This is a genomic window from Isorropodon fossajaponicum endosymbiont JTNG4, from assembly GCF_016592615.1.
Lineage (GTDB): Bacteria > Pseudomonadota > Gammaproteobacteria > PS1 > Pseudothioglobaceae > Ruthia.
Map to the genome: position 1 here is coordinate 1320574 of NZ_AP013043.1, position 54830 is coordinate 1375403.

Consider the following 54830-nt stretch of genomic DNA (forward strand, 5'->3'; position numbering starts at 1 on the left):
ATACATCCGCATAAACATAATAAATAGCAATCAGGCTCATGATGATATTAAACCCAACCAAATACCCCCACCAATGTGCAATAAAATCAGGATTAAGCCCTAAATAAAACGTGCCAGAAATAGACAGTAAGAAAACAAACACCCAAACCCATGCAGGTGGTGTCTTTTTTAAATGCAAATATTGGTTAAGAATCATAGAAAATAGTGCGAACAATCATACTTTTTGAATAATTATCGCATACATCTACACAAATTATTCATTAAAAGATAGCCCAAATAACTTAGCTGATTGTCTTTGTGCTTAAGTTTTTTCAGGTCGCTGCTAGGATGTATTTATAATGAAAAATTACTTTATTCTAAATAAATAATATTAATTCTATTTTTATGTAAAAAACATGTATCGTACGCATATAAGTTACCTTTTTAGCAATAGCTAAAAAGGTAAAAAGAATTAATTTTTTCGAGTGTTGGCACTATCCATAGCAAAGTAGTATCGTTTTTTGACAAAATCATATTACTTTATATAAAACTTTGAGACAGCATAGTACCATTAGTTTTTCTAGTTAATTTTAACTCAATGAAAACTAATTTTCTAATAAATATGGAGATATATCATGAAAAAAGTAAGATTATAACATTAAGCTTATTGCTTATAGGCACATCACAAGCATTTGCAGAGGCTCTAAGAGAGCGTGTTGCTGTATTAGAATCAACCCCAAGCAGCAACAAAGATTGGTGGCGTGGCTCAAGTTAAATACACAACAAATGGAGGGTACTGAGTTGGGCGATGTCAAACTTCACGTTTCACACGTAATTAATGAGCAATTCGATGCTACTTTTACAATTCAAAGGGATGGTGGCGATAAGGATAGTATTAGGTGGTGCTGCAATTAATTATCACAATGCAAACTTTGATGCCTCAATCGGCAAAATTGGCACGCCTTTTGGTTCTTATGGCACAGGCATGATAAAGGCAATAGAAATGGGCTTGCACTATCCAAAACATTAGGCGGTATCAAAGTTTCAGTTTATACCAACGACAAAGTAAAAAGTAAATCAGCTAATCAGCTAATTACACCAACGGTGCATTTCAGTGCAGGCGCTTACTATTTTGCAATGCTCTAACCTACTTGGACACATTTCAAGCCGCTTTTTTCAATTCAGCCATCTTTTGAGCAGGTGTTAAATACCCAATCGCTGAATGAATCCTTTTGTAATTATACAAGTAGATATAACCCTCTACATTTTGCACGACTTCACTATGATTTGCAAAACTTTGATAATTTAATCTCTCAGTCTTCAGACTTCTAAAGAAACGCTCCATGACCGCATTATCCCAACAATTACCTCGCCTGCTCATGCTTTGAGTAATGTTGTTCTTGTTGCAATAATCAATAAAAACTTTAGAAGAGTATTGAGTCCCTTGATCAGAGTGGAACATGTGTTTATTTGTATTGGGCTGGTGTCTAGACACAGCATTACTAAGCGCATCCTTTGCCAACTGAGCATTAGGCTGTTTTGACAATGCCCAACCAACAACTTGTCTTGAGCCTAAATCCAACACACTGGCTAAATAACTCCCACCTTGATAGGTTTTGATATAGGTAATATCACCAACCCAATGCGTATTAATTGATTGCTGCTCAAACACACGATTTAATAGGTTTTTTGCCTTTTTAAACATCAATCTAGTATTAGGGTAATAATGACGCTTTCTTGGGCGTATGGCAACTACATTGGCTTTTTTCATTAGCGTTGCAGTTTGGTAAATACCAATGTTATAACCTTGGTTATTCAAAACTACTCGCATTCTGCGTTTGCCATAGGTGTATCCAACTTCAATAGCAGTTTGTTTGATTAATTTAATCATAGCGTTGGTGTTGTTGTTTACTCGCTTATCTTTGACTTGATAGTAATAACTACTGCGAGGAAGTTTGAGTAATGCTCATAATTCTTTAGTATTGTATTGTTGGCAAGCCTTGTTTATCTTGATAATCATATCACTTGGTGATTGTCCACAGCGAACAAGGCTGTTGCCTTTTTTAAGATTTCATTGTCCCTTTGTGCGCGCCAAAGTTGTTTCTCAAGCAGTTGTATTGTTTGTTGTTCAGAAGTCAGCGCTTTGCCTGACTCTGGTGTTTGTCCACCAAGCTCTGCTAGGTATTGTTTTCTCCATCTGCTAACTGCTGAGGAGCAAGCTCCTGATATTATCATGATTTTTTTATTGGTGTAATTCTCATGCACCATGAGTTTGGCATAATCTAGTGTTTCCCCCTCAAGGGGGTATTGAACAGAATGTTCAACGGTAAAAGTCACTCGTTGTTTTCTTGATTTATATTGTGTCATTACTGACCTCCTTATGGTTTGTATTATAAGGCTATCTTTGTGTCCAATAAAATTAGACTATTGCAGTATGGTATGTGCTATTTCAGTTGCAATGAGTGAATGTAGAAAATGAGGTTTGTTGTGTGTTCTTCCAAGACATTTTTAGTGGTTTTTAGGGTTGTTTTAGATAGGTGTTATTTTACCATATTGGTGGTTTTTGGTTGATTTATGCAAAGGTCTCTATATGTAAGCCTTTATTACATCAATAATTATCAATTTGATAAAAATTGTCATTTTTTTTTAATCAATCCTGTTTATACAAAGGCATTAACTCAAGGTTTTCTTCAAATCATCAATTGAAAAACTTTGCACAGTTTGTTCATCAGTATAAACAGGCTTCATCCTAGTATGTGCACCTGAGGATTTTTCAATAGCGATTTGCCTACTGGTTACGATATCTAAACAATCAGTGATCATTTTTTGCGTTGCTTGACTAAGTGGGTGCTTTAATCCTGGCTGGGTCATGGTGTCTTTGGCAACGGCAATAAGGGTTTTTCTGACTGCGCCTAGAAGTCTAGTTTCAAAATTTTGTGTGTTGTCATTGTTCATAATAAATCTCTAATAGTTGCTAAATGTTGCTGATGGTTAATTTTATCGGATTTAAACTTATAAAAACCTTGCATTGATTGTAATTTTTCGTTCATGTCCCAATCTTTATCAATGATTTGCGCAACCAATTCAGGATGATTGCATATAAGCACCATATCACAGCCAATATCTAATGATGCTTTCACTCTATTGGTTATGTCTTTAATGAAATGCGCACCTTGCATAGACAAATCATCACTAAAAATAACACCTTTAAATTTGAGTTGGTTTTGCAAAATATCTTTAATCCACTTAGAGGAGAACCCTGCTGGCTTATCATCTACTTGAGTATAAACAACATGGGTGGGCATAAGTGCATCAAGTCCATGGTTAATTAACCCCTTAAAGGGTTTCATATCTTGTGATAAATCACTCATTGGTCTGTCATCTATTGGCAAGTCAAGGTGTGAATCCGCCGTGACAAATCCATGCCCTGGAAAATGCTTACCAACACACTTCATGCCTGCTTTGTGCATGCCATTAATTAAACTACCTGCTAATTTTACAATCACATCAGGATTAGAATGAAAGGCCCTGTCACCAATTACTTGGGAGGTGTCATAATTAACATCCAATACAGGTGCAAAAGAAAAATCCACGCCAATATCCAACAACTCATATGCCAAGACAAAACCACAAGAAAAGGCTTTATCCATCGCCATATCTGGATTTTTATCATACGACGCACCTAATTTTGCCATGGCTGGTAGGTGGGTAAATCCAGTTTGAAAACGCTGCACTCGTCCACCTTCGTGGTCAACAGTAATCAGCAAGTTTTTATTAACTTGGCGAATGCCTTTAATTAATAAAGTCACTTGCTCAATAGATTCAAAATTACGCCCAAACAAAATAACGCCGCCAATAGAGGATTTAATCAATTGTTGTTTTTCTTGTGTGGTTAGTGTCAATCCTGACACATCCATCATAATAGGGCCTATCATATAAATAAATGTTTAAAATTTTTGCCAATCCAAAAAAGCATAACAAGGCTAGGGATCACCATGAGTGCCGTAATGGCAAAAAATACTGCCCATTCGCCACCAAAAGCAATAACCCAATCTCTATTTTCTAAGCTGTCTACCAACAAGCCACTGCTACTGGCAAATAAAATTTTGCCCAAATTACCCATAGAAGACATTAAGGCGTATTGTGTAGCGGTGTAAGTTTTATTAACCAAATAGGAAATAAACGCCACAAATGCCACAGTTGAAAAGGCAGATGTAAAATTGTCTAAAAATATGGTTAATGCTAAAAACTCCTTATCTGCACCAATTGTTGCTAGATAACTATACATCAAATTAGTAAGTGCCATTGATACGCCGCCAATAACCAAGCCCTTAAGAAGTCCAAAATGAATGCTAACAAAGCTTGCAATGATTGAAAAAATAATGGTCAAAGTTGAGCCTAGAAGTTTTGAATAGGTAGCTATATCAGTCTTAGAAAAACCGATATCATCATAAAAAACCAACGACATTTTTCCAAGAAATGCCTCGCCGATTTTAAAAAACATAATGAACAACAAAATTAAAATGGCCGTTGTACCAAAGCGGTTAAAGAAGTCTTTAAGCGGGCTAAAGAAAGTCTCGCCTAGCCATTGTTCTGGTGTGTCAGTAGTTGTTTGATTTGAATGCGTCTCCTTTGGCATGAGTAGCGTTGTAAGCATAAAGCCTAGCACAAAAAAACTCATGACAAAATACACCATTGACCAATTGTTAGAATAATCTGCCAAGTAAAGTGCAAACGCACCTAAAAATCCAAAACCAAACCACCAGCCACTTGTTGCAGCGGCAGCGGCAGCGGCAATTTTGCCATCCTTGCTTTCGCTAATTATTTCAATGCGATAAGCATCAATCACAATGTCTTGAGTGGCTGAGGTGATGGCAATTAATAGTGCGAGTAATGACACCCAAACAATGCTTATTTTAGGGTCTGTCCATGATATGGCGATGATTAAAATAAACAATAAAATTTGTAAAAATAGCAGCCAACTACGTCTAAAACCAAGTGTGTTTAAAAATGGAATTTTAACCTTGTCAAGTAACGGTGCCCATAACCAATTGATAGAATAAACGAAAAAAATGGAGCCTAAAAAACCGATTGCTGTGCGCGTCAGTCCAGCATCTTTAAGCCACAAGGTCATTGTTGAGCCGATAATCACCCACGGAAAACCACTAGCAACGCCATTCAAAAAGATAAACAACATGCGTTTATCTAAATAGATATTTAGTATTTTACTCACCTAACATTGCAACCAAGGCATACCATCATAACGCCAACCATTTAAATTACCTCGTTGGTCACTTACATCAAGATCCCCTTCAAAGCCACTAACAACATGTGCCACGTTGGTAAAACCATGTTCAATTAAGCATTTTCCTGCATCATTTGAACGGTAACCACTGCGACAAATTAAAATAATTTCACGTTCTAAGAAGTTATTTTCCTTGCCAGTAAGACGCTTAATGGCAGCAATAAACTCATCTTCATTGGGCTCCCAATCAGGATCGTCAAGCCAAGACACAAAAATACATTCAATAGGTCTACCAACAAATTTATTTTCTGCTTCGCAACGCACGTCAATCAAAATGGCATCTTGATTGACTTGTAAGCGTTCAAAGGCTTTTTTTGGCAGGTGTTGTATTAACTGATTCATTACTCAATTATAGCAACATCTCCCCCTATGTGAACCTTTTCAAATAATTCAACAATATCTTGATTTCGCATACGGATACAGCCTTTTGACTTAGGAGCGCCCATCATAAATTCATCAGGTGAGCCCCGTGAATATAAATATAACGCTCATGCGTGTTTTTATTATGCTTTTCAACCCCATCAAGCCATAAAATTCGAGTTAATATCCAATCTTTATCAGTTTGTTCGTTAAATAATTGTTTTGAATAAATCTCACCTGTTGGTATTCTAGCAATAAATACAGTGCCCAATTCTACATTATCGCCAATTTTTTCGCTGATTTTAAATCGTCCAGTTGGTGTGCAAAATGAACCCTCTACCTCGCCCACACCGTTGATTGAACTTGAAATTGAGTAAGATTTTTGCAAGACATTATCTTGATAATAATCTAAAGTTTGGGTGTTGATATTGATGTTTATCATCGAGTGAATAAAGCAATAGATTCCACATGGGCAGTTTGGGGGAACATGTCCATCACTCCCGCAGTTTCAAGCATAAACCCAAGCTCAATTAACTTGAGCGTATCACGAGCCAAGGTTGCAGGATTGCATGACACATACACCAATCTTGTGACACCTAATTTAAGCAGTAACTCTACAATTTCAATTGCACCAGATCTAGCTGGGTCAATAAGTGCCTTATTGTAAGTCTTGCCTCTGAACCACTCAAAACCTACCACTTCTTTAAATAAATCTGCCTTATAAAAATCAACATTGGTAATGCTGTTTTTTTGTGCATTATACTTTGCCCTTTCAATCAATCCTAAATCACCTTCAATACCCACCACATGTTTAGCATGTCTTGCAATTGGTAAGGTAAAGTTACCCAGACCGCAGAATAAATCAATCACCTCATCAGACTCATTAAGTTCAAGTAATTCTAATGCTAAATCAACCATTTGCTGATTCAGTTTAAAGTTCACTTGAACAAAATCAGTGGGTAAAAATTCCATGATAATACCATGATTAGGATGTGAATACGTTAGCACAACAGGCTTTTCTAATGGCTTAACACTGTCTAAACCACCGCTTTGGGTATAAAAGGTGATGTTTAATTGTTGGGCACAATCTACTAATATTTGCTCATCTTTTACACTCAAAGGCTCAAGGTGTCTTAGAATAAGCACCGTATTATTCTCAGCAATCGCCACTTCAAACTGTGGAATACTGGACTTAATACTAAGCCTTTCAATACAATCAGCAAGCACTTCAAGATGTTCACCTATGGATGGATGCAAAACCTCACAGCGACTCATATTGGTGATAAATGAAGATTTTTTTTCTCTAAATCCAACCAATACCTTGTCTTTTTTAGCCACATATCGAATACCCAATCTAGCTTTGCGCCGATAACCCCAGCTTTGAACTTGAAGTGGCTTTAACCAAGTCTTAGGCTCAATTTTTGCCTGATTAGCAAACGCATCTTTTAGCCAATTACCCTTAGCCTGTATTTGATCTTCACTGGATAAATGCTGAAACGAACAACCACCACAAATACCAAATACGTCACATTTAGGCGTGATTCGATTATCCGCTGGCTTTAATACTTGCTTAACACCAGCCTCTTCAAATTTAGCACGTGAAAACGTGCGGTCAGCAATCACAAGCTCACCTGGTAACGCGCCACTTACAAAAATAACCTTATCTTCAAAATGTGCAATTCCTCGCCCTTCATGAGAAAGTGACTCTATGTTTAACTCGTAAGTTTTGGCTTTTGGTTTTCTTCTTCTACTCATGAATCACTCCTTGTAATTACAGTTGATACTAGCAAAAATGTTGTTTTCATTTAACCAATCAAAAAAGTTTTTACTTCTAGACCGAAGCTTATTAGAATCAAAATTATTTTTGCTCAATGTTGAATGAATACTGTTATCACCACAAAACTTTGATTTAAGCTTACCTGAGTTTTGAACTTTATAGAAATTATCAAATAGTTTTCTACTATTGGCTTTATCGCAAGAAAAGCAAAGCTCATCTTCTAAATTCTCATATTGAATACTAAGACAAAAGTTGTAAAACTTTAAAAAAATTATATTTTTGATAAAACTCTAACATCATCAGGTTTTTGCAGAGGCATTTGCACCCATAAAAATACAAACTTTCTTATACTTAATATTGGGAAATTCTTCTAAATATTCATCCTCTATGGTTGAATATTTTTTGGATAAGCAAGATCAATTTAAGTATCCTTAAACATATAAAAATTATCTATTTTTAATTGCAAAAAAAAATCATAATTATATTCCATAATTTGGAATTAAAATTGACATCACAACCTAATTATCTAACAGTTCAACCCAGTGCTTGACAGGGATTTTTGCCTGTTTTTGCAGATGCATTAAACAACCAATATTTGCAGTTACTATCATTTGTGGATTGCTTGCTTGTAAATGTTTGAGTTTGTTGGCTCTTAATTGCTGTGATAATTTTGGTTGAAAAATGGAATACGTGCCTGCAGAACCACAACATAAATGCGCATCAACAACAGGCGTTTGCTGATAACCCAGTGAACTCAAAATAGAATCAACCAACCCACCTAGTTGTTGCCCGTGTTGTAATGTACAAGGCTCGTGATAAGACATATCAACTTTCTCTAAATTAAGCTGGCTTAAATCTTGATCAACTAAAAACTCAGCAATGTCTTTGGTTTTATTAACAATGAGTTGCGCTTTTTGATAATAAGGGTCTGATGCTTCAAACATAGATGCGTAGTCTTTAACCATTAATCCACAGCCACTGGCGCTAGAAATAATTACCTCAGCCTCAATTTTAAGCCAAGTGTCAATATTTCGCTTAATTTTAGCCAAGGTGTCGTGACCAGCGCTTAAATGCTGGTCAACCGCACCACAGCATTGTTTTTGTGGCGTTTCTACAGTTTCATAGCCTAATTTTGCTAGAATGTTTTTAATACTATGGTTAATATTAGGCGCAAGTATAGGTTGAATACAGCCCCCCTAATAACAAAACTTTGCCAATTTTTACAATGGGTTTAATAGGCTTTGCTTTGATTTTAGAATGTCTAAAAATAAGCCCAATTGGATTAAATAAAATAGGCGTGGTTAAAAATTGACGAACAAAGTATCGATATATCTTTTGCCAAAGTGGACGTTTTTGTTCTATAAATTCACGCCCAATATCTATCAATTGACCATATTCAACACCTGATGGACAGGTGGTTTCACATGACCTGCATGTTAAACAGCGATCCAAATGAATAATACTTTGCTTGGAAAAATGATGATTTTCTAAAGCCGATTTAATCAAATAAATACGTCCGCGGGGTGAATCTAATTCATCGCCTAATAATTGATAAGTTGGACAAGTGGCTAGGCAAAATCCACAATGGACACATTTTCTAATAATGTCATTGGCTTTGAGATTTTGAATATCAAGTGTTTGCATCTTGCTCGTCCAGTTGCCTTATATCCGCCTCAATTTCTTGCAAACTTTGTTCTGCTTCAAATACTTTTTGCTGGAATTTAAAATTTTCATACGCTTTGCCTGATTTTTTAATACCAGCATAATTTTTTTTACCAGAAGCCGACATACCCATTAACGGCAGCTTTGCATCTACTCGCCTATAAACCAATCCTGCCGCAGTTTGCCGACTGATTGCCCAAAGCAACTTATTTTGCACCCGTTTAAAAAAATCAATGGTTTTTTCATTGCTAGAATCGTAATCAATGCTAGTGGTATAAATATCCTTTATCTTCTGATAAAACAATTTCTCAGAAAGCCGTATCTCACGAATACGACTCTGTAACTCATCAAAATAATTCATAGAATTACCCGATTTAAAACGCTCATCATTTAGAACAAAGCCTTTAATCAGGTATTCTTTAATCAATGCAGTTGCCCATTTTCTAAACTGTACCCCCTTGACGAGATTTAACCCGATAACCTACAGAAATAATCATATCAAGTCTGAGTTGATATTTTTGGCTCAGCTCGTTAATTTTTTCCAACATACCTGCCAAATGCCGCCTTGGAATCGTGCCATCAAGCTCGCAAAGTAATAATGCCTTGGCATCTAGTGGATAACCAACTTTAACAAACCCTTCAGCCGCTTCAATGGCAAAACTGTCCATCATTTCTAGCCCAGCAGGAATAATGCCAGCCTTAATAATATCAGCCACTACGTTAGCACACTCTCGAACAGAATCAAACCCTGCCATCACCACTCTAGCAAGGGCAGGTGTTGGTGTAAGTTTAACTGTAATTTCAATAATAATGCCCAGCAAACCCTCCGAGCCATTCATAAGTGCTAACAACCCCAACCCATCATCCTGACGAGACAGTATTAACTCATCACCATCAATAGTCAGCATTTTAATTGCCTCAACATTATGCACTGTTAATCCATATTTTAAGCAATGCACACCGCCAGAATTTTCAGCAACATTTCCGCCAATCGTACAAGCAATTTGGCTTGATGGATCAGGCGCATAATAAAGGCTGTGCTGCGTTACTGCCTCACTAATAGCGATATTCCTTACACCTGGCCCAACCACAGCCAGCTGGTTTTCTACATCAATTGATTTCACTTGATTTAACTTAGACAAGCCCAGAACAACTGAATTTTCAAGCGGTATCGCTCCACCCGCCAAACCCGTCCCCGCACCCCGTGTTACCACTGGCGTGTTATTGTCCTTACAAATTTTCAATACTTGCTTAATTTGCGCAATATTTTCTGGCAATACTACTGCCAAAGGCTTTTTCCTGTACACACTTAACCCGTCACACTCAAACGGACGAGTGTTTTCCTCGCCCGTAAGGACAATGCCCTTAGGTAGTTGTGTTAAAAGTTGCTGTATGACTTCCATTAATCAAATCTACTTTCTGTCCAAATAAGCAAATCGTTACTAGCTATCGGCAATATTTCTATGTTCATTCAATCTTATTGCGTATTTGTTGCTTAGCCTTCTCCCAGTCCATAGGAAGCTGAGTACCGCCTACATATTGTTGTTCGGGTGAATTTAAAACAGGCTCATGCCAATTGGACGATTCAAACGAACCATGCTGACACAAGTCGTTCCAAAGTATCTCCATAGTAGATAACTTCCCTGCCGTTGTCATATCTTTAGGCGATATTGTAATCATATTATTTTTCCCAATTAACTGTAAAAATCATTGTTAACTATATTTTGACATATCGTTGTCTATTATTTCTGATTATTAATCATTTGTTCAATAAATACTTTTAAATCTTGGTCTAAATATGGCTCATTATTTCTATTTTTTTGAAGGTGATTGATGATGTTCGCATAATAATCATCCGAAATACCCTCAGATAAAGCAAGCGATAATTCATAAATAATTAGCATCTGAGCCATTATAATGGTTTTTTATTTATTTTAATCTTATAGTATTATGCAATCATTTAACCCGCCATGGCAAGGTCTACTATTGGCCATCTAGATCCTGCTTTTGTGGGCATGATGGATGAGGCTAAAGAAGGTTTAAAAATTATTTTTAAACCTAAAAATGAGTTAACCATGCCTGTATCAGCACCTGGTTCTGCGGGTATGGAGACTTGTTTTGCTAACTTAGTTGAGCCTGGTGATAAGGTTATTGTGTGTATTAATGGCGTATTTGGTATGCGCATGAAAGAAAATGTGACTCGTTTGGGGGGTGAGACAATTATTGTTGAGGATAATTGGGGCGAGGCGGTCAGTGCTGACAAGCTAGAAGAGGCTTTAAAAAATAACCCAGATGCTAGTATTGTTGCTTTTGTGCATGCTGAGACTTCAACTGGTGTGCAATCTAACGCCAAAACCTTATGCAAACTTGCACACCAGTATGATTGTATTACTATTGTTGATGCAGTTACTTCTTTGGGTGGTACTGAATTGCGTGTTGACGAATGGGAAATTGATGCGATTTATTCAGGCACACAAAAATGTTTATCTGCTATGCCGGGTATTTCGCCCATTAGCTTTAGCGAGCGTGCTATTAAAAAACTCAGCACACGAAAAACCCCTGTTAGCAGTTGGTTTTTAGACCTTAATTTAGTCATGGGGTATTGGGGTGAGGGCGCTAAACGCACCTATCACCACACCGCACCTGTAAATACACTATACGGTTTACACGAATCATTGGTGATGATATTAGAAGAAGGTATTGAGAATTCTTGGGCGCGTCATCAAAAAAACCACGAGCTATTAAGAAATGGTTTAGAGGCAATGGGTATTAACTTCTTAGTGAATAAAAAAGACCGCTTGCCACAATTAAATTCTGTGTTTATCCCTAAAGGTGTTGATGACGCACAAGTTCGCGCCACCCTACTTAATGATTACAACCTTGAAATTGGTGCAGGTCTTGGTGCTTATGCTGGCAAGGTTTGGCGTATTGGTTTAATGGGTTATGCCTCAAGAAAAGAAAATATCGTTTTATGCCTATCAGCACTTAAGGAAATTTTAGCAAGTAAATAACAGTTGTATTTCTTCACACTGGCTTTTTGTGCAGTGTGAAGAAATATAAAAATAGTTAACAAATCATCCCAACTGAGTACCAATGCATCGGTTGAATTTAAGTGCGTCATCGCCTAAAACTAATCCCACGCCATATATCCTTAATTGTCCCTGTATAATCCATATCAACAACAAGCATTCTCCTAAACTAAAACTAAATGAAAGACTCCCTAGACCACTTACCTAGCAACAGGCAAACTCATTAAGGGTCATTCTTTATGTGCAATGCTCTAACCTACTTGGACACATTTCAAGCCGCTTTTTTCAATTCAGCCATCTTTTGAGCAGGTGTTAAATACCCAATCGCTGAATGAATCCTTTTGTAATTATACAAGTAGATATAACCCTCTACATTTTGCACGACTTCACTATGATTTGCAAAACTTTGATAATTTAATCTCTCAGTCTTCAGACTTCTAAAGAAACGCTCCATGACCGCATTATCCCAACAATTACCTCGCCTGCTCATGCTTTGAGTAATGTTGTTCTTGTTGCAATAATCAATAAAAACTTTAGAAGAGTATTGAGTCCCTTGATCAGAGTGGAACATGTGTTTATTTGTATTGGGCTGGTGTCTAGACACAGCATTACTAAGCGCATCCTTTGCCAACTGAGCATTAGGCTGTTTTGACAATGCCCAACCAACAACTTGTCTTGAGCCTAAATCCAACACACTGGCTAAATAACTCCCACCTTGATAGGTTTTGATATAGGTAATATCACCAACCCAATGCGTATTAATTGATTGCTGCTCAAACACACGATTTAATAGGTTTTTTGCCTTTTTAAACATCAATCTAGTATTAGGGTAATAATGACGCTTTCTTGGGCGTATGGCAACTACATTGGCTTTTTTCATTAGCGTTGCGGTTTGGTAAATACCAATGTTATAACCTTGGTTATTCAAAACTACTCGCATTCTGCGTTTGCCATAGGTGTATCCAACTTCAATAGCAGTTTGTTTGATTAATTTAATCATAGCGTTGGTGTTGTTGTTTACTCGCTTATCTTTGACTTGATAGTAATAACTACTGTGAGGAAGTTTGAGTAATGCTCATAATTCTTTAGTATTGTATTGTTGGCAAGCCTTGTTTATCTTGATAATCATATCACTTGGTGATTGTCCACAGCGAACAAGGCTGTTGCCTTTTTTAAGATTTCATTGTCCCTTTGTGCGCGCCAAAGTTGTTTCTCAAGCAGTTGTATTGTTTGTTGTTCAGAAGTCAGCGCTTTGCCTGACTCTGGTGTTTGTCCACCAAGCTCTGCTAGGTATTGTTTTCTCCATCTGCTAACTGCTGAGGAGCAAGCTCCTGATATTATCATGATTTTTTTTATTGGTGTAATTCTCATGCACCATGAGTTTGGCATAATCTAGTGTTCCCCCCTCAAGGGGGTATTGAACAGAATGTTCAACGGTAAAAGTCACTCGTTGTTTTCTTGATTTATATTGTGTCATTACTGACCTCCTTATGGTTTGTATTATAAGGCTATCTTTGTGTCCAATAAAATTAGACTATTGCAGTATGGTATGTGCTATTTCAGGTTGTTGTGGGTAATTCAAAATGAATTTGGTTTTTTTGATATTACTTCTTTATTGTTTTAAGAAACAAGTCAATGATTAATTTTTTTTCTATTTGAATGGCTTTGCCAATGTCTGACTTATCCAGTTTAGATACATCAATATCTTTAAGTAAATCTCTTAGGTGTTTAATGGGTTTAATATCAATCGCTAGTAGTTGAAATGTAGTGAGTAAATCTTCAAATCTATCTTTGCGTCTAAGCGCATCAGTTTTGGTGAAAAAGTCAAATATTTCATTGCTTGATTGATTGGGGAAATCCTGTGAAAATTGGTAAAACTGACTAACAAGTTCGGATAATTGCTGATATTGTTTAGGGCATTTAATGGCGTTGCATAAAGCTTTAATATTGCGTCTGTTCTCATCTTTAAGCCAAATAGAGAACTTAATATGTGCCTTATTAGTATTAAGGTTATCTAAAAACTCAAATGAATTGCTGTGGCTTTGGTGTGCCTGATTATCAAGACTGAGGAAAACTTTTTGATAGGCGCCACAAGCGGTTAATACTTTAAAAAAAGCTGATGGCGTTTCATACGATAAAGCTTTATTAAGTTCTTTAAATACACGCTCAGGGGTGAGAGCATCTACCTCGCCTGAGGTGACCATTTGGCTCATTAGTTGGTGGGTTTGGTGTGCTACTTTAAAGCCAAACTTTTTAAAGCGTGCTGCAAATCGAGCCACACGCAATACGCGTACTGGGTCTTCGCTAAAGGCATCAGACACGTGGCGTAAAATGCCATTGTTTAGGTCTTCTTGGCCATTAAATGGGTCAAATAATTCATCCGCTTTTTGCGCTATTGCATTAATGGTTAAATCACGGCGAAAAAGGTCCTGTTCAAGTGTTACTGCTTTTGAAGTATCAAATTCAAAGCCTTTGTAACCTTTGCCAATTTTTCGCTCTAATCGAGCAAGCGCATATTCTTCTTGCGTGCCAGGATGTAGAAAAACAGGAAAATCTTTACCAACTCGCCGATAACCTAAATCTAGCATTTCAGCACTGGATGAGTCAACCACAACCCAATCTTTTTCAGTGTTGTTATCTGAAATGCCCAACAAGCGGTCACGTACTGCGCCACCAACTAAATAAACTTTCATACTTAATAGAAAAAAATTTATTAATTCTCATATAATACACGAATGAATTTAAATAAACTAACCCCAGAACAGCTTAGAATCACGCAACAGGCAGGCACTGAAACGCCGTTTACTGGCAAATATTACAACCATCAAGAGCAAGGGAATTATCTTTGTGTTTGTTGTCATCAGATTTTATTTTCATCCAACACTAAGTTTGGGTCAGGCACAGGTTGGCCCAGTTTTTCTGATGTTTCAAAATCTGATAGTGTTAAGCTAATTACTGATGATTCACATGGCATGAGTCGTGTTGAAGCAAGATGTGCTAATTGCGATGCTCATCTTGGGCATGTTTTCCCCGATGGTCCTACCTCAAGCGGCAATCGCTATTGTATCAATTCTGCCTCACTTGATTTTAAGCCTTAATAATGCACATTCATATTCTTGGCATTGCTGGTACATTTATGGGCTCACTCGCCTTGATTGCCAAGCAAATGAGGCATTTGGATCAGGGCGTTTACCCACCAATAAAGCACCCAACCTGACGAGCAAAACATTAACTATACACAAAACTACAAAGCTAAAGATTTACCCAAAGCGGATTTATTTATTATTGGCAATGCCTTGTCTCGTGGTGTAATGCGTGCGTGGAAGAAATACTCACCCAGCGATACTCTTATACCTCAGGTGTGCAGTGGCTAAGCGAAAACATATTGCATAATAAGTGGGTGCTTGGCGTGTCAGGTACTCATGGCAAAACCACCACAGCTAGTATGCTAACTTGGATACTTGAATTTTCTGGCTACAATCCTAGTTTTTTAATTGGCGGGGTTTCACAAAATTTTGGGGTATCGTCACGTTTAACTGATGCTAACTTTTTTGTGATTGAGGCTGATGAGTACGATACGGCTTTTTTTGACAAGCGCTCTAAGTTTGTTCATTACCACCCAAGAACATTGGTGATTAATAATTTAGAATTTGACCACGCGGATATTTTTGACTCACTCAAAGACATTCAAAAAACAACTCCACCATTTGATTCGCACCATACCTAGCAATGGCTTGGTTATTTATCCAAAAAATAATGCAAATATTAAGGCGCTACTTAGGCAGGGCATTTGGTCTGAGGAGCAAGCTTTACCAACTCAACTCTGATAAATACAAAAACGGGTACAAAATTTAATGTTGAGGGCGGTCAGGTATCGTGGCATTTATTGGGCGAGCACAACATGGAAAATGGGTTGTGCGCTATTTATAGTGCACACCACGTTGGCGTACCAATTGATGTGGCTTGCGAGGCATTAAGTAGTTTTAAAGGGGTGAAACGTCGCTTGGAAATCAAGCACCAAACTGAATCCATTACTTTGTATGATGGCTTTGCCCACCACCACCCTAGCGCCATTAAAACAACGATTGAGGGTTTACGTGCAAAGGTGGCTGATGAGTCTATTATTGCTATTTTGGAGCTAAGGTCTAATACCATGCAATCTGGCGTACACCAACAAACTTTAGTGGATGCGCTTAAAAATGCCAATCAAGCCTTAATATTACGACTCAAGCATTGTGATTGGGATATTGATGCCTTGCTTAAAAATAATCACTCAGCTTATTTGTTTGACTCTGTTGATGATATTGTAAATCATCTTAATTCTATTAATCATGGTCACTTTGTGGTGATGTCAAATGGTAGTTTTGATGATATTTTTAATAAAACAATACCTAATCTATGAAACCCATCACCATTGCATTAACAGGTGCTTCAGGCATGCTATATGCCGTCACCCTACTCAAAGAATTGGTCAAAACCCAATCATTAATTTATGTCATGGTTTCTTGTGCTGCCAATACCGTTGGTTATGCAGACAATCTAATGCATCGCGCTGCTGATGTGGTGATTAAAGAGCAGAAAAAACTTATTTTAGCACCTAGGGAAACGCCTTATTCCGCCATCCATTTGGAAAATATGCTTAAACTTTCACGCCTTGGCGTGGTGATTATGGATGCCAATCCTGCGTTTTATCAAAATCCTAACTCGATTCAAGATTTGGTAAATTTTGTTGTGGCTAGAATACTTGATCATTTAGAAGTAGCGCATAATCTAGTACCGCCATGGCAAGATTAGTTAACAATAAGATTAAAAAGCAATCACTAAAAGCCAGAAACAAAGCAAAACCTTTTTTAAGTTTTTGACCATCAACACGATGTGCAACCTTGGCACCACAAGTGGTGCAAACAGGACACTGGTGTAATAACAATACTTAATAGCGCTTTCGTATGGATAAAACCTAAGCCGCTAGTAACACCCTCAGCCCCAATGCCTGTTATTATAAAACCCAAACTACCTGCAATTGCAATTGGCATGCCCACTGAAACTGAAGTGGCAATGGCGTTTTTGATATTAATATTGTTATAAACTAAAAATGGAGTTGTCATCGTGCCGCCACCAATGCCAACGATGGCTGAAACCAAGCCAATAATATAGCCCGTTACCCCCAAAAAAAAACCCATCTACTTAAATTATCCGCATGTCCAGAGGCCCTGATGCTAAACCACATAATCAGTGCAACCGTTATTTCAAAAAATCAAAACCCAAGTATTGAGCGATAATTGCACCACAAAATGCCCCTAGTAAAATAGTGGGCGTGAGTTTTATAAAGTGATGCCAATGGACTGCCCCCATTTTGGGGATGCGCCCAAACACTGGAAATAGAAGTAAAAACAATCACAAAAAGTGCAGTGCCAATTGCTGTGTGCATCAAAACCACTTCATGAACTTCAGCTGCTAATACATACAGCAGGGCTGGCACGATAATTAAACCACCACCGACACCTAACAAGCCCGCTCCCGCTACAAAACCAGAAAATACCCCAAGTAATAATAGTTGAACTAATTCAACCAAGCGCTGACCGTATCAATTAACAAGTCATCTTTTTCATTAAAAAAGTGATCTGCATTCACCATTTTTTGATGGTAATTTTTATTCTTACTTGATGCATTAGCGCGCGCTTTTACAGAGCTTAACACTGGCTCAATATCATCCACACCATACAAATCAAGCACGGGAATATCAATCTTTGTCAAATATTCAACTGCTAAACCTGGCATACCTATGGCAGTAAATTTTTTAAATGGATGTTGATTGTTGGCCAAATAATGCGCACTCATGACACTACCTAAACTATGTGCAATTAATGTATTTGCCTCAAAGCCTTGTGCTTTTAAATAATTAATGGCAGCAGTGATACGATGATTGGCTTTATTAAATAAAGGCTCATATTGGTCAGCATCAACCCCATTTGCCAATACAGGCACTTGGATAGAAAGAGTATTAAATCCCTTTTCAGTTAATACAACCCGCAATGGTTGAATGACTTGAACCCAGTCTGGGTGTGCGCCCAAACCATGGACTATAATCGCTGTTTTTTTAGTATCAGACTCACTCGGTGTAAAGATTGATAAAAATTCATGATTATTAGCACTTAACCAAACCGAATCGCCATCCATGAGCGTATCTTCAACTTGTGTTGCCCAGCGTGTTTCTTTAGCATAATCAGGTGTCGTTTGTGCAAATGCAGCCTGAACAATAACAATAGATAGTATCAATAATAACTTCATAAACCCTCCTCAAATATGCTTGCTATTATAAAGCAAAAAATCACAGTGATGCTTTTAAGAATAAGTAAGCGGTGGTAAAGTGTGATTGATGTACACTTATCACAACATTTTAAAAAATATTACAACAAGTGCAATGGCATCAAAATATCATCTTGGGGAGAAAATATAATGAATGCAAGGCGCAATGATACAAATTATTACCAATTTGTATCAATTAGATATTTCAACCACACAGAATATGTGGCGAGAATTTATTTTAAGAGAATTTAGATCGAATCAGACCAGATACAACACCCATATCAGTTTTGCCATCTAATTTACTTTTTAGCAAACCCATGAGTTTACCCATATCTTGCATAGAAGACGCACCAGTATCAGCAATCGCTTTGTCAATGGCAATGCTCACTTCAACATCTGATAATTGCTCTGGCGTATAATTGTTAATAACAACCAATTCTGCCTCTTCAACATCAACTAAATCAATACGGCTTGCTTCTTTAAATTGTGAAATTGAATCTTTACGTTGCTTAACCATTTTTTGCACAACACTAAGCACCTGCATATCATCCAGTTCAATGCGTTCGTCAACTTCTCTTTGTTTGATTGCCCCTAAAATCATGCGTATCGCTTTAAGGGTGGCTTTGTCTTTGGCTTTCATAGCTGATTTCATATCAGCAGTAATGCGTGCCTTTAACTCAGACATAATAGCGGATTATAATACTTAGAATGTACGTCTAGTACATGCGTTTACGATGAACACGATTTTTAGCCCTTTCTTTGTGTGTTCTTTTAACAGCGGCTGCCTTCATGCGCTTATTAACCCAAGTTGGCTTTTCATAGAATTCTTTCTTTCTTACATCAGTGATAACACCAGCTCTGTCACAGGTACGACGAAAGCGTCTAAGTGCAATATCAAAAGGTTCGTTCTCTCTTACTTTAATTGAAGGCATATATTTTTCCCTTATGAAGCGGCAGTTTCAGCAACTACATCTGTCGTGGTTTCAAGGTCAACTAATTGGACAATTGCCATTGGGGCTTTATCGCCAGTACGAAAACCAGCCTTTAAAATACGAATGTAACCACCAGGACGATCTTTATAAAACGGTGCTAATTCAGTGAATAATTTGGCAACCATTGCGTCATCACGTAATTTTGAAAACGCATTACGACGATTAGCAACACTGTCAACTTTGGCTTTAGTAATTAATGACTCAACAACACGTCTAAGTTCTTTTGCTTTAGGCAAGGTGGTTCGAATGGTCTCATGTAAAAACAATGAGTTTGCCATATTTTTAAACATCGCCTTACGGTGGGATGAGTTACGATTTAATTGCCTACCTGACTTTCTATGTCTCATGTCTTATTCCTTATTCACTCATTAAATCAACTGGCGGCCAATTTTCAATACTGGTACCCAAGTCAAGCCCTTTCTCAGTTAACACTTCTTTAATTTCATTAAGTGATTTACGGCCTAAATTAGGCGTTCTTAGTAAATCTTGCTCAGATTTTTGAATCAAATCACCAATATAGTAAATTTGCTCTGCCTTTAAGCAGTTTGCACTACGTACGGTTAATTCTAACTCATCCACTGCTGCTAACAACTGTGGATCAAAATCTTCTGATGTTGGTAATGCCGTCTCTTCTTCTACCAACTCTAATTCAACGAATGAAGATAATTGTTCTTGTAGGATTGTTGCTGCGCGTTTAATAGCAACTTCTGCATTAACCGAACCATTAGTCTCAATCGTAATGTTTAACTTATCAAGGTTAACCTTCTGCTTAACACGCGTCGCATCCACCGTGAAACTAACACGCCTAATGGGTGAAAAACTTGCATCTAACTGCATACCGCCGATACTTGATGCTTCGTCAGTACGTGACGTGGCAGTATCATAGCCAATACCAGTACTAATCTTAAGTGTCATACGCATATGACCTTCATCATTAATTGTTGCAATCACCTTATCAGGATTAAATACTGTAATATCAACGCCATTAGTCTCAATATCGGCCACTGTAATTTCACACGGACCTTTTTTGTCAATAACAATTTGCGTAGTTTGAGTTGTATTTAATGTAACTGACACCTCTTTAAGGTTAAGTAAGATATCCAGTACATCTTCTTGAACACCGTCAATTGTAGAAAACTCATGCATAACCCCATCGATGGCAACTTCGGTCACAGCAGAGCCTGTCATAGAAGATAACAACGTTCTTCTTAGGGCATTGCCCAAAGTATAACCAAAGCCTCTCTCAAGAGGCTCAAGGACGACCTTGAATTCATTAACACCAGTTTGAGAAGACTCAACCAGCTTTGGCTTTAAAAAATCTCTTGCATTACCTTGCATAATTAATTCCTTATTTAGAATACAGTTCAACGATTAAATGTTCTTGAATGTCTGATGGTAACTCATCACGAGCAGGAACATTTTTAAACACACCCTTCAGTGCTTTGTTATCAATATCAAGCCACTGTGGTTGAGTTGATTGTTCAGCCAACTCAAGTGCTAATTGAATACGGCTTTGATTTTTAGCTTTTTCTCTAATTGAGATTTCATCATTAACACTCACTTGGTAAGAAGGAATGTTAACAACCAAGCCATTCACCAAAATAGACTTATGCGAAACTAGTTGTCTCGCTTCGGCACGCGTGGAACCAAAACCCATGCGATAAACAATATTATCCAAACGACACTCAAGCAATGATAATAAATTTTCACCTGTAGAGCCTTTCTTTTGCGACGCCTTTTTGTAATATAGGCGAAATTGCTTTTCTAAAATGCCATAAATACGCCTTACTTTTTGTTTTTCACGTAATTGTAAACCATACTCTGTGCCCTTTTGACGGCGTGCATTAGCACCGTGCATGCCAGGAAATTGAGTCACCTTACATTTAGAATCCAGTGATCTAATACTACTTTTAAGAAATAAGTCCGTGCCTTCGCGACGTGCTAATTTACAAGTAGGTCCAGTATATCTAGCCATAATTTATCCTTATACTCTACGTTTCTTAGAAGGACGACAACCATTATGAGGGATTGGTGTCACATCTGTGATTGATTGAATTTTTAAACCCTGTGCATTAAGACCACGAATTGCTGAGTCTCTACCAGGACCAGGGCCTTTAACACGAACTTCTAAGTTTTTCATGCCAAAAGCCAATGCTTTCTCACCACAACTACCTGCAGCTACTTGTGCAGCAAACGGTGTGGATTTTCTTGAGCCTCTAAAACCAGAACCGCCTGAGGTCGCCCAACAAACTGCATTACCATGACGATCTGTAATCATCACAATGGTATTATTAAACGTTGCATGAATGTGTGCAATACCATCAGTAATTACTTTTTTAGACTTCTTTTTTGTGGGTGTTTTAGCCATAATATCTACCTATGATTATTTAATTAAACGACGAGGACCCTTACGAGTTCTTGCGTTTGTTTTTGTTCTTTGACCACGTAGTGGTAGTGATTTTCTATGACGAACACCACGGTAGCAGCCTAAATCTTTTAGGCGTTTAATATCCATAGCAACTTGACGACGAAGATCACCCTCAACTTCATACTTAGCAACTTCTGCACGAATTAATTCCAACTGATCTTCAGCAATATCAATAACTTTGGTGGCTGGGTTTAATTTAAGGGTCGTGCAAATCATTTTTGCTTTGGTATCACCAATACCAAAAATTGACTGTAAGCCAATCACAATATGTTTATGTGTCGGGATGTTTATGCCTGCTATTCTAGCCATTTATCTTATACCTCCTCTACGTGTTTCTGTTTCATAGACTTATTTTCCTTGTATTCTTGCCTCTTTCTATTATTACGCAACTTTTTTTTTTCTTAATAAAAAGCGCGCAATACTAAATTTGAAAAACCCATAATTTTACGCTTATAGCTTTCCAATGTCAATCCTAATTAACCTTGTCTTTGCTTATGACGAGGCTCTTTACAAATAACACGAACCACGCCATGACGCTTGATAGTTTTACAATTGTTACAAATTTTCTTAACCGATGCTCTTACTTTCATAATAATGACCTTTTTTTAGTTTAAACCTGCCTTCTTCATTAATGACTCATACTGATTAGACATTAGGTGAGATTGGGCTTGTGCAATAAAATCCATCACCACAACGACGATGATTAACAAACTAGTACCACCAAAGTAAAATGGCACATTCCAATATAAAATTAGAAACTCTGGCAACAAACAAACAGCAGTGATATAAACCGCACCAGATGCCGTTAGCCTAGACATAACTGAATCAATGTAATCTGCCGAGTGCTTGCCTGGTCGAATACCTGGAATAAAACCACCTGACTTGCGTAAATTATCAGCTGTGTCTTTTGAATCAAATGTTAGTGCCGTATAGAAGAAGGTAAAAAATACAATGGCCAGCCCATAAAACAACACATATAAAGGCTGTCCTGGAGAAATGCTAGCAGTTAAATCTGCCAACCAGCCCATACCCTCGCTTTGCGAAAACCAGCCTCCTAAAGTTGCCGGAAATAAAATAATTGATGAGGCAAAAATTGGTGGGATAACACCTGCCATATTAATTTTTAACGGTAGATATGAACTCTGACCACCAACCATTTTACGACCCTGTTGACGTTTGGCATAATTAACCGTGATACGGCGTTGCCCTCGTTCCATAAAGACCACAAAGGCTGTCACTAACAACGTCATGATTAATAAAATTGCCACCAAAATAATGGTTAGTTCACCTGTAGATACCAACGATAAAGTTGAGCCCAATGCTGAAGGTAAGCCTGAAACAATACCGGCAAAAATAATCATTGAAATGCCATTGCCAATGCCTTTTTCTGTGATTTGTTCACCCAACCACATTAAAAATAAAGTACCTGTGGTTAATGTCACGACAGTCACCATACTAAAGGTAAAGCCACCTTGAGTGACCAAAGCAACACCACCAGCACTTTGTGATTGTAAGGCAATAGAGATGCCATAAGATTGAAATACTGCTAATACCACTGTACCTATGCGTGTGTATTGTGTAATTTTACGTTTGCCTGTTTCACCTTCTTTCTTCAATTGCTCTAACTTTGGTATAACAGAGGTCATCAACTGAATAATAATTGATGCCGAAATATAGGGCATAATACCTAAAGTAAAAATAGATAATCTTTCTAACGCGCCGCCTGAGAACATATTAAACATATCCAAAATCGTACCTTGTTGATCTTGTACGAGTGAGGCAAGTGCGGCACTTGAGATAAATGGAATGGTAATATGCGTACCCAACCTAAAAACGATTAACGCACCCAGTAAAAAAAGGATGCGCTTTGATAAATCTTGAGAGAGGCCTAAGGGTTGGTTCATAATTTACTCGTTCACTGAGCCTTTAACGGCTTCAATCGCCAACTTTGCACCTTTAGTTGCTTTGATACCAGTCAATGTGACTGCTCTAGTAATTTCACCGGAAAGCATGACTTTAACACGTTTAATATTTTTAGTGACTAAGTTGTGTGCTTTTAAAACATCAATAGTAATGTCAATCTCAGTCAGTCTATCAATTTCAGATAGTGTCACTTGTGAGGTAATAATGGATACTCTTGATGAGAATCCAACCTTTGGAAGACGACGTTGCAAAGGCATTTGACCGCCTTCAAAACCAATCTTGCTAAAACCACCAGAGCGTGCTTTTTGACCCTTGTGGCCACGACCACAAGTCTTACCAAAGCCACTACCAGTGCCACGGCCCACACGTTTTCTTGATTGCTTCTCGCCTTCGGCGGGTGACAACGTATTTAATTGCATAACGTTCATTTTCTTAATCCTCTACTTTTAGTAAGTAAGCCACTTTATTAATCATGCCCCTGATTTCAGGCGTATCTTTAAGCTCTTTTGTATGGTTAATACGCTTTAAGCCTAGCCCTGCAATGGTTGCACGGTGAGATGGTAAGCGACCATAAAAACTCTTAACTAGGGTGACACTAACTGTATTGTGCTTACTAGATGTTTGTGTGTTTTTAGTGACTGTTGCTTTTTTAGGTGCGGCTTTAACTAGTGTTTTTTTCTCTGGTGTTTTCGCCTGTTTAACAGATGCTTTTTTGACAGTTGATTTTTTAGTTGCTGTTACTTTTTTAACTACTTTGTTTTCTTCAGCCATTACCCTTCCCCAGTAATTTGATCAACAGTCTTACCACGCTTGGCAGCAACCAATTGTGGAGATGACATAGAAGTCAAACCTTCAACCGTTGCACGCACCACACTAATTGGGTTACGAGTACCGTTGCATTTCGCCAAAATATTATGCACACCCACTGCCTCTAATACGCTACGCATTGGACCACCAGCAATAACACCCGTACCTTCTGAAGCTGGCTGCATATAAACTTTAGCTGCGCCAACACTTGAGGTAATTGGATAATGAAGCGTGCCGTTCACCAGTGGCACAGACTTCATTGCCTTACGTGCTTTATCCATTGCTTTTTGAATAGCAGCAGGTACTTCACGCGCTTTTCCTGTGCCATAGCCAACTTTACCATTACCATTGCCAACAACAACTAGCGCTGAAAAACCAAAGATACGCCCACCTTTCACTACTTTTACAACACGACGGATATTAACCAATTTTTCAATATAATCGTTATCATCGTTGTTGTTATTTTTCTTATATTCAGTCATTATTTACGCCTTTTTAATATTTTTATTAATTAATCTTATTAACAACTTAGAAGTCCAAACCACCTTCTCTCGCCGCATCAGCCAATGCTTTAACGCGACCATGATATTTAAATCCAGAGCGGTCAAAGGTGACTTTTGTTACTTTTGCACTAGTAGCAGCTTTAGCGATTGCCTCACCAACTTTAGTTGCTGCATCTACATTACCACCATTTTTAAGTTTGGTTGCTAATGTTGAAGCAGAAGCCAACACTTTAGTACCACAAGGGCTAATAATCTGAGCATAAATATGCTGTGCAGTTTTGTGAACGCATAAGCGCTCAACACTTCTTTGTGCGTGCTTGGCTCTAAATTTGGTTGCTCTTCTTAAACGAGCTTGTTTTTTAGAAAGTTTCATATTAATACCTTAGTCAATTATTTCTTCTTAGCTTCTTTACGAACAACTTGTTCATCAGTGTAACGAACACCCTTACCTTTGTAAGGCTCTGGCGGACGATAAGCTCTAATTTCAGCGGCCACTTGACCTACTTTTTGCTTGTCCATACCTTTAATGACAATTTCAGTTTGAGAAGGTGTTTCAACTGTAATGCCTTCTGGGAGTTTGTAATTAATTGGGTGCGAAAAACCCAATGTAAGATCCAACACTTTTCCCATTGCTTTGGCACGATAACCAACACCAATCAAGGTCAACTTCTTTTCCCAGCCCTCTGTTACGCCCTGAATAAGATTTGCAGTATTGGCTCTTGCTGTACCAGCTTGAACCCAAGCTTTCTTTTGCTCTTTCTTTTCAGCGATAGTAATATCAAAACTAAGTTTATCATCAGTATTTGTAATTACAACGCAAGGATGGACATTCATATTCAACTGACCCAACTTGCCCTTGGCAGACATTAAATTACCAGTAATGGTAACTTCAACACCAGTTGGTATGGTAATGGGTGATTTTGCAACTCTAGACATTCTAACTCTCCAATATTAGTAAACGTTGCACAAAACTTCGCCGCCTACATTTTGCTCATGTGCTGCTTGTCCAGTCATCACGCCTTTAGGCGTAGAAACAATAACAATACCTAAGCCATTCATAACACTTGGCATTTGTGAACTACCCACATAAACTCTTAAACTTGGCTTTGATATGCGCTGTAATTTTTCAATAACTGGCTTGTTGTCATAATATTTTAATTTGATGTTTAATGTTTTACTAGCAGTAATACCATCAACACTAAAAGATTCAATATAGCCTTCTTGTTGCATCACACTTACAATGGCAGATTTTAAATTTGACGCTGGAACATTAACTTCTTTTTTCTCAACCATTTGCGCGTTGCGAATGCGCGTTAACATGTCAGCAATAGGATCAGACATACTCATATTATTTCTCCTTACCAGCTTGCTTTAGATAAACCTGGAACTTCACCATTCATGGTGCGCTCTCTAAGTTTGGTTCTAGCAAGACCAAACTTACGGTAAAAACCATGTGGGCGACCTGTCAAAGCGCAACGACTACGCTGACGTGTTGGTGAAGCATCACGTGGCAGAGCTTGCAATTTAATGGTTGCTTGAAAACGCTCTTCATCAGATGCGTTAATACTCTTAATAATTTTCTTAAGCTCAAGGCGTTTTGCTTTGTATTTTTCAACCAGCTTTGTGCGCTTGATGTCTCTATTTATCATAGACTTTTTAGCCATTTTTCTTATCCTTTAAATGGGAATTTAAACATTGCCAATAGTTTCTTAGCGTCTTCATCACTTTTTGCAGTGGTGGTAATAGCAATATCCATCCCACGCACTCTTGTTACTTTTTCAAAATCAATTTCAGCAAACGTAATTTGTTCAGTAATACCCATGTTGTAATTACCACGACCGTCAAATGCAGTGGCCTTTAAACCCCGAAAATCACGAATACGAGGAATGGCAATATTAACTAAGCGATCAAGAAATTCATACATTCTTTCCTTGCGTAAAGTGACCTTACAACCAATTGGGTTTCCTTCTCTTAACTTAAAACTTGCCACTGATTTACGCGCATTACAAGTTAGTGGCTTCTGACCAGAAATAAGGCTCATTTCTTCCAATGCACTTTGCAGCACCTTTTTATCACCCAATGCACTACCCAATCCCATATTGATTGTAATTTTTTCAATCTTAGGCACTTGCATAGGATTAGACATACCTAGCTCTTTTTGTAAAGCTGGTAAAATTTCATTTCTATATTGTTCTTGTAATCTAGACACGCTTATATTTCCTTATACTTAATCAAACGATTGCTTCATCATTTGATTTAAAAAATCTTTCTTTAATACCATCTTTATTAGTGCGGACACCCACCCTATCAGCTTTTTTAGTTGTTGGATTATAAATAGCAACATTAGAAACTGCTAGAGGCATTTCTATCTCTGTAATACCGCCCGTAACACCTGCATTTGGGTTGGGTCTTACATGTTTTTTGGCAAGATTTAAACCCTCAACCAACACCTTAGAATCTAATACCTTAGTTACTGTACCTGTAGAGCCTTTGTCTTTGCCGGCAATAATAATGACTTCGTCGTTTAATTTAATCTTTTGCATTATAAAACCTCTGGTGCAAGTGAGACAATTTTCATAAATTGTGCATTGCGTAATTCGCGAGTCACTGGACCAAAAATACGAGTACCGATTGGCTCAAGTTTTGTATTTAGAAGTACAATTGCATTATTATCAAAACGAATACGAGACCCATCGCTACGGCGAACACCATGAGCAGTACGTACAACAACTGCATCATACACATCGCCTTTTTTAACTTTGCCGCGCGGTGCGGCTTCTTTAATACTGACCTTAATGACATCGCCGATATTAGCATAACGACGCTTAGAACCACCTAGTACTTTAATACACATTGCTTTAACGCCACCACTATTATCTGCGACCTTAAGTTTTGTTTGCATTTGAATCATGACTTACTCTCTTTAAATAAACTTAATATTAATCAACAGAAACTGATTTTTCAACCACTTCCAGTAATGCCCAATGCTTAGTTTTTGAAAATGGTTTTGCTTCAACCACTCGAACTAAATCACCACGTGTGCATTCATTCTTTTCATCGTGCGCATGCACTTTGGTGCTGCGTTTGATGTATTTTTTGTAAATAGGATGTCTTACTTTGCGTTCAATTAAAACAGCAATGGTCTTGTCACGATTGCTACTCACAACCGTGCCTGTCAATACGCGTTCTACTTTTTTGTCACTCATGCTTGCTTCTGCCTAATAATAGTTTTAACTTGTGCAATGGATCTTTTAGTTTTTCCCAACTTTGAAGCATCATCCAATTGTGCGCTTTTATGTTGCATACGCAACTCAAAATGCTCCTTTAGAAGTTTAATCAACGTTTCATTAAGTGCTGAAACGTCTTGATTTCTTAACTCTTTAACATCCATTACATTACCGTCCGTTTAATAACTGTCGTTTTGACTGGCAACTTTGCTGCTGCTAATGCGAATGCTTCTCTAGCAATTGTTTCATCAACACCTTGCATTTCAAACAACATCTGACCAGGTTTAATTTGTGCAACCCAATATTCAACACTACCTTTACCTTTACCCATCCTAACTTCTAATGGCTTTTTAGTAATAGGCTTGTCCGGAAACACACGAATCCAAATCTTTCCTTGACGTTTAACATGGCGTGTCATTGCACGACGTGCAGATTCAATTTGTCTGGCAGTCATGCGACATCTGCCCACAGCTTGGAGTCCGATTTCACCAAAACTAACCTTATGACCCGTTGCAAGACCGCGATTACGGCCTTTCATCATTTTTCTAAATTTTGTTCTCTTAGGTTGTAACATTTATCAATCCTTCGCTTTATTTTTTGGCAATCTGATTCGTTGCACCACGACGAGCAACCTCATCTAGTGTGCCTTTTTTGTGATCTAGAATCTCACCTTTGAAAATCCAAACTTTAATACCAATAACACCGTACTGTGTGTTTGCACCGTAAGAGGAGTAATCAACATCAGCTCTAAAAGTATGTAAGGGTACTCGACCTTCACGATACCACTCGGAACGCGCAATTTCTGCACCGTTTAAACGGCCACTAACCATCACTTTAATACCTTGGGCACCCAAACGAGTTGCATTGCCTAGCACACGCTTAACAGCACGACGATACATCACACGTTTTTCTAATTGTTGAGCAATATTTTCAGCCACCAAACGCGCATCAAGTTCAGGTTTTTTAATTTCTTCAATATTAATATGAACAGGAATGCCCATCATTTTTGAAACAGTTGACTTTAACTGCTCAATATCAGCACCTTTTTTGCCAATAACAATACCTGGACGTGCCGTATGAATAGTAACCTTGGCATTATTTGCCAAACGTTCAATCTGAATACGACTAACAGAAGCGTTCGTTAATTTATCGAACAGATAATCTCTAACCTCAATATCAGATAATAAATATTTAGAATAATCTTGACTATTGGCATACCATTTAGAATCCCAATCTTTGACAATACCTAATCTAATACCTTTTGGATTTACTTTTTGACCCATATTAAACCTACTTGCTTACGCCAACTGTAATGTGGCTTGTTCTTTTTAAAATTCTATTCGCTCTACCTTTTGCTCTTGGGCGAATTCTTTTCATGGTTGAACCTTCGTCAATATAAATACTGGTAACGAGTAATTCATCGATATCTAGTCCATCATTATGCTCAGCATTAGAAATAGCTGAGTTCAACACTTTTTTGACCAAAACTGCTGCCTTTTTATTACTGAATGATAAAATATTTAAGGCCTCTTCTACCGACTTAAGACGAATCTGATCCGCCACCAATCTTGCCTTAAAAGCGGATGTTTTTGCATATTTGTGTACTGCTTTAACTTCTTTCATTGTCATCTACCTATTTAAGCTTTGCGATCACCAGAGTGACCTTTGAAAGTTCTAGTCATGGCAAATTCGCCCAATTTATGACCAATCATGTTTTCATTGATAGACACAGGAACATGCGCCCTACCGTTATGAACTGCAATCGTAAGACCAATCATTTCAGGCACGACAACACTGCGACGCGACCACGTTTTAATTGGTTTTCTGTCATTTTTTTCTTGAGCCACTAATACTTTTTTGATTAAGTGCTCGTCTACAAATGGTCCTTTTCTTAATGATCTAGCCATGATTAACCCTTATTCCTATGACGCACGATGAGCCTATCTGTGCGTTTATTGCTACGTGTTTTATAACCCTTGGTCGGTGTACCCCAAGGAGAAACTGGGTGTCTACCACCACTGGTTTTACCTTCACCGCCACCATGTGGATGGTCAACTGGGTTCATAACAACACCACGAACAGTTGGACGAACACCTCGCCAACGAGTAGCACCTGCTTTACCTAATTTTCTTAAACTATGTTCAGACCTAGAAACTTCACCAATTGTTGCACGACAATCTGCTAAAACCTTGCGTACCTCACCAGAACGAAGCCTCAAAGTAACATAGTTGCCTTCTTTAGCAATCAACTGTGCAGAGGTGCCAGCACTACGAGCAATTTGTGCGCCTTTCATGGGTTTTAATTCAATACAATGAACCACACTACCTAATGGGATGTTGCTTAATGGCATTACATTGCCTGCTTGAATAGCAACAGAATTACCTGACACAATGGTATCGCCAGCACTCAAACCACGAGGTGCAATAATATAACGACGCTCACCATCAGCATATAAAACCAAGGCAATGTTAGCACTACGATTTGGATCATATTCTAAACGTTCAACACGTGCAGTAATATCATCTTTATTGCGCTTAAAATCAATAATACGATAACGACGCTTATGCCCACCACCCTTATGACGTGTAGTGATACGACCTGCGTTATTACGACCGCTGATTCTATTTTTGCTTTGTGTTAATGGCGCATAAGGCGCGCCTTTATATAGCTCTTTGTCTACAATACTAACAACAAATCTTCTACCTGGTGAGGTTGGTTTTCTTTTAATTACTTGTGCCATAATAATCTCTTTAAGTGCTGCTCACATCAATCATTTGGCCTTCAGACACTTTTACCATTGCCTTTTTCCAATTTGAGTGTGATCCAATCCTGCCTTTAAATATTTTTTTCTTACCTTTAACAATTGAGGTTGTCACCTTTTCAACATTAACGCTAAACAGCATTTCAACTGCAGCTTTAATTTCTCTTTTAGAACTATCAACACGAACTTTAAATGCGTGTTGATTGTGCGCTGATAGCATGGTCGTTTTTTCAGAAACGATTGGTGCCAACAAGGTTTTTAATACTTTTTCTTGATTCATAACATTGCCTCAATTTTTTTCAACGCTGCCTCAGTTACCACAACATTGTCATAACCAATCAAGCTAATCGGGTCAATGCTTTGTGTATCACAAACACCAACATGATATAAATTACGAGAAGATAAATATAAATTCTCATTTAACTCATCAGTCATTAATAAAGCATCTTTAACATTAAGTGCCTTGAGTAATGCAGTGACATTTTTAGTTTTAATCTCTTTAATGTCAAACTCTGACACTACTTTTAAACGTTCAGAGCGAACAAGTTCAGAAAAAATAATACTGATTGCACCCTTATACATTTTCTTATTAACCTTTTGCGCATAACTTTTTGGCGCAGCTGCAAATGTCACACCGCCTGAACGCCAAATAGGGCCACGAGTAGTGCCAGCACGGGCACGACCTGTGCCTTTTTGCGCCCAAGGCCTCTTGCCGCCACCACTAACAGCAGAACGATTTTTTTGTGCTTTGGAGCCTTGACGACCGCCAGACATGTAAGCTGTGGTCACTTGGTGAACCAGTGATTGGTTAAAATCTCTTGCAAAAACAGCATCAGTCACTTCAATAATGCTTGACTTGTTTGTGCTTATATTTAATACTTTTAATTTCATCTTAAACCCTTACGCTTGTTCAGTTTGGGCAACTTCATCAGTTACTTTATTTTGAATATTTTTGCTAACTTCTTGATTAATCTTGTTTTTCTTAGGCGATAAAGAAACTTTAACAAAGCCCTTAGTTGCACCAGGAATTGAACCCTTAACAAGAATGATGTTTCTTTCACTGTCCACTTTAACAACCTTTAGACATTCTTGGGTTACTTGCTCATCACCCATATGACCAGCCATTTTCTTACCTTTAAAAACACGACCAGGCTCTTGACATTGCCCTGTAGAACCAATAGCACGGTGAGAAATTGAGTTACCATGAGTGGCGTCTTGCATTTGGAAATTATGGCGCTTTACACCACCTTGAAAGCCTTTACCTTTAGACCTACCAACAACATCAACATAATGACCAACACTAAATAATGAAATATCAACACTTGTTGCATCGGTTATGTCGTCGCCAGCCTCTACTCTAAATTCCCAAAGCCCTAAGCCAATTTCTTGAGAGGCTTTAGCATAATGACCTTTAATTGCAGCAGGTACACGACGTACTTTGGCTTCGCCTTTTTTATTTACTTTCGCTCCTGTTGTTACTTGGACAGCACTATAGCCGTCTATATCAATTGTTTTTGTTTGAACAATACGATTGGGCTCAATTTTAATTACACTCACTGGTGTGATAGAACCGTCATCGCTTATCAAGCGCGTCATTCCTATTTTTTGTCCTACTAAACCCATTGCCATGATCTTATTCCTAAATTATTTACTTGCTTAATTAAGCTTAATTGCAACATCAACACCCGCTGCTAAATCTAGCTTCATGAGTGCATCTACTGTTTTGTCTGTTGGACTAATAACATCCATTAACCTAACGTAAGTTCTTAATTCGTATTGATCTCTTGCCTTCTTATTAACATGAGGGGAGGTCAATACAGTGAAACGCTCCTTTTTAGTAGGTAGAGGAATTGGACCTCTAACACTGGCACCTGTGCGCTTAGCTGTTTCTACAATTTCAAGCGCTGACTTATCAATTAAACGATGATCAAATGCTTTTAATTTAATTCTAATATTTTGATTGCTCATGTGCCTTTATATCCTGTCTATTTACGTTGTAAATTTCTCAAACGAAAAACGCAAGATTATATAATAAACCTTGCGCCTTACGCCTTAATTAACTAATTTAATCCGTCACCTTAGAAACCACACCCGCACCCACCGTGCGACCACCTTCTCTAATGGCAAACCTTAAACCATCTTCCATAGCGATTGGTGACAATAGCGCTACTTGCATTTTCACGTTGTCACCTGGCATTACCATCTCTACACCATCAGGCAGCTGACAAGCGCCTGTAACGTCCGTTGTTCTAAAATAGAACTGTGGACGGTAGTTGTTAAAGAATGGGGTATGACGACCACCTTCATCTTTGCTTAAAATATAAACCTCTGCTTCAAACTTTGAATGTGGCTTGATTGAACTTGGCTTGGCCAATACTTGACCGCGTTCAACCTCTTCACGCTTGATGCCACGAAGTAACACACCTACGTTGTCACCCGCTTCGCCTGAATCAAGTAGTTTTCTAAACATTTCAACACCGGTACAAGTGGTGGCTTGTGTGTCTTTAATACCAACGATTTCTAACTCGTCACCGATATTAACAATGCCTGTTTCAATACGGCCTGTCACTACAGTGCCACGACCTGAGATTGAGAATACATCCTCAATTGGCATTAAGAATGACTTGTCTGTGTCACGCTTGGGGGTTGGAATATAAGTGTCTAATGCTTCTACTAATTTAACAATGGAAGGCACACCAATCTCTGAGGTGTCGCCTTCTAAGGCCTTAAGTGCTGAACCGAAGATGACTGGAGTGTCATCACCTGGGAAATCATATTCGTCTAGTAACTCACGGATTTCCATTTCAACCAATTCAACCAATTCCTCATCGTCAACCATATCGGCTTTGTTCATGTAAACAACGATGTAAGGGACGCCTACTTGCTTAGATAATAAGATGTGCTCACGAGTTTGAGCCATTGGGCCATCTGTAGCAGCAATAACAATAATAGCGCCGTCCATTTGTGCAGCACCTGTGATCATGTTCTTAACGTAGTCGGCGTGTCCTGGGCAGTCAACGTGTGCATAGTGGCGAGCTTCACTTTCATACTCAACGTGGGCTGTTGAAATAGTAATACCACGTTCTCTTTCTTCAGGGGCATTATCAATATCTGCATAATCTTTGAATTCGCCACCACGCGCTTCTGCCATGACTTTAGTGATAGCGGCTGTGAGTGTGGTTTTGCCGTGGTCAACGTGACCGATTGTGCCGACGTTGACGTGTGGTTTGGTTCTTTCGAATTTTTCTTTTGACATTTTATGCTCCTTACTTATTTAATTTTTCAATAACTTCATCAACCACGTTTTTGGGCGCTGCTGTATATTTTACAAATTCCATTGAATAGCTTGCTCGACCTTGTGTCATTGAGCGCAAATCATTGGCATAACCAAACATTTCTGCTAAAGGGACTTCTGCCTTAACTTGCTTACCTGCAAGTGTATCTTCCATCGCACTGACAATACCACGACGCCTATTAATATCGCCCATCACATCGCCCATATAATCTTCAGGCGTTAAAACTTCAACTGCCATCATTGGCTCAAGTAATTGAGGGCTAGCCATTCTAACACCTCCACTCAAGCACTTACTGGCTGCAATTTTAAATGCCATCTCATTGGAGTCAACATCATGATAAGAGCCATCGTAAACGGTTACTTTAATATCAACTAAAGGAAAGCCAGCCAATACGCCATTTTCCATTTGTTCTTGAATACCTTTATTTATTGCAGGTACATATTCTTTAGGGATAACACCGCCCTTAATTTCATCAACAAACTCATAACCAGCACCCGGTTCTTGAGGCTCAATTCTTAAATATACGTGGCCATATTGACCACGACCACCAGATTGCTTAGCAAATTTATACTGATGCTCAACCATGGTTGTAATGGTCTCACGATAAGAAACTTGTGGTGCGCCAACATTACATTCAACATCAAATTCGCGAACCATACGATCAACAATAATGTCCAAGTGAAGCTCTCCCATGCCTGCAATAATGGTTTGACCTGACTCTTCATCAGTCGACACACGAAAAGAAGGATCTTCAGCAGCCAATTTACCAAGCGCAATGCCCATTTTTTCTTGATCTACCTTAGTTTTAGGCTCTACCGCTAAGGCAATCACTGGCTCAGGGAATTCCATTCTTTCTAAAATAATCTTCTGTTTAAGATCACATAAAGTATCACCTGTCGTGACATCTTTAAGACCGATTGCTGCGGCAATATCACCTGCACACACTTCTTTAATTTCTTCACGCTCATTGGCATGCATTTGCACCATACGACCAATGCGTTCTTTTTTGCCTTTAGATGAGTTATATACAAAATCACCTGCTTTTAATACGCCCGAATATACACGGAAAAAAGTCAAATTACCTACAAATGGATCGGTTGCAATTTTAAATGCTAGCGCGGCAAATGGTTCTTCATCATCCGCTTTTCTAGGAGCAACTGTCTCATCTTTATCATCCAACATGCCTGTAATAGCATCCACATCTAGTGGTGATGGCATATACATAATCATGGCATCTAACACAGCTTGTACACCTTTATTTTTAAAGGCAGAACCGCAAAACATTGGTATAATTTCACTCTTAATGGTTTGAGAACGAATGCCTTCTCTAATTTCATCATGACTCAGCTTACCTCCTTCAAGGTATTTTTCCATTAACTCATCATTCGCCTCAGCAGCAGATTCAATCATGAACTCACGTTTTTCCTCTGCCAACTCTTGTAATTCTGCGGGAATACCCCTTGTTTCGTAAGTTGCACCCTGATCAGCTTCGTTCCAAAAAATAGCTTTCATGCTGATTAAGTCTATCACGCCTTCAAAATTTTCCTCAGCACCAATGGCAATTTGCATGGGTACTGGATTGCCACCTAAGCGTGTTTTAATTTGCTCGCAAACACGTAAAAAGTCCGCGCCAGCACGATCCATTTTATTAACAAAACCAATTCTTGGTACATTGTATTTATTCGCTTGACGCCAAACCGTTTCTGACTGAGGCTCTACACCACCAACTGCGCAAAATACAGCGCAAGCACCGTCTAATACTTTTAATGAACGCTCAACCTCAATGGTAAAGTCAACATGTCCCGGTGTGTCAATAATATTAATACGATGGTCTTCAAACTGCTTATCCATACCCTGCCAAAAACAAGTAGTTGCTGCAGAAGTAATGGTAATACCACGTTCTTGCTCTTGCTCCATCCAGTCCATGGTTGCACCACCATCATGCACCTCACCAATTTTGTGAGTACGGCCTGTATACAATAAAATACGCTCTGTCGTGGTTGTTTTTCCGGCATCAATATGTGCCATAATACCAATATTACGATAACGATCAAGTGGGGTTGTTCTTGCCATTTTTCTTGTATCCTGTGTGTGTTTACCAGCGAAAGTGAGCAAATGCTTTGTTTGCTTCTGCCATTCTATGGGTGTCTTCTTTCTTTTTAAATGCGCTACCACGATTTTGCACAGCATCTAAAACTTCACCTGCCAGTCTAAGCTTCATGCCTTTTTCTCCACGCTTACGTGATGCTTCAATAATCCAACGCATTGCTAAGGCAATTTTGCGTTCAGATCTAACTTCAATTGGCACTTGATAAGTAGAACCACCAACGCGACGAGATTTAATTTCAACTTGAGGACCAATATTATCTAATGCTTGCTTAAACACTTCAATTGGTTGTGCATTGCCCTTAGCTTCAATGGTGTCTAAGGCTTCGTATACAATTTTTTCTGCCACTGATTTTTTACCATCAAGCATTAAAATATTAACAAACTTAGCCAATACCAAATCGCCAAATTTAGGGTCTGGCAAAATTTCTCTTTTAGGTGCGGATCTTCTTCTCATTGTATTTCTCTATGTTTTAATTATTGTAATTACTTATTTCTTTGGCTTTTTAGTGCCATATTTAGAACGACCTTGCATTCTACCATCAACGCCTGTTGTATCCAATGCACCACGAACTGTATGGTAACGAACACCAGGTAAATCCTTCACACGACCACCACGAATAAGAATCACTGAGTGTTCTTGTAAGTTATGGCCTTCACCACCAATATAGGTCGTTACTTCATTGGCATTGGTAAGTCGAACACGGGCAACTTTTCTAAGTGCCGAGTTAGGCTTTTTAGGAGTTGTGGTGTACACACGAGTACAAACACCACGTTTTTGAGGGCAGCTGTCTAATGCTGGCACACCACTTTTGACGACTTTCTTTTTACGTGGATTACGTACCAATTGATTAATCGTTGACATATTGCAATTTCTCCAATTTCTCTAAAGTTTATAATGTATATTTAAGTTATTAAATCGTCTTTTGGTTTTTCTTTAAAGACAATAAAGCGAGGCATTATACTTTGTTAGGAGTGCCTATGTCAACAAGATTTAAGAGATTTTTTTAACAAGCTTTGCAATAAAAAACCACTGGCACAATCTAGCATTTCAAATACCTCATCAAAGCGTCCTTCAAAGTAAGGGTCGAGCACACTTTTGCCTTGGTTGTTAGGAATATTATCCAGCATTAATGACAGTTTAGTTTGATGCTCGCGTGGACAAATAGACTGCAAAATGCTCAAGTTTGAGGCGTCCATAGCAAAAATATAATCATAATGATAAAAGTCGCTCTCATGCACTTGCCTTGCCCGCTGATAGGATAAATCAACATGACATTTATTAGCAGATAATTGCGAGCGTGAATCTGGCTGCTCACCGATATGATAAGCATGAGTACCTGCAGAATCTATTTCAAACAAGTGTTTAACACCACGTTTTTCCACTTGTGACCTAAAAGCACCCTCTGCCGTTGGTGAGCGACAAATATTACCCATACATACAAATAAAATTTTTATTTTTTCTTTACTCACCTGTCTTATGTGTTGATAAAATCAACACTCATTATACCAATGTGTTTATTAGCTATGCCCAACTCACTATTACAATCTGCAAAAAAAGTCATTTTAACTGAAGCACAAGCGGTAACGATGCTGGCCGATGGACTTGATCAAAACTTTGTTGATGCTTGTCAATTAATCCAAAATTGCACTGGCAAAGTAGTTTTAATTGGTATGGGGAAATCTGGACACATTGCAGGCAAGATTGCTGCAACACTTGCTTCTACTGGCACCCCTGCCTTTGCTGTTCATCCTAGTGAAGCAGGGCATGGCGATTTAGGCATGATTACACAAGAAGATGTGGTGATTGCTATTTCTTACTCTGGCGAATCTGACGAAATTATGACCTTAATGCCAATCATTAAACCCCTCGGTGTCTTAATCATCGGCATGACAAAAAATGCAAACTCCTCAATTGGCAGGATTAGCGATGTGCATCTTGATGTCAGCGTTGAAAAAGAAGCTTGTCCACATAACCTAGCCCCAACTTCATCAACCACAGTGGCTTTAGTCATGGGTGATGCACTAGCAATCAGCTTATTAACCAATAAAGGTTTTAGTGTGGATGACTTTGCCCGCTCACACCCATCAGGTGCACTAGGTCGTCGCTTATTAACCTTTGTCAGTACCATTATGAAAACAGGGGGCGATATACCTATCGTCAATGCTGATACTAAATTGCTAGATGCCTTATTAGTAATGAGCCAAAAAGCCTTAGGTATGGTATTAATTACTGATAACAACATTTTAAAAGGTATTTTTACAGATGGTGATTTAAGGCGCGTACTTGAGACACATTCTAATATTCAAAGTCTAACCATTGGCGAGGTTATGACGTCTAATTGCCAATCAATCTCAAAAGACAAGCCTGCCATGGCAGCAGTACAAATGATGGATGAATTTAACCTAAACTCATTGCCTGTCGTTGATAATCACAACCAAGTCGTTGGCGCTATCAATACCCACACCCTAATGCAAGCAAAAATTATTTAAATCTTAGGTCAAAATTTCAACCATCTTAATGCCATCATTAATAACTTATCTTAATAACCATAAATATTAAAGGTTAAATGCTATCCAATTGCACCACCATCTTTACGATAAATAGCAATAACACCTGATCTCGGTATGCCGCTATATTTATTAGGAAAAATAGAGCCCCCTTTCTCGCCAGGATGTTGTATACCTACAAACATTGTCTCTTTATCAGCACTCCAAGTAAGCCCGGTAATTTCACATTCTTTTGGGCCTACTAAAAAACGTTTAATTTCACCAGTATTTGGATTACCTAAAAGCATTTGGTTATTACCCATACCAGCAAAATCACCCTGATTACTATATTTACCATCAGTTTGAATCCAAAGACCGCCCTTAGAGTCAAAATTTAAGCCACCTGGAGAATTAAACATATTATGCTTGGTAATATTTTCAGAGTCTGATTTTAAATTATTTTTATGAACTTCAGGGTTGCCAGCTAATGCAACCAAATTCCAACTAAAATTAATATCACTGTGATCGCTATTTTTAGGCGCCCATCGAACAATTTGACCATATCTATTAGCCATTCTTGGAATGACTGCATTAATTGGCGTCGCATCACCACCTTTATTTGGTTTTATTCCTCTATTTTTATTATTGGTCAATGCGCAATACACTTCGGCTTTATTGGGATTGGCAGCCACCCATTCTGGCCTATCCATTGTAGCTACACCCACTTTAGACGCAGCAAGACGTGTATGAATACAGATTTCTGCTTTACTCATTCCAGTGTTTTCTGGTGTTAGTACCAGCTATTTACTAGTGCCGTTGTCATTAAATCGAGCAACAAACAAATCCCCATCTTCAAGTAAATCTGAATTGTTGCCATACTTACTATATTTGCCTGCAAATACAAATTTGTATAAATATTCACCACGCTCATCATCGCCTAAATAAACCATAATATGGCCATTCTTAGCAATGACCACTTCTGCATTTTCATGTTTAAAACGCCCCAAAGCAGTACGTTTCTTTGGCGTTGATTTTGGATTTAGCGGATCAATTTCCACTACATAGCCAACTCTATTTGGCTCTGTCGGATTAAGTGCAATATCAAAACGTTCATCATATTTACCCCATGCGTATTTCTTACTATCCTCATGCCCTACGCCGTAACGTTTAAATTCTTTAGATAGTTTTAAGTTTTTATCACTACTGGAAAAATAATCATCGAAATTTTCTTCACAACTCAGATAAGTACCCCATGGCGTCTTTCCATTGCCATAATTATTCCAAGTGCCTAAAGATTGCTCGCCAGCAGGACCTTCCTTGGTTTTCATTAATTGGTGAGTTCTTGCTGGTCCAGTAATTTCCATCGGCATATCTGCTGTTATTTTACAGTTATACATAGAATCTTTAACAATAGAATATTTATTATTCCTTCTCTGCAATTCAACAATACTAATGCCATGCGCTTGTTTAGCCTTCATAACATCATCTAGGTTTTCTGTTAGTTTAGAATCTCTATTGTGATACATGGACACATTATTTACATATTCATTATTAACTGCCAAAACGGTTCTACCATCACGAGTAAAAATATCCATGCCATTATTGTTATCTCCAAATGACAACGCCTGAGATTTGGCATCACCAGCAGTATGATGATTAAAGCTTTTACCATCAGACCATAACGGATTTCCCCAACTCATTACTGTATACCAGCCAAAACCTTTTGGCACAGTTATTGTATCTAGGGTGTTGGCAGCAATTTCTTTAAATTCCAATAATGACACCTGGCTATGCGAATGAGCAATTGCTTGTTTTGATGTTAATGCTGCAATACCTGTGCTAATAACAAAATTAGATGCACCAAATATTATAGCCCCACCCCTAAGAAAGTGACGTCTTGATATGGCATTATCCATAACCTGGTCAAATTCAATCGTTTTATTTTTGTAGTTTTTTTCATTATCTTTATCCTGTTTCTTTTATTAAAAAATAAGACTCTCTTACACTTGTGTTTCGCTGTTTCATTGTAATAACAGAATATTTCATTTTTATGACAAAAAACATTTGTACTTGTAATACTCCGATTTTCCATACAACTCTAAAGTAGAGGCTAGTCATCTTATCACGCCACCTAGGGCAAAGTGCGGTCGTTCGTTATTATAAACCCATAACCACTGTGTGGTTGCATCTTGTGCTTGCTCAACAGAATCAAACAAATGCAGATCTAAACACTCTTGTCTTACTGTACGGTTAAATCTCTCAATGTAGGCATTTTGAGTTGGCTTACCTGGTTGGGATGTACATTAACTCAATACCTAAGGCTTGTACCCAGTCTCTTAATGCTTGGGGTATTTTTCCTTCAATTTGAATATCAGTAGTTTGCAGAACTTCTTTATTTGTACCTTACCAGCCTATGAGCCACGGCTTAATTTTAAGATTTTGATTAAATGCTGTTATCCACTTATCTTGTTCGGCAAATGACAGGTGTGGAAATGCCAAGCTACTTAATGCTAAGCCACTAGTTGATTTTATAAATCCTCCTCTATTCATCGCACTAACACCACGCTAAGATTAATGGTTTCTTTGTCATCATTAACAACAAAATTAGCCTCTGTAAATGTTGGCTTACCAAAGCTACCAATAACATTATTTGAAAATCCATAACCTTCATTGGGCACACCAAAAAAATTGGTACTTAGTTCATTATTATTATCCTCATCGTGAAATATAGAAAGAGCATAAGTACCAGGCTCAACGCTATTAATGGTTATTTTATGACTCAAGGCTGATACTTTCTTTCTAGCACTAAAAACACTACTTGGCTTATCATTTTTATCATAGGTATCTTCAGTATCAAGCACAATTGACAATTGACCTATGATAGGTTTGATATTGTTAATAGTTACTTCAATATTAGCAGCGTAGGATAGTGTTGAGCCGAGCAATAATATAGGTATTATTTTCTTCATTTCATTTTCCTTTATTTGAAAAATGATAGTCTAATTACTTTGTTTAATTGTTTGAAACAAACAGATAAAGGGTCGTTCTTTAGGACGAACGAGTGGTTTAGAAATCTTTGATCGGAAAAGCTGACGGCCTTCTGTCTTTTGGTGTTATTGTGTATTTGTGTGTAACAAACCAAGACATGAGTAGGGGGTCATGTCTTGGATGGCAAGGTGGGTAAACACCTTTTTTAATTAATACTAGCCTTGAATTTGTGCCATGACTTCATCAGCAAAGTTCTCTTCTTTCTTTTCTATGCCTTCGCCAACTTCAAATCGCACAAAAGACTTAACTTGTGCATTATTTGATTGTGTAAGTTTGCCTATTGTTGTGCCAGGGTCTTTAACAAAAGATTGGCCATATAGCGTCACTTCATTTATAAATTTTTTCATACGACCAACAATCATTTTTTCAATGATATTGTCTGGTTTTCCTGATTCTTTGGCTTGCTCAACAAAGATTGCTTTTCCCCTTTCTAGAAGGTCTGTAGATAATTCTGCTTCAGTAATGCATTCTGGTTTGCTGGCCGCAATATGCATTGCGATGTCTTTTGCTAGCGCTTCATCGCCACCTTCTAATACCGTTACTACAGCAATACGCTCGCCATGCTTGTACACGCCAATGACGCCATTATCAGTTGTGATTGTTTGCACACGTCTGATTGCAATATTTTCACCTACTTTTGCAATGATGTCCTCACGTGCTTTTTCTAATGAGTCGCCATTATCCAGTGTTTGAGATAAAAATTCTTCAATATTAGCAGGTATTGTTTTAAGTGCCAGCGCGCCTAGCATATCAACAAAACCAATAAAAGCATCGCCTTTGGTAACAAAATCAGTTTCAGAGTTAACTTCTAAAATAGTGACTGTTTTCTTGTCAGCACTAATATTAACTTTAACCAAGCCTTCAGCTGCAACACGACCTGCTTTTTTAGCAGCTTTGGCAGCACCTGAGGTGCGCATTAAGTCAATAGCTGCTCCCATGTCGCCATTGGTTTCAGTTAAGGCCTGTTTGCAGTCCATCATGCCTGCGCCTGTTCTTTGTCTTAATTCTTTAACTAAAGAGGCTGTAATTACCATAATTAATCTCCTGTTTGTATTGCACCTTTACCGCTTATAAGTAACAAAGATGTATTAATCAATGCGTTGAACTATGCAAGTTTTTCGATAATTTGCGCCTTAGTGTCGGTATTGTTAATAGTGACACCTTGTGTTTCAGCGTAAGCAACTAAGTCAGCTTTTTTCATTGCATTGAGAGCTGTTTTATTTAGCATTTCAGGCTTGTCTTTCTTAATGGGCGTAGGCGCTTTTTTGACGGTCTCTTCTTTTACTAGCGGTTGTTCAACAGGTGCTTTTTTGGTGGCTAGTTTTTTAGTTTCTGGCTTTTTGACCGAAACTTTTTTCTCAAGTGAAGCGCCAGTGGCAGCTTTGGCTTCTAAAATAGCATTTGCAATTTCTCTTGCGTAATAGCCAATCGCTCTGATGGAGTCATCATTACCAGGGATAACATAATCAATGCCTTCAGGGTTGTGGTTGGTGTCTACAATACCAATAATGGGTAAGTGTAGTTTTTTAGCTTCTGCAACTGCATTTTTTTCAACACCAATGTCAATCACAAAGACAACATCTGGAATGCCACCTAAATCTTTAATACCGCCAAGGCTACGCTCTAGTTTTTCCATTTCACGCGTCATCATCAGCGCTTCTTTTTTGCCAAATTGATTAAAATTTTCTTCTGCTAAAAACTCAAGGTCTTTTAGGCGTTTAATAGAAGCTTTAATGGTTTTGTAGTTCGTCATCATGCCACCTAACCAACGGTGATTAACGTATGGCATGCCACAACGTATGGCTTCTTGTTTGATGATATCGCTCGCTGCTCTTTTTGTACCTACAAATAAAATTGATCCACCGGCTGCTGTAGTTTTGCTTGCAAAGTTAAGTACATCATTAAACAAGGGCAGTGTTTTTTCTAAGTTGATAATATGAACGCCGTTACGAGTGCCGTAAATAAAGCGTTCCATTTTTGGGTGCCAGAAACGAGAACGATGACCAAAGTGTACACCAGCTTCTAGCATTTTTTTCATTGACGTTTTTGCCATTATATTTTCTCCATGGGTTAATAAAGCGCCTATTGACGCCTTCTTCCACAGCTTCTACCAGTCAACTCTTTTGCAAGAGCACCCTGACTAATATGTCGAGCTGCGTGATACATTAAAACAAGTCAGGGCGTCTGACTTAAAGTCAGACGCCCTGACTCAACTTTTGAATCTATTGTGATTTAGAGTTACAACAGATTCAATAAAGCGAAGAATTATACCAAAAACGGGCCAACCCTTCAAGTTAATTAAGCCTTAGCAAGCTCCACACGCATTGCATCAATGGTCGCCTTGTAATCATCAGTGCTGAAGATTGCAGAGCCAGCAACAAATGTATCTGCACCAGCTTCAGCTACTTCACGAATGTTGTCAATTTTTACACCACCATCAACCTCTAAACGAATATCCCTGCCGCTTGCATCGATCAGTTTTCTGACTTCACGACATTTTTCCAATGTATGAGGAATAAAAGACTGTCCGCCAAAACCAGGGTTAACTGACATTAATAAAATAATGTCTAGTTTGTCCGTGACGTTTTCTAATACGTGCAGTGGTGTTGCGGGATTAAATACTAGGCCAGCCTTACAACCCCCTTCTTGAATCATACTTAGTGTTCTATCAATGTGCTCCGATGCTTCTGGATGAAAAGTAATATATGATGCGCCAGCTTTAATAAAATCAGGAATAATTCTATCAACAGGCCTCACCATTAAGTGAACATCAATTGGCGCACTAACGCCATGACTTCTAAGCGCTTCACACACCAGGGGACCGATGGTTAAATTTGGCACGTAGTGATTGTCCATGACGTCAAAGTGGACGATGTCTGCGCCATCTCTAAGCACATTGTCAACTTCTTCACCTAGTCTGGCAAAGTCTGCTGCAAGAATCGAAGGGGCAATAAAATTAGCTTGTTTCATGAGTTTCTCCTTGTACGGGGTTAGTCTTATTGTTATTTTACTTAAAAGTTAATAAACTATTACCAGTCATTTCATCTGGCTTTTCAATATCCATCATTGCTAATAAGGTTGGTGCAATGTCTGATAATGCACCTTTTTCTGGTTCGGCAATGTCTGCTTTACGCTCACTAACAAAGATTAAAGGCACCGGGTTGTTGGTGTGTGCTGTATGCACTTCGTGAGTTTGTGGGTTAATCATTTGTTCTGCATTGCCATGATCAGCGGTGATTAGTATCTCGCCACCAATGGCAAACATAGCTTTATGAATAATGCCTAGGCAACTATCAACGGTTTCAACAGCCTTAATGGTAGCGCCTAGTTTGCCAGAATGCCCCACCATGTCGGTGTTGGCAAAATTGCAAATAATCAGATCATATTTCTGGCTTTCAATACTTTCAACCAATGCATCTGTTAGTTCAAATGCGCTCATTTCAGGTTGTAGGTCATAAGTGGCAACATCGGGTGAAGGAATTAGTATGCGGTCTTCGCCATTAAAAGCTTGCTCAACACCACCATTGAGGAAAAAAGTGACGTGTGCATATTTTTCAGTTTCAGCAATTCTAAGTTGGGTCATACCTAAATTTGATAAATATTTGCCCAGAACATTGTTCAGTTTAGAAGGCGGGTAAGCCACTGGCAGGTTGAAGTCTTTTTTGTACTCAGTTAGACAAACAAATTGAGTTGGGACGAATGTTCCACGTGAAAACCCTTGAAGGTCCTCATCAGTAAAAGCGCGTGTAATTTGCCTAGCACGATCTGCACGATAATTCATAAAAATTAACACATCGCCTTTTTTAATTGAGGTCGGTACTTTAATTGAGGTTGATTGGATGAATTCATCGGTTTCACCGCGCGCGTATGCTAATTCAACAGCATGTAGGGCAGATTGGGCTAAAAACTTCGCCTTGCCTTTGGCGATAAGCTCATAAGCACAACGAATGCGTGACCAGCGATTGTCTCGATCCATTGAAAAGTATCGGCCAATAATGCTAACAATTTCTCCTGTACCAAGGGCAGCCATTTTGGTTTCAAGTTTTTGAATGTATTTTTCAGCACTTTTTGGCGCACAATCTCTGCCGTCTGTAAATAGATGTAAGTAGACGTTTTTACAGCCTTGTTTGTGTGTCATTTCTAACATAGCATGGATTTGCTCTTCGTGCGAGTGTACTCCGCCATCAGATAAAAGCCCCATAATATGAACCGCCTTGTTATTGTCATTTGCGTATTCTAATGAGTTTTTTAAAATTGGGTTTCTAAAGAAGTCGCCATTTTGAAGTTCGTTACAAATGCGAGTAAAGTCTTGTTTCACAGTGCGTCCTGCGCCCAGATTAAGATGCCCCACTTCTGAATTTCCCATTTGCTCGCCAGGCAGGCCAACGTCTTTGCCACTGGTGTGGATTAAAGAGTGTGGAAAGGTTTGGTTTAATTTATCCCAAATCGGGGTATTTGCTAGTGCAATAGCATTGTTTTGGGTGGTTTCAGAATGCCCCCAGCCGTCTAGAATTAATAATAATTTTGTTTGTTTTTTAGATTGCATTAGTAATGATTTGTACCAAGGTTAAATAAGTTTATACATTAAACAAAAAGTGTATCACATCGCCATCTTGAACAATATATTCTTTGCCTTCTGAGCGTAATTTTCCAGCCTCTTTTGCGCCTTTTTCACCACTAAACTCAATAAAATCAGAAAATGCAACGGTTTGGGCGCGAATAAAACCTTTTTCAAAATCACCGTGAATTTTTCCAGCGGCTTGCGGGGCGCTATCACCAGTGTTAATTGTCCATGCGCACACTTCTTGTACGCCAGCGGTAAAATATGTTTGTAGTCCTAATAATTGATATCCCGCTTTAATTAATCTGTCCAGCCCTGATTCACTTTGCCCCATTTCAGATAAAAATTCTTGCTTCTCATCTTTGTCTAATTCGGCAATTTCAGCCTCAGCCTCAGCGCAAATGGCAACGGTTTGCGCATTTTCGCTGTGGGCAAATTTTTCTATTATTTCCAAGTAAGCGTTATCAATAAAGCCGTCTTCGCTTACATTGGCAACGTATAAGACAGGCTTAATAGTGAGCAGCTGGAAGCCTTTTAGTAGTTTTAATTCTTCCTCGTCAAACGAGAGTGTGCGGACACTGTTTCCTTGTTCAAGTACAGGTAATATTTTTGCCAATAGGTTTTTAAGAGGGACGCCATCTGTTTGACCTGACTTGGTGTTTTTAAGGGCTCTCTGATACAGTTTTTCAACCACATCCAAGTCAGCTAAAATAAGCTCAGTGTTGATAATTTCAATATCATCAAGTGGTGAAACCTTGCCTGATACGTGAATAATATCATCATCAAAGGCGCGAACGACGTGGATAATGGCATCTGTTTCACGGATGTTGGTTAAAGATCGATTGCCTAGTCCCTCGCCTTTTGAAGCGCCTTCAACCAATCCAGCGATGTCAACAAACTCCATTGTGGTGGGTAGAATTTTTTGAGGATTAACAATTTTTGCCAACTCATCTAAGCGTGAGTCATTAATAGGCACAATGCCAACATTTGGTTCAATTGTACAAAAAGGGTAGTTGGCAGACTCAATGCCAGCCTGAGTTAATGCATTAAATAAGGTTGACTTTCCAACATTTGGCAAGCCTACTATGCCACATTTAAATCCCATTTTTTATCATCCCTTTAAATTACTTATTCTTTTGTGTGTAAAGTTTTCATGACCTTGTCAAAGTTGCCTTTAATCATACCTTCAATGACTTGCAGCGAATCACTCAAAGCGTCTTGTATTTTTTCTAATTCGCCCTTACTGGGTGCGTGTAGTACAAAGTTAGCCACTTGTGATTTATCATCTGGGTGACCTATGCCAATTCTTAGTCGGTGAAACGCCTTAGTATCCAAGGCTTTAATAGTGTCTCTTAAGCCATTATGTCCGCCATGACCACCACCTGATTTAATTTTTGCAATGCCAGGGCTGATGTCTAGTTCATCATGTACAACCAATATTTCATCGGCATTAATTTGATAAAAATTAGCAATACTCTGAATAGATTGTCCCGAACAATTCATAAATGTAGTGGGCTTGAGCAGTCTAACGCTGCAGCCGGGTATATTAATCTGGGCAACTTCGCCCAAAAACTTAGCTTCTTTTTTAAAATGACCAGTATATAGGTGAGCTAAAGCCTCACAGAACCAGAAACCCACGTTATGACGATAAGACTGATAGCCTTTGCCTGGATTGCCCAGACCGACAATCAGTCTTATCGTCATGTTGGTTTCGGTTTAAATTATGAATCTGGTTTATCTTTATCAGTGTCACTGTTCTCGGTATTTTCATCTTCAGCGTCTTCAGCAATAATAGGCGCTTCTTCTTCAATTTCGGCCATTTTTCTAGGCTCTTGAACGGCAACAACGCTTTGATCGTGTGCTTCAATATCGCCATGTGTTAGTGCGGTAATAACCACGCCTTTTGGCATGTTAAGACCTGTCAAACTAATATGTTCGCCCATTGTAAGGTTGCTGATGTCTACATCAATAGCGTGAGGCAAGTCTGTTGGCAGGCAAGAAACCTCAACTGAAGTAACAAATTGGTTAAGAATTGCACCTAGACGCATTGCTTCGTTATTTTCCTCGCCATTAAAGTGTAGAGGGATGCTAGTGACAATTGCTTGTTTTAAGTTAATGCGCAGAAAGTCAACATGAGTGATGATGTTTTTAGCAGGATGACGTTGTAAATCTTTAATAATAACTGCTTTTTTTTTCTTATCAATCATTAAATCAAGTACTGAAGTGTAAGACTCCTCGTTTTCTAATAGGTGGGTAATTTCAAAAACATCTAAGGTGATATTACTAGGGGCTTTGCCAACGCCATAAACAATAGCAGGGATTTTATGATTGCGACGTAGGCGGCGGCTCGCACCTTTACCTTGATCGTCTCTTGTTAAAGCGCTAATTGTTAAACTCATGTTGATACTCCAAAAAAATAAAAAAACACCGCAACGGGCGCTACTATATAAAAGATATATTTTGCGACCAAATATATTAAGGGATTATTTTACCCGAAAACCCAGCTAAAAGTAAAACAACAAGTTTCTATATTTGAATTAGAAAAACTGTCTATCTAGACTTAAGCCAAAATATTAAAGCAACAATACTACTGAGCAAACTTGTCAGCCAAAACGCATTAACCGCTAAAACACCGCTAAGAATAGCCAAAGCGCCAGCAAAAATAGCAGAGGTTTGCCTATTTGCATTGTCTTTGAGTTGGTTAACAATACTATCGGTTTGCTGAGCATAAAGACGCCCCATGTCTTTCATTTTGTTTAATTGTTTGAGTGCGTTAATAGTCAGGGCAGGTAACTCTGGCATGTCTTTTAGGAGTTGTGGCACTTGGTCTTTTATTTTTTCAAAGGTATTTTTCACGCTATATTTCTCTTTAACTAAATCTTCTAAAAACGGTTTTGCGGTTGTCCATAAATCAAGTTGTGGATATAACTGCCTGCCAAGTCCTTCAATATTTAACAAGGTTTTGTCTAATAATAACAGTTGCGGTTGAATAGTGATGTCAAAATTTTTAGCTTCTTGAATAAGCTCAAGCAACACCTGGCCAAAAGAGATTTTCCCTAGGGGCTTTTCAAACATGGGTTCGCAAATTCTTTTAACAGCGGCTTCAAAGGCGGATATGTCTGTTGCTGGACCTATCCAGCCAGAGTCAATGTAGGTTTGTGCTACTTTTTTGTAATCTTGGTTAAAAAAAGCCAGAAAAATATCCGCTAGAAAGTCTTTGTCAGCCTCGGTAAGCGTACCCATGATACCAAAGTCAACCCCTATATATTGTCCATTAGTATTGACAAAAATATTACCAGGGTGCATATCAGCATGGAAAAAATTATGCTTAAAAACCTGAGTGAAGAAAATAATCACACCTTCTTCTGCCAATCGTTTCATGTCGATATGATTGGCTTTTAGTTGTTTGATGTCACCTACTGGAATGCCATGAATGCGCTCAGTAGTTAGAATGTTCTTATGACATAAGCTTGAGTAAACTTTTGGAATGTAAAGCAGGTTTGAATTTTTAAAATTTTCGCCAATTCTTGAACAGTTTTTGGCCTCAATGCGCATGTCTAGCTCATTTAGGATAATGCCTTCAAACTCTGCCACAATCTCTATAGGGCGTAGTTTTTTACTAATCGGATGTTTATTAAATAGCCTTGCTAAGGCGTACATTAGTTTAATATCACGCTTGATGGCTTTATTGATATCTGGCCTGACCACCTTAACCACCACTTCATGGTCATCATTTGTTAGTGCAGTGTGCACTTGGGCAATTGAGGCTGAGGCTAGAGGCTCAATATCAAAGCGTTTAAATAAATTTTCAGTGGGCGCGCCTAGTGATTGTTCAATAATTTGCTTGGCCTTTATTGGGTCAAAAGCGGGGCAGTTGTCTTGTAATTTTGCTAATTCATTGCCAATATCCTCTGGCAGCAAATCACGCCTAGTAGAAAGTGTTTGCCCAAATTTGATAAATATAGGGCCTAGTTCTTCTAGTGCTATGCGAATACGCTCGCCTCGCGTGTATTTTTTAACGGGAAAGTAATGCCAAGGAATGAGATACACCAAAGGCTTGAAACTTTTCAGTAGTGGTGTTGATAGCACCAAGGAATCAAGGCGATAGCGCATCAAAACACGAGAAATTTTAATAAATCTTAGAAGGCTGTGCATGGCTAACTGTTTTTATATTTGTATCGTTCAGATTTAGTTGGACTGATTAACAAGGTAGACAGTCCGTTTTTAATTATCTCAAGTGGGTTGTTTGATTCCATGCTGGCGGGGTTGAGTTTTTTCGTTAGTTTTCCAAATTGGTTAGCAATTATATCGCCTGTGTATTTTGATGCTATTTCTTCTAGGTCAATATCAACTTCTTTTAGTAAATCAACCAATAATTGAGCGGTTTTAACATCACCATGAATACTAATTTTATCTTGTCTAAGCAGTTCAGCTAGGTCTTCACCATGAAGTAAAGATATAAACACCATAGATTTGAGCTTAATATCAACGTCTGTGGGTTTGTCAGTGACGGACAAAACAAATACTCGGTCATTGGCACATACAAAGTGTACATCCAATAGTAAGTCTTGCAAAGAAACGCCAATCGTTTTGCCATTAAGCGCGCTTATGTCAACTTCGCCATTAATAATTAAGCAGTTTAACGCCTGCTCAAGGATAACGGTTTGCTTATGCCAGAAAATTGCAAACAGCTGCATCGGATTTTATACTTTAATGCCTTTATGCAAGGCAACAATGCCACCTGATAAATTATGATATTCGCAAAAATAAAAGCCTGCATCTAGCACCATGTCTTTAAGGGTTTCTTGGTTTGGATGTTTGCGGATTGATTCAGCTAAATATTGATACGAAGCCTCGTCATCAGCAATAATACCACCAAGTTTTGGCATAATATTGAATGAATAAAAGTCGTAGAATTTTTTTAATAATGCAGAATCGATTGTTGAAAACTCTAAAATTAACAAACAGCCACCAGGCTTCAAAATACGATACATTTCTTTGAGTGCTTGGTCTTTATCAGTCACGTTTCTAAGGCCAAAAGCAATGCTGACACAATCAAATGTATTGTTACCAAAGGGTAGGCATTGCGCATTGAGTTGCACAAATTCAACGCCAAAAACACCTTTGTTGATTAAGTTCTTACGACCCTCATTCAGCATAGCGGCGTTAATATCACTTAATATGACCTGCCCATTATCACCCACTTTTTTCCTAAATTTAATGGCTAAATCACCCGTACCACCAGCAATGTCTAGTACTTTGTCGCCAGCCTTAACGTTACTTGAAGCAATCGTATAACGCTTCCAAAGACGGTGCGCACCAAAGGACAAGATATCGTTCATTAAGTCATATTTACTTGCGACAGAGTTAAAAACATCCCTAACCAAACTTTGTTTATCGTTTGTGGCAACCTGCTTGAATCCAAAATGCGTGGTATTTTCCATGATTATTTTTTAGGATAATCTCTAAAATCAGCCCCTGTGTAGATTTGTGTGGGTCTAAAAATGCGATTGTGTCCAACTTGTTCGTGCCAATGAGCTGCCCAGCCAGCAGAACGAGCCATGGCAAAAATAGGCGTAAAGTGTGTTGGTGGAATTTTCAAAATTTCGGCGTATAAAATGCCTGAGTAAAAATCTACATTTGGATAAACACCTTTGCTTGATAGTAATTCTTCACAAATTCTTTCGACCTCTAATATAGTTTCAAAGCGTTTAGAAAGGCGCATGTTGGATTTTTTGACATAAGCTTCAATCATGGCTTGTAAAATACTTGCACGAGGGTCTTTAACACTATATTCTCTGTGCCCCATACCCCAAATGACTTGTTTGTTTTTTAAGCGGTTTTTAATATAACCACGCGCATTTTTAGCATCACCAATGTCATCCAACATTTTAAGCACATCTTCATTTGCACCACCATGTAAGGAGCCTGCTAAAGTACCAACCGCAGCTGAAATTGAAGCAAAGGGATTGGTAAGCGTGGAGGCAGTTACCATGGCAGAAAAAGTTGAGGCATTAATGGTATGTTCTGCATGTAGAATTAAGCAAGCATCAAAAAGCTTGACAATATCATCATCAGGCTCTTCCCCAAACGACATATATAAAAAGTTCTTAGCGTATGACATTCCTTTGCTAGGTGGAATAGGATCATAACCAGCACTAATACGCGCCCACATTGCCACCAAAGTACTCATGTTAGAAATGATTTTAGTCAGTGCGCTTTGTGTATAGACAGAGTCAGGGTTTTGTGCACCTGCATCAGGATAGAACGTCGCCATAGCAGCAATAGCGGTTTGTAAAACATCCATTGGATGTCCATTGGTAGGCAAAGACCACATCATAGAACGGATATTACGCTTTACTTCATAACGTTTGTGTAAAACATTTTTAAAGTTGTCTAGTTTGTTTTTGTCTGGCAGCTCTCCATCTCGAAGCAGCATAGATACTTCTTCAAAAGAGGCGTATTTAACCAAGTCCTCGATTGAGTAGCCACGATAAGCCAAAATACCATTTTTCCCATCAATAGAAGAAATGGAAGATTCTGTCGCAGGAACACCTGCCAAACCTGGGATATATTCAATCATAATCTAATGGCTGTCATTATTGAAAACTAAAATTTTACCCTGAATATAGTCCTATATTTAGTTGATAGAGCCGATAATATGTTCTATCTCGGTTGAATTAATGGCGTATTAAATTCAGGGTAATTTTGATAAAGTTTATTATTTAAAAGTTTGCCATTATTTTAATGTAACAATGCTTACACCCAACAGAAACTTTAGTACAGCCCGTGGTAGGGTTGCAAGTTTGCTCTGTTCATTCTATTTGGGTTTTATGCTTATAAAAATCCTACGCCTGCATGGTCGTCAAATAAATCTTTATCTCTCATGTAGTATAAAACAGTTTGAGGGGATTTATGTCGAGTAGTTTCCATAATTTTATCTAGCCTAGCACCGTGTGCTACAGCACTGGTAACAAAACCTGCCCTTAAAAAATGTCCTGATATATTACTAGAATCCAATCCAATTAAAGAACTATAGTGTTTTACAATCCTTGGAATGTCAGAATGGTGCATTTTATTACCTCTCAATCTACCTCCTTTGAATAGGCTTTGAAATAAATAACTATTTTCGATTTTAGAAACTTCTAGCCATTTTAGCAAAACCGAAATAGGCTTCAACCCCCCCCCTCCACAATTGCTATTTTTTGTCCCTTGCTTTCTTGGTCTGTTTTTGATTTTCTAATAATAATAGTCATGCGTATTTTTGTTTGTTTTGTAGCCTTAATAATCTCAATATCTCCATACTTTAACTGGCATATTTCACTACGCCTTAATGCGGCTGCAAAACCCAAAACTAAAATTACTGCATTTCTTACGCCTATAGGAGTATTACTGCTTTTTTAACATTTGTTCAATGTGAAAATTTCTTAGCGCACTAACTCGTTTAGGTGCAATACCTAACATTCTTTTAAGTCCTACAATAATTTGGCTTACTTTAGGGTCGTTAGTGAGTGATTGATAATTTGATAGTTGGTGAACTTTTTGTACGGCTGAACGATACAAAATAATCGCGCCTATTGATAGGGGTTTATTGCTTGATAGGCTTGGATTGCTACTTAAATACACCAAAAAACCAACAACTGTTTCAACGCTTTCAGGTAAAGACGTTTGTTTAGTCTGACGACAATATGCCTCAAAACATCGCCACCCTACCCTTTTTGATAGGCTAACCAAGTATTTTCAGCCAATGAATGATAGATTATGTTATTGATTTTTTGAGACTTCCGACCATTTTGTAAAGATAAATGGAACATTATTTGTTGTTCCATTGTAAAAGGAGTAATAATATTATTACATGGGCAATGAAAAATATTGCTTCAACTACTGGAATGGGTCTTATGCAATGGAAGAAATTTTCAGTGGAGCAAATTTCTGTTTTACAAATTCCAGAAAATACACAACAGCCTTTTATAGTCCTAATAAATAAAATTATTATAGTCAAAAATAAAAAACAAAGACACAGATATCCTTGAAAGGAAAATTGATGTTATGGTTTACCGACTTTATAAATTAACCAATGATGAGATTAATTTAATTTCTAGTGCACTAAGTTGATATAAATCATAAACCATTTTATTAATTTCATTTTCTAAATAGTTAGTATCTTTATTTTGCTTTTTACTGATTAGTATTTTATTTATTAGAACTATAAAAGGCTGCTTCATTGAGTCCGAAATTTTAGGAATTGGTATCATATTGATGTAAGTCTT

General features: G+C 38.2%; 70 protein-coding genes and 11 pseudogenes (2 of these 81 only partly in view). 7 read left to right on the forward strand and 74 right to left on the reverse strand.

Translation table 11 applies throughout. The features are described 5' to 3' along the window. Positions 1-196, reverse strand: the beginning of a protein-coding gene (locus tag CVFO_RS07740) for a sensor histidine kinase (protein ID WP_201339454.1). It extends 1967 nt beyond the left edge of the window; only the first 196 of its 2163 coding nucleotides appear in the window; the start codon lies at positions 194-196; the stop codon falls past the left edge of the window. A 633-nt stretch (positions 197-829) separates the two neighbouring features. Here CVFO_RS07740 and CVFO_RS07745 point away from each other — a divergent pair. Then, positions 830-1009 carry a hypothetical protein gene (locus CVFO_RS07745; protein ID WP_201339455.1) on the forward strand — a complete coding sequence of 60 codons (180 nt, stop codon included), beginning with the start codon at positions 830-832 and terminating at the stop codon, positions 1007-1009. Positions 1010-1141: 132 nt separating this feature from the next. Here the strand turns inward: CVFO_RS07745 and CVFO_RS07750 are convergent. From CVFO_RS07750 to CVFO_RS07805, 13 genes and pseudogenes are all read right to left on the reverse strand, one after another. Next, positions 1142-2247, reverse strand: a pseudogene (locus CVFO_RS07750) (IS3 family transposase). A gap of 405 nt (positions 2248-2652) precedes the next feature. Further along, entirely contained in the window at positions 2653-2934 is a 282-nt protein-coding gene (locus tag CVFO_RS07755; protein ID WP_201339456.1) for a hypothetical protein, read from the reverse strand. Next, on the reverse strand, positions 2931-3914 hold the full coding sequence (nagZ, locus tag CVFO_RS07760; protein ID WP_201339457.1) for a beta-N-acetylhexosaminidase: 984 nt from the start codon (positions 3912-3914) through the stop codon (positions 2931-2933). The genes CVFO_RS07755 and nagZ overlap by 4 nt, the downstream gene beginning before the upstream one ends. After that, a complete protein-coding gene (locus tag CVFO_RS07765) occupies positions 3911-5212 on the reverse strand; it encodes an AmpG family muropeptide MFS transporter (RefSeq protein ID WP_201339458.1) in 1302 nt (433 codons plus the stop codon). Before CVFO_RS07765 ends, nagZ begins: the two co-directional genes overlap by 4 nt. Then, positions 5213-5626 (reverse strand): rhodanese-like domain-containing protein, encoded by a 414-nt coding sequence (locus CVFO_RS07770; RefSeq protein WP_201339459.1) that lies wholly within the window; start codon positions 5624-5626, stop codon positions 5213-5215. Then, positions 5626-5733 (reverse strand): L,D-transpeptidase family protein, encoded by a 108-nt coding sequence (locus CVFO_RS09255; RefSeq protein WP_342591009.1) that lies wholly within the window; start codon positions 5731-5733, stop codon positions 5626-5628. The genes CVFO_RS07770 and CVFO_RS09255 overlap by 1 nt, the downstream gene beginning before the upstream one ends. After that, the gene (locus CVFO_RS07775) at positions 5730-6086 is read right to left on the reverse strand and encodes a L,D-transpeptidase family protein (protein ID WP_342591010.1); all 357 of its coding nucleotides are present in this window, start codon (positions 6084-6086) and stop codon (positions 5730-5732) included. The genes CVFO_RS09255 and CVFO_RS07775 overlap by 4 nt, the downstream gene beginning before the upstream one ends. Continuing rightward, positions 6083-7399, reverse strand: coding sequence for a 23S rRNA (uracil(1939)-C(5))-methyltransferase RlmD (gene rlmD, locus CVFO_RS07780; protein ID WP_201339460.1), 1317 nt, complete (start codon positions 7397-7399; stop codon positions 6083-6085). The genes CVFO_RS07775 and rlmD overlap by 4 nt, the downstream gene beginning before the upstream one ends. Positions 7400-7939: 540 nt before the next feature. After that, a pseudogene (gene glcF, locus CVFO_RS07785) lies at positions 7940-9065 on the reverse strand (glycolate oxidase subunit GlcF). After that, positions 9052-9586 (reverse strand): annotated as a pseudogene (rhuM, locus tag CVFO_RS07790) (RhuM family protein); the annotation flags it as partial. The pseudogenes rhuM and glcF, both read right to left, overlap by 14 nt. Further along, positions 9563-10486: pseudogene (locus tag CVFO_RS08885) on the reverse strand (FAD-binding protein); the annotation flags it as partial. The pseudogenes rhuM and CVFO_RS08885, both read right to left, overlap by 24 nt. Positions 10487-10550: 64 nt before the next feature. Beyond that, positions 10551-10763 carry an addiction module protein gene (locus CVFO_RS07800; protein WP_201339461.1) on the reverse strand — a complete coding sequence of 71 codons (213 nt, stop codon included), beginning with the start codon at positions 10761-10763 and terminating at the stop codon, positions 10551-10553. Positions 10764-10825: 62 nt separating this feature from the next. Beyond that, positions 10826-10996: a hypothetical protein gene (locus CVFO_RS07805; RefSeq protein WP_201339462.1), complete on the reverse strand. Its 171-nt coding sequence runs from the start codon at positions 10994-10996 to the stop codon at positions 10826-10828. A gap of 57 nt (positions 10997-11053) precedes the next feature. Here CVFO_RS07805 and CVFO_RS07810 point away from each other — a divergent pair, with 57 nt between their 5' ends. Continuing rightward, positions 11054-12094, forward strand: a complete 1041-nt coding sequence (locus tag CVFO_RS07810; protein WP_201339463.1) for a pyridoxal-phosphate-dependent aminotransferase family protein — start codon at positions 11054-11056, stop codon at positions 12092-12094. 289 nt (positions 12095-12383) lie between these two features. Here CVFO_RS07810 and CVFO_RS07815 read toward each other — a convergent pair. Continuing rightward, a pseudogene (locus tag CVFO_RS07815) lies at positions 12384-13490 on the reverse strand (IS3 family transposase). Positions 13491-13716: 226 nt separating this feature from the next. Then, the gene (locus tag CVFO_RS07820) at positions 13717-14805 is read right to left on the reverse strand and encodes a tRNA nucleotidyltransferase/poly(A) polymerase-related protein (RefSeq protein WP_201339464.1); all 1089 of its coding nucleotides are present in this window, start codon (positions 14803-14805) and stop codon (positions 13717-13719) included. A 42-nt stretch (positions 14806-14847) separates the two neighbouring features. Between CVFO_RS07820 and msrB the strand changes: the two genes are divergently transcribed. The 3 genes and pseudogenes from msrB to CVFO_RS07835 all read left to right on the forward strand — a co-directional run. Beyond that, positions 14848-15210 carry a peptide-methionine (R)-S-oxide reductase MsrB gene (msrB, locus tag CVFO_RS07825; protein ID WP_201339465.1) on the forward strand — a complete coding sequence of 121 codons (363 nt, stop codon included), beginning with the start codon at positions 14848-14850 and terminating at the stop codon, positions 15208-15210. Positions 15211-15212: 2 nt separating this feature from the next. Then, a pseudogene (mpl, locus tag CVFO_RS07830) lies at positions 15213-16514 on the forward strand (UDP-N-acetylmuramate:L-alanyl-gamma-D-glutamyl-meso-diaminopimelate ligase). Between the two features lie 101 nt (positions 16515-16615). After that, positions 16616-16906, forward strand: a pseudogene (locus CVFO_RS07835) (UbiX family flavin prenyltransferase); the annotation flags it as partial. Positions 16907-16977: 71 nt separating this feature from the next. On the opposite strand, the gene CVFO_RS08890 reads toward CVFO_RS07835, so the two are convergent. The 38 genes from CVFO_RS08890 to CVFO_RS08020 all read right to left on the reverse strand — a co-directional run bounded on the left by CVFO_RS08890 (position 16978) and on the right by CVFO_RS08020 (position 37934). Beyond that, on the reverse strand, positions 16978-17292 hold the full coding sequence (locus tag CVFO_RS08890) for a TSUP family transporter (RefSeq protein WP_225879252.1): 315 nt from the start codon (positions 17290-17292) through the stop codon (positions 16978-16980). A gap of 74 nt (positions 17293-17366) precedes the next feature. After that, positions 17367-17684 carry a TSUP family transporter gene (locus CVFO_RS08895; protein ID WP_225879253.1) on the reverse strand — a complete coding sequence of 106 codons (318 nt, stop codon included), beginning with the start codon at positions 17682-17684 and terminating at the stop codon, positions 17367-17369. Next, entirely contained in the window at positions 17672-18400 is a 729-nt protein-coding gene (locus tag CVFO_RS07845) for a DUF3530 family protein (protein ID WP_201339467.1), read from the reverse strand. The genes CVFO_RS08895 and CVFO_RS07845 overlap by 13 nt, the downstream gene beginning before the upstream one ends. Positions 18401-18656: 256 nt before the next feature. Beyond that, positions 18657-19103 (reverse strand): GatB/YqeY domain-containing protein, encoded by a 447-nt coding sequence (locus tag CVFO_RS07850; RefSeq protein WP_201339468.1) that lies wholly within the window; start codon positions 19101-19103, stop codon positions 18657-18659. A gap of 31 nt (positions 19104-19134) precedes the next feature. Beyond that, positions 19135-19350, reverse strand: a complete 216-nt coding sequence (rpsU, locus tag CVFO_RS07855) for a 30S ribosomal protein S21 (protein ID WP_201339469.1) — start codon at positions 19348-19350, stop codon at positions 19135-19137. A gap of 11 nt (positions 19351-19361) precedes the next feature. Then, a complete protein-coding gene (gene rplQ / locus CVFO_RS07860; RefSeq protein WP_201339470.1) occupies positions 19362-19757 on the reverse strand; it encodes a 50S ribosomal protein L17 in 396 nt (131 codons plus the stop codon). Between the two features lie 10 nt (positions 19758-19767). Then, positions 19768-20748, reverse strand: coding sequence for a DNA-directed RNA polymerase subunit alpha (locus tag CVFO_RS07865; RefSeq protein WP_201339471.1), 981 nt, complete (start codon positions 20746-20748; stop codon positions 19768-19770). Positions 20749-20758: 10 nt separating this feature from the next. Further along, entirely contained in the window at positions 20759-21385 is a 627-nt protein-coding gene (rpsD, locus tag CVFO_RS07870) for a 30S ribosomal protein S4 (protein ID WP_201339472.1), read from the reverse strand. A gap of 9 nt (positions 21386-21394) precedes the next feature. Continuing rightward, entirely contained in the window at positions 21395-21778 is a 384-nt protein-coding gene (gene rpsK, locus CVFO_RS07875; protein ID WP_281064399.1) for a 30S ribosomal protein S11, read from the reverse strand. Positions 21779-21793: 15 nt separating this feature from the next. Next, positions 21794-22147: a 30S ribosomal protein S13 gene (gene rpsM, locus CVFO_RS07880; RefSeq protein WP_201339473.1), complete on the reverse strand. Its 354-nt coding sequence runs from the start codon at positions 22145-22147 to the stop codon at positions 21794-21796. A gap of 167 nt (positions 22148-22314) precedes the next feature. Continuing rightward, positions 22315-22428, reverse strand: a complete 114-nt coding sequence (gene rpmJ, locus CVFO_RS07885; protein ID WP_201339474.1) for a 50S ribosomal protein L36 — start codon at positions 22426-22428, stop codon at positions 22315-22317. A gap of 15 nt (positions 22429-22443) precedes the next feature. Beyond that, positions 22444-23742, reverse strand: coding sequence for a preprotein translocase subunit SecY (gene secY / locus CVFO_RS07890; protein WP_201339475.1), 1299 nt, complete (start codon positions 23740-23742; stop codon positions 22444-22446). 3 nt (positions 23743-23745) lie between these two features. Continuing rightward, positions 23746-24180, reverse strand: coding sequence for a 50S ribosomal protein L15 (gene rplO / locus CVFO_RS07895; protein WP_201340446.1), 435 nt, complete (start codon positions 24178-24180; stop codon positions 23746-23748). A 13-nt stretch (positions 24181-24193) separates the two neighbouring features. Then, positions 24194-24532: a 50S ribosomal protein L30 gene (gene rpmD / locus CVFO_RS07900; RefSeq protein ID WP_201339476.1), complete on the reverse strand. Its 339-nt coding sequence runs from the start codon at positions 24530-24532 to the stop codon at positions 24194-24196. Continuing rightward, a complete protein-coding gene (gene rpsE, locus CVFO_RS07905; protein WP_201339477.1) occupies positions 24532-25050 on the reverse strand; it encodes a 30S ribosomal protein S5 in 519 nt (172 codons plus the stop codon). The genes rpmD and rpsE overlap by 1 nt, the downstream gene beginning before the upstream one ends. A gap of 46 nt (positions 25051-25096) precedes the next feature. After that, complete coding sequence (gene rplR / locus CVFO_RS07910) at positions 25097-25444, reverse strand: 50S ribosomal protein L18 (RefSeq protein WP_201339478.1); 348 nt, start codon at positions 25442-25444, stop codon at positions 25097-25099. 17 nt (positions 25445-25461) lie between these two features. Beyond that, a complete protein-coding gene (gene rplF, locus CVFO_RS07915) occupies positions 25462-26007 on the reverse strand; it encodes a 50S ribosomal protein L6 (RefSeq protein WP_201339479.1) in 546 nt (181 codons plus the stop codon). Positions 26008-26022: 15 nt separating this feature from the next. Beyond that, positions 26023-26418: a 30S ribosomal protein S8 gene (gene rpsH / locus CVFO_RS07920; protein ID WP_201339480.1), complete on the reverse strand. Its 396-nt coding sequence runs from the start codon at positions 26416-26418 to the stop codon at positions 26023-26025. A gap of 11 nt (positions 26419-26429) precedes the next feature. Continuing rightward, positions 26430-26735 (reverse strand): 30S ribosomal protein S14, encoded by a 306-nt coding sequence (gene rpsN, locus CVFO_RS07925; protein ID WP_201339481.1) that lies wholly within the window; start codon positions 26733-26735, stop codon positions 26430-26432. A 5-nt stretch (positions 26736-26740) separates the two neighbouring features. Continuing rightward, entirely contained in the window at positions 26741-27280 is a 540-nt protein-coding gene (rplE, locus tag CVFO_RS07930; RefSeq protein WP_201339482.1) for a 50S ribosomal protein L5, read from the reverse strand. Positions 27281-27302: 22 nt separating this feature from the next. Beyond that, positions 27303-27614 (reverse strand): 50S ribosomal protein L24, encoded by a 312-nt coding sequence (rplX, locus tag CVFO_RS07935; RefSeq protein ID WP_201339483.1) that lies wholly within the window; start codon positions 27612-27614, stop codon positions 27303-27305. Then, positions 27614-27982, reverse strand: coding sequence for a 50S ribosomal protein L14 (gene rplN / locus CVFO_RS07940; protein ID WP_174605730.1), 369 nt, complete (start codon positions 27980-27982; stop codon positions 27614-27616). Before rplN ends, rplX begins: the two co-directional genes overlap by 1 nt. Positions 27983-28010: 28 nt before the next feature. Continuing rightward, the gene (gene rpsQ / locus CVFO_RS07945; protein ID WP_201339484.1) at positions 28011-28277 is read right to left on the reverse strand and encodes a 30S ribosomal protein S17; all 267 of its coding nucleotides are present in this window, start codon (positions 28275-28277) and stop codon (positions 28011-28013) included. Beyond that, on the reverse strand, positions 28274-28462 hold the full coding sequence (gene rpmC, locus CVFO_RS07950) for a 50S ribosomal protein L29 (protein WP_201339485.1): 189 nt from the start codon (positions 28460-28462) through the stop codon (positions 28274-28276). The genes rpsQ and rpmC overlap by 4 nt, the downstream gene beginning before the upstream one ends. Beyond that, positions 28462-28872 (reverse strand): 50S ribosomal protein L16, encoded by a 411-nt coding sequence (gene rplP, locus CVFO_RS07955; RefSeq protein ID WP_201339486.1) that lies wholly within the window; start codon positions 28870-28872, stop codon positions 28462-28464. Before rplP ends, rpmC begins: the two co-directional genes overlap by 1 nt. A 16-nt stretch (positions 28873-28888) precedes the next feature. After that, complete coding sequence (rpsC, locus tag CVFO_RS07960; RefSeq protein ID WP_201339487.1) at positions 28889-29581, reverse strand: 30S ribosomal protein S3; 693 nt, start codon at positions 29579-29581, stop codon at positions 28889-28891. 7 nt (positions 29582-29588) lie between these two features. Beyond that, entirely contained in the window at positions 29589-29921 is a 333-nt protein-coding gene (gene rplV / locus CVFO_RS07965; RefSeq protein ID WP_201339488.1) for a 50S ribosomal protein L22, read from the reverse strand. Positions 29922-29935: 14 nt separating this feature from the next. Continuing rightward, positions 29936-30205 carry a 30S ribosomal protein S19 gene (gene rpsS / locus CVFO_RS07970; protein ID WP_201339489.1) on the reverse strand — a complete coding sequence of 90 codons (270 nt, stop codon included), beginning with the start codon at positions 30203-30205 and terminating at the stop codon, positions 29936-29938. A 2-nt stretch (positions 30206-30207) separates the two neighbouring features. Next, positions 30208-31038: a 50S ribosomal protein L2 gene (gene rplB / locus CVFO_RS07975; RefSeq protein WP_201339490.1), complete on the reverse strand. Its 831-nt coding sequence runs from the start codon at positions 31036-31038 to the stop codon at positions 30208-30210. A gap of 10 nt (positions 31039-31048) precedes the next feature. Next, entirely contained in the window at positions 31049-31339 is a 291-nt protein-coding gene (gene rplW, locus CVFO_RS07980) for a 50S ribosomal protein L23 (RefSeq protein ID WP_201339491.1), read from the reverse strand. Beyond that, positions 31336-31950, reverse strand: a complete 615-nt coding sequence (gene rplD / locus CVFO_RS07985) for a 50S ribosomal protein L4 (RefSeq protein WP_201339492.1) — start codon at positions 31948-31950, stop codon at positions 31336-31338. Before rplD ends, rplW begins: the two co-directional genes overlap by 4 nt. Before the next feature lie 9 nt (positions 31951-31959). Further along, complete coding sequence (rplC, locus tag CVFO_RS07990; RefSeq protein ID WP_201339493.1) at positions 31960-32688, reverse strand: 50S ribosomal protein L3; 729 nt, start codon at positions 32686-32688, stop codon at positions 31960-31962. A gap of 27 nt (positions 32689-32715) precedes the next feature. After that, a complete protein-coding gene (gene rpsJ / locus CVFO_RS07995; protein WP_011737582.1) occupies positions 32716-33027 on the reverse strand; it encodes a 30S ribosomal protein S10 in 312 nt (103 codons plus the stop codon). A gap of 97 nt (positions 33028-33124) precedes the next feature. Next, positions 33125-34315 (reverse strand): elongation factor Tu, encoded by a 1191-nt coding sequence (gene tuf, locus CVFO_RS08000; RefSeq protein ID WP_201339494.1) that lies wholly within the window; start codon positions 34313-34315, stop codon positions 33125-33127. A gap of 10 nt (positions 34316-34325) precedes the next feature. Then, complete coding sequence (gene fusA, locus CVFO_RS08005) at positions 34326-36428, reverse strand: elongation factor G (RefSeq protein ID WP_201339495.1); 2103 nt, start codon at positions 36426-36428, stop codon at positions 34326-34328. 22 nt (positions 36429-36450) lie between these two features. Further along, positions 36451-36918 (reverse strand): 30S ribosomal protein S7, encoded by a 468-nt coding sequence (gene rpsG / locus CVFO_RS08010; protein ID WP_201339496.1) that lies wholly within the window; start codon positions 36916-36918, stop codon positions 36451-36453. 33 nt (positions 36919-36951) lie between these two features. Then, a complete protein-coding gene (gene rpsL, locus CVFO_RS08015; protein WP_201339497.1) occupies positions 36952-37326 on the reverse strand; it encodes a 30S ribosomal protein S12 in 375 nt (124 codons plus the stop codon). Between the two features lie 119 nt (positions 37327-37445). After that, positions 37446-37934 (reverse strand): low molecular weight protein-tyrosine-phosphatase, encoded by a 489-nt coding sequence (locus CVFO_RS08020; protein WP_281064400.1) that lies wholly within the window; start codon positions 37932-37934, stop codon positions 37446-37448. 39 nt (positions 37935-37973) lie between these two features. On the opposite strand from CVFO_RS08020, the gene CVFO_RS08025 reads away from it, so the two are divergent. After that, on the forward strand, positions 37974-38954 hold the full coding sequence (locus CVFO_RS08025) for a KpsF/GutQ family sugar-phosphate isomerase (RefSeq protein WP_201339498.1): 981 nt from the start codon (positions 37974-37976) through the stop codon (positions 38952-38954). A gap of 80 nt (positions 38955-39034) precedes the next feature. Here CVFO_RS08025 and CVFO_RS08030 read toward each other — a convergent pair. The 19 genes and pseudogenes from CVFO_RS08030 to CVFO_RS08120 form a co-directional block, all read right to left on the reverse strand. Next, positions 39035-40867: pseudogene (locus tag CVFO_RS08030) on the reverse strand (PhoX family protein). A 198-nt stretch (positions 40868-41065) separates the two neighbouring features. Next, a pseudogene (locus tag CVFO_RS08035) lies at positions 41066-41282 on the reverse strand (integrase core domain-containing protein); the annotation flags it as partial. 72 nt (positions 41283-41354) lie between these two features. Next, positions 41355-41501 carry a hypothetical protein gene (locus CVFO_RS08040; protein ID WP_201339499.1) on the reverse strand — a complete coding sequence of 49 codons (147 nt, stop codon included), beginning with the start codon at positions 41499-41501 and terminating at the stop codon, positions 41355-41357. After that, positions 41498-41920: a DUF2141 domain-containing protein gene (locus tag CVFO_RS08045; RefSeq protein ID WP_201339500.1), complete on the reverse strand. Its 423-nt coding sequence runs from the start codon at positions 41918-41920 to the stop codon at positions 41498-41500. The genes CVFO_RS08040 and CVFO_RS08045 overlap by 4 nt, the downstream gene beginning before the upstream one ends. A gap of 234 nt (positions 41921-42154) precedes the next feature. Next, a complete protein-coding gene (gene tsf / locus CVFO_RS08050; protein ID WP_201339501.1) occupies positions 42155-43033 on the reverse strand; it encodes a translation elongation factor Ts in 879 nt (292 codons plus the stop codon). A gap of 254 nt (positions 43034-43287) precedes the next feature. Then, positions 43288-44052 (reverse strand): annotated as a pseudogene (rpsB, locus tag CVFO_RS08055) (30S ribosomal protein S2); the annotation flags it as partial. Positions 44053-44297: 245 nt separating this feature from the next. Then, on the reverse strand, positions 44298-44969 hold the full coding sequence (rpe, locus tag CVFO_RS08060; RefSeq protein ID WP_201339503.1) for a ribulose-phosphate 3-epimerase: 672 nt from the start codon (positions 44967-44969) through the stop codon (positions 44298-44300). A 37-nt stretch (positions 44970-45006) separates the two neighbouring features. Then, positions 45007-46545, reverse strand: a complete 1539-nt coding sequence (gene gpmI / locus CVFO_RS08065; protein ID WP_201339504.1) for a 2,3-bisphosphoglycerate-independent phosphoglycerate mutase — start codon at positions 46543-46545, stop codon at positions 45007-45009. A gap of 31 nt (positions 46546-46576) precedes the next feature. After that, positions 46577-47665 carry a redox-regulated ATPase YchF gene (ychF, locus tag CVFO_RS08070; RefSeq protein ID WP_201339505.1) on the reverse strand — a complete coding sequence of 363 codons (1089 nt, stop codon included), beginning with the start codon at positions 47663-47665 and terminating at the stop codon, positions 46577-46579. Positions 47666-47688: 23 nt separating this feature from the next. Further along, positions 47689-48264 carry an aminoacyl-tRNA hydrolase gene (gene pth / locus CVFO_RS08075; RefSeq protein WP_201339506.1) on the reverse strand — a complete coding sequence of 192 codons (576 nt, stop codon included), beginning with the start codon at positions 48262-48264 and terminating at the stop codon, positions 47689-47691. A gap of 17 nt (positions 48265-48281) precedes the next feature. Next, on the reverse strand, positions 48282-48959 hold the full coding sequence (locus CVFO_RS08080; RefSeq protein WP_201339507.1) for a 50S ribosomal protein L25/general stress protein Ctc: 678 nt from the start codon (positions 48957-48959) through the stop codon (positions 48282-48284). A 151-nt stretch (positions 48960-49110) separates the two neighbouring features. Then, positions 49111-50715 carry a ubiquinone biosynthesis regulatory protein kinase UbiB gene (ubiB, locus tag CVFO_RS08085; protein WP_201339508.1) on the reverse strand — a complete coding sequence of 535 codons (1605 nt, stop codon included), beginning with the start codon at positions 50713-50715 and terminating at the stop codon, positions 49111-49113. A 2-nt stretch (positions 50716-50717) separates the two neighbouring features. Continuing rightward, positions 50718-51257 carry an SCP2 sterol-binding domain-containing protein gene (locus tag CVFO_RS08090; RefSeq protein ID WP_201339509.1) on the reverse strand — a complete coding sequence of 180 codons (540 nt, stop codon included), beginning with the start codon at positions 51255-51257 and terminating at the stop codon, positions 50718-50720. A gap of 6 nt (positions 51258-51263) precedes the next feature. Continuing rightward, a complete protein-coding gene (ubiE, locus tag CVFO_RS08095; protein WP_201339510.1) occupies positions 51264-52004 on the reverse strand; it encodes a bifunctional demethylmenaquinone methyltransferase/2-methoxy-6-polyprenyl-1,4-benzoquinol methylase UbiE in 741 nt (246 codons plus the stop codon). A 2-nt stretch (positions 52005-52006) separates the two neighbouring features. After that, positions 52007-53143: a citrate synthase gene (locus CVFO_RS08100; protein WP_201339511.1), complete on the reverse strand. Its 1137-nt coding sequence runs from the start codon at positions 53141-53143 to the stop codon at positions 52007-52009. A 151-nt stretch (positions 53144-53294) separates the two neighbouring features. Beyond that, positions 53295-53375: pseudogene (locus CVFO_RS08105) on the reverse strand (DUF5131 family protein); the annotation flags it as partial. 22 nt (positions 53376-53397) lie between these two features. Beyond that, positions 53398-53739, reverse strand: a complete 342-nt coding sequence (locus CVFO_RS08110; RefSeq protein ID WP_201339512.1) for a tyrosine-type recombinase/integrase — start codon at positions 53737-53739, stop codon at positions 53398-53400. Then, entirely contained in the window at positions 53736-53912 is a 177-nt protein-coding gene (locus CVFO_RS08115) for a site-specific integrase (protein WP_201339513.1), read from the reverse strand. Before CVFO_RS08115 ends, CVFO_RS08110 begins: the two co-directional genes overlap by 4 nt. Positions 53913-53949: 37 nt before the next feature. Then, entirely contained in the window at positions 53950-54123 is a 174-nt protein-coding gene (locus CVFO_RS08120; protein WP_201339514.1) for a hypothetical protein, read from the reverse strand. 299 nt (positions 54124-54422) lie between these two features. On the opposite strand from CVFO_RS08120, the gene CVFO_RS08900 reads away from it, so the two are divergent. After that, the gene (locus CVFO_RS08900) at positions 54423-54593 is read left to right on the forward strand and encodes a hypothetical protein (protein ID WP_225879255.1); all 171 of its coding nucleotides are present in this window, start codon (positions 54423-54425) and stop codon (positions 54591-54593) included. 30 nt (positions 54594-54623) lie between these two features. Here CVFO_RS08900 and CVFO_RS09560 read toward each other — a convergent pair whose 3' ends face one another. Continuing rightward, positions 54624-54830, reverse strand: the 3' portion of a protein-coding gene (locus tag CVFO_RS09560; protein WP_201340448.1) for a hypothetical protein. The gene runs 87 nt beyond the window's last position; only the last 207 of its 294 coding nucleotides appear in the window; the start codon falls outside the window, past its right edge — the gene reads right to left on this strand; its stop codon occupies positions 54624-54626.

Bases quoted from the DNA above. Each gene is read 5' to 3' on its own strand.
- CVFO_RS07745 (WP_201339455.1), top strand. From the start codon at position 830: ATGCTACTTTTACAATTCAAAGGGATGGTGGCGATAAGGATAGTATTA.
- CVFO_RS07755 (WP_201339456.1), bottom strand. From the start codon at position 2,934: ATGAACAATGACAACACACAAAATTTTGAAACTAGACTTCTAGGCGCA.
- nagZ (WP_201339457.1), bottom strand. From the start codon at position 3,914: ATGATAGGCCCTATTATGATGGATGTGTCAGGATTGACACTAACCACA.
- CVFO_RS07770 (WP_201339459.1), bottom strand. From the start codon at position 5,626: ATGAATCAGTTAATACAACACCTGCCAAAAAAAGCCTTTGAACGCTTA.
- CVFO_RS09255 (WP_342591009.1), bottom strand. From the start codon at position 5,733: ATGATGGGCGCTCCTAAGTCAAAAGGCTGTATCCGTATGCGAAATCAA.
- CVFO_RS07775 (WP_342591010.1), bottom strand. From the start codon at position 6,086: ATGATAAACATCAATATCAACACCCAAACTTTAGATTATTATCAAGAT.
- rlmD (WP_201339460.1), bottom strand. From the start codon at position 7,399: ATGAGTAGAAGAAGAAAACCAAAAGCCAAAACTTACGAGTTAAACATA.
- CVFO_RS07800 (WP_201339461.1), bottom strand. From the start codon at position 10,763: ATGATTACAATATCGCCTAAAGATATGACAACGGCAGGGAAGTTATCT.
- CVFO_RS07805 (WP_201339462.1), bottom strand. From the start codon at position 10,996: ATGGCTCAGATGCTAATTATTTATGAATTATCGCTTGCTTTATCTGAG.
- CVFO_RS07810 (WP_201339463.1), top strand. From the start codon at position 11,054: ATGGCAAGGTCTACTATTGGCCATCTAGATCCTGCTTTTGTGGGCATG.
- CVFO_RS07820 (WP_201339464.1), bottom strand. From the start codon at position 14,805: ATGAAAGTTTATTTAGTTGGTGGCGCAGTACGTGACCGCTTGTTGGGC.
- msrB (WP_201339465.1), top strand. From the start codon at position 14,848: ATGAATTTAAATAAACTAACCCCAGAACAGCTTAGAATCACGCAACAG.
- CVFO_RS08890 (WP_225879252.1), bottom strand. From the start codon at position 17,292: ATGGGTTTTTTTTTGGGGGTAACGGGCTATATTATTGGCTTGGTTTCA.
- CVFO_RS07845 (WP_201339467.1), bottom strand. From the start codon at position 18,400: ATGAAGTTATTATTGATACTATCTATTGTTATTGTTCAGGCTGCATTT.
- CVFO_RS07850 (WP_201339468.1), bottom strand. From the start codon at position 19,103: ATGTCTGAGTTAAAGGCACGCATTACTGCTGATATGAAATCAGCTATG.
- rpsU (WP_201339469.1), bottom strand. From the start codon at position 19,350: ATGCCTTCAATTAAAGTAAGAGAGAACGAACCTTTTGATATTGCACTT.
- rplQ (WP_201339470.1), bottom strand. From the start codon at position 19,757: ATGAGACATAGAAAGTCAGGTAGGCAATTAAATCGTAACTCATCCCAC.
- CVFO_RS07865 (WP_201339471.1), bottom strand. From the start codon at position 20,748: ATGCAAGGTAATGCAAGAGATTTTTTAAAGCCAAAGCTGGTTGAGTCT.
- rpsD (WP_201339472.1), bottom strand. From the start codon at position 21,385: ATGGCTAGATATACTGGACCTACTTGTAAATTAGCACGTCGCGAAGGC.
- rpsK (WP_281064399.1), bottom strand. From the start codon at position 21,778: ATGGCTAAAACACCCACAAAAAAGAAGTCTAAAAAAGTAATTACTGAT.
- rpsM (WP_201339473.1), bottom strand. From the start codon at position 22,147: ATGGCTAGAATAGCAGGCATAAACATCCCGACACATAAACATATTGTG.
- rpmJ (WP_201339474.1), bottom strand. From the start codon at position 22,428: ATGAAAGTAAGAGCATCGGTTAAGAAAATTTGTAACAATTGTAAAACT.
- secY (WP_201339475.1), bottom strand. From the start codon at position 23,742: ATGAACCAACCCTTAGGCCTCTCTCAAGATTTATCAAAGCGCATCCTT.
- rplO (WP_201340446.1), bottom strand. From the start codon at position 24,180: ATGCAATTAAATACGTTGTCACCCGCCGAAGGCGAGAAGCAATCAAGA.
- rpmD (WP_201339476.1), bottom strand. From the start codon at position 24,532: ATGGCTGAAGAAAACAAAGTAGTTAAAAAAGTAACAGCAACTAAAAAA.
- rpsE (WP_201339477.1), bottom strand. From the start codon at position 25,050: ATGACTGAATATAAGAAAAATAACAACAACGATGATAACGATTATATT.
- rplR (WP_201339478.1), bottom strand. From the start codon at position 25,444: ATGAAACTTTCTAAAAAACAAGCTCGTTTAAGAAGAGCAACCAAATTT.
- rplF (WP_201339479.1), bottom strand. From the start codon at position 26,007: ATGTCTAGAGTTGCAAAATCACCCATTACCATACCAACTGGTGTTGAA.
- rpsH (WP_201339480.1), bottom strand. From the start codon at position 26,418: ATGAGTATGTCTGATCCTATTGCTGACATGTTAACGCGCATTCGCAAC.
- rpsN (WP_201339481.1), bottom strand. From the start codon at position 26,735: ATGGCTAAAAAGTCTATGATAAATAGAGACATCAAGCGCACAAAGCTG.
- rplX (WP_201339483.1), bottom strand. From the start codon at position 27,614: ATGCAAAAGATTAAATTAAACGACGAAGTCATTATTATTGCCGGCAAA.
- rplN (WP_174605730.1), bottom strand. From the start codon at position 27,982: ATGATTCAAATGCAAACAAAACTTAAGGTCGCAGATAATAGTGGTGGC.
- rpsQ (WP_201339484.1), bottom strand. From the start codon at position 28,277: ATGAGTGACAAAAAAGTAGAACGCGTATTGACAGGCACGGTTGTGAGT.
- rpmC (WP_201339485.1), bottom strand. From the start codon at position 28,462: ATGGATGTTAAAGAGTTAAGAAATCAAGACGTTTCAGCACTTAATGAA.
- rplP (WP_201339486.1), bottom strand. From the start codon at position 28,872: ATGTTACAACCTAAGAGAACAAAATTTAGAAAAATGATGAAAGGCCGT.
- rpsC (WP_201339487.1), bottom strand. From the start codon at position 29,581: ATGGGTCAAAAAGTAAATCCAAAAGGTATTAGATTAGGTATTGTCAAA.
- rplV (WP_201339488.1), bottom strand. From the start codon at position 29,921: ATGAAAGAAGTTAAAGCAGTACACAAATATGCAAAAACATCCGCTTTT.
- rpsS (WP_201339489.1), bottom strand. From the start codon at position 30,205: ATGGCTAGATCATTAAGAAAAGGACCATTTGTAGACGAGCACTTAATC.
- rplB (WP_201339490.1), bottom strand. From the start codon at position 31,038: ATGGCACAAGTAATTAAAAGAAAACCAACCTCACCAGGTAGAAGATTT.
- rplW (WP_201339491.1), bottom strand. From the start codon at position 31,339: ATGAATCAAGAAAAAGTATTAAAAACCTTGTTGGCACCAATCGTTTCT.
- rplD (WP_201339492.1), bottom strand. From the start codon at position 31,950: ATGAAATTAAAAGTATTAAATATAAGCACAAACAAGTCAAGCATTATT.
- rplC (WP_201339493.1), bottom strand. From the start codon at position 32,688: ATGGCAATGGGTTTAGTAGGACAAAAAATAGGAATGACGCGCTTGATA.
- rpsJ (WP_011737582.1), bottom strand. From the start codon at position 33,027: ATGAGCAATCAAAATATTAGAATTAAATTAAAAGCATTTGATCATCGT.
- tuf (WP_201339494.1), bottom strand. From the start codon at position 34,315: ATGTCAAAAGAAAAATTCGAAAGAACCAAACCACACGTCAACGTCGGC.
- fusA (WP_201339495.1), bottom strand. From the start codon at position 36,428: ATGGCAAGAACAACCCCACTTGATCGTTATCGTAATATTGGTATTATG.
- rpsG (WP_201339496.1), bottom strand. From the start codon at position 36,918: ATGAGAAGAAGATCCGCACCTAAAAGAGAAATTTTGCCAGACCCTAAA.
- rpsL (WP_201339497.1), bottom strand. From the start codon at position 37,326: ATGTCAACGATTAATCAATTGGTACGTAATCCACGTAAAAAGAAAGTC.
- CVFO_RS08025 (WP_201339498.1), top strand. From the start codon at position 37,974: ATGTGTTTATTAGCTATGCCCAACTCACTATTACAATCTGCAAAAAAA.
- CVFO_RS08040 (WP_201339499.1), bottom strand. From the start codon at position 41,501: ATGAATAGAGGAGGATTTATAAAATCAACTAGTGGCTTAGCATTAAGT.
- CVFO_RS08045 (WP_201339500.1), bottom strand. From the start codon at position 41,920: ATGAAGAAAATAATACCTATATTATTGCTCGGCTCAACACTATCCTAC.
- tsf (WP_201339501.1), bottom strand. From the start codon at position 43,033: ATGGTAATTACAGCCTCTTTAGTTAAAGAATTAAGACAAAGAACAGGC.
- rpe (WP_201339503.1), bottom strand. From the start codon at position 44,969: ATGAAACAAGCTAATTTTATTGCCCCTTCGATTCTTGCAGCAGACTTT.
- gpmI (WP_201339504.1), bottom strand. From the start codon at position 46,545: ATGCAATCTAAAAAACAAACAAAATTATTATTAATTCTAGACGGCTGG.
- ychF (WP_201339505.1), bottom strand. From the start codon at position 47,665: ATGGGATTTAAATGTGGCATAGTAGGCTTGCCAAATGTTGGAAAGTCA.
- pth (WP_201339506.1), bottom strand. From the start codon at position 48,264: ATGACGATAAGACTGATTGTCGGTCTGGGCAATCCAGGCAAAGGCTAT.
- CVFO_RS08080 (WP_201339507.1), bottom strand. From the start codon at position 48,959: ATGAGTTTAACAATTAGCGCTTTAACAAGAGACGATCAAGGTAAAGGT.
- ubiB (WP_201339508.1), bottom strand. From the start codon at position 50,715: ATGCACAGCCTTCTAAGATTTATTAAAATTTCTCGTGTTTTGATGCGC.
- CVFO_RS08090 (WP_201339509.1), bottom strand. From the start codon at position 51,257: ATGCAGCTGTTTGCAATTTTCTGGCATAAGCAAACCGTTATCCTTGAG.
- ubiE (WP_201339510.1), bottom strand. From the start codon at position 52,004: ATGGAAAATACCACGCATTTTGGATTCAAGCAGGTTGCCACAAACGAT.
- CVFO_RS08100 (WP_201339511.1), bottom strand. From the start codon at position 53,143: ATGATTGAATATATCCCAGGTTTGGCAGGTGTTCCTGCGACAGAATCT.
- CVFO_RS08900 (WP_225879255.1), top strand. From the start codon at position 54,423: ATGAAAAATATTGCTTCAACTACTGGAATGGGTCTTATGCAATGGAAG.